Genomic DNA, 57,671 nt, shown 5'->3' on the forward strand with positions numbered 1-57,671 from the left:
ATGCTGATGAAAACGACCGCCATTCCGACCCCTGCCATGCAGGGGACCTCGGGGATAGTCCTCGACTCGCTGCGTGTGGCGTACCACGGTAATGTGGTGCTTAAACCGCTCTCTTTGACGATTGAACCCGGCGAAGTACTGGCGCTGATTGGCCCTTCCGGCTCCGGAAAAACCACGGTGCTGCGCGCGGTGGCGGGCTTTGTCCAGCCTGCGGGCGGTCGCATTCTTATCGGCGATACGGATGTGACCCAGCTTCCGCCTTACAAGCGCGGGCTGGCGATGGTGGTACAGAACTACGCGCTGTTCCCACATATGAAGGTGGAAGATAACGTCGCCTTCGGCCTGCGGGCACAAAAGCAGCCCAAGGCGCTGATTAATGAACGCGTGAACCAGGCGCTGAAAACGGTCGGCATGAGCGATTATGCCACCCGTTATCCGCATCAGCTTTCCGGCGGCCAGCAGCAGCGCGTGGCAATTGCCCGCGCCATTGCTGTGCGCCCACGGGTGCTGCTGCTGGATGAACCGCTCTCGGCGCTGGACGCGCAGATTCGCCACAACATGGTGGAAGAAATTGCCCGCCTGCACCGTGAACTGCCGGAACTCACCATTCTCTACGTCACCCACGACCAGACCGAAGCGCTCACCCTGGCGGATAAAATCGGCATCATGAAGGACGGCTCGATGATCGCCCACGGCGAAACCCGCGCGCTGTATCGTCATCCGCCGAATCGCTTTGCCGCCGAGTTTTTAGGGCGCGCCAATATTCTCTCCGCCACGGCGCTGGGCATCACGGATGCGCCAGGGCTGGTGGACGTGAGCTGCGGCGGCACGGTAATCCGCGCCTTCAGCCAGGGCAGCCACCACGGCTATAACAAGCTGCTGTGCATTCGCCCGCAGCACCTGAGCCTGACGCCGCGCTCCGCCGCCAGCAACCGCTTTAACGCCACGCTGCAATCGCTGCACTGGCAGGGCGATCTCACCCATCTGCTGTGCGATGTGGCGGGTGAAGCGGTGCGTATCGTCCTGACGCACGTGGACCCGCTGCCGAAGCCCGGCGATAAGCTGGCGCTGTGGTTTGAACCCGATGACGCGGTTTTGATTGAGGTATAACGATGTCGCTCTCTCTGACCCAGACCAAACCGCTGCCCAACCTGCGCCCAATGTTATGGCTGCTGTTGCCGCTGCTGGTGTTGACCACGCTGTTCTTCTGGCCTCTGTCGCTTATCGTCGAGCAGGCGCTGCGCGACGTCAACGGCAACGTCGGTCTGGACACCTTCTGGCAGGTGGTGGGTTCCCGGCGCTTTGTCAGCGCGCTGATGAACACCCTGCAAATTGCGCTGACCGCCACTGCAGGCTGTCTGCTACTGGGCAGCGTGCTGTCGCTGATTCTGGTGTTTATCCCATTTCCCGGCAGCGAACTGATTGGTCGGGTGGTGGACACCTTTATCGCGCTGCCCACGTTTCTGATTACCCTGGCCTTCACCTTTATTTATGGCTCGGCGGGGCTGCTCAACGGCACGCTGATGCATCTGTTCGCCTTCGACCTGCCGCCGGTCGATTTCCTCTATTCGATGCAGGGCGTGATTCTGGCGGAGATCACCGTCTTCACGCCGCTGGTGATGCGTCCGCTGATGGCGGCGCTGCGCCAGATTGATAAAAGCCAGCTTGAGGCGGCCAGTATTCTCGGCGCGCACCCGCTGCGGGTAATTGCGCAGGTGATTTTTCCGGCGGCGCTACCGGCGCTGATGGCGGGCGGCAGTCTGTGTCTGCTGCTAACCACCAACGAGTTCGGCATCGTGCTGTTTATCGGCGCGAAAGGGGTTAATACGCTACCGATGATGGTTTACAGCAAAGCGATTCTGGAATCTGACTACAGCGTCGCCTGTATGATCGCGTTGATTAACATTGTGCTGTCGCTGGGGCTGTTCTCGCTCTATCGCCTGGCGGCCGCGCGCACGGGCGTAAGGGGTTAACCATGTTGATTTGGTCGCGCAAAGGGCGCGTCGCGGCAGGCATAGTGGCTACCACGCTTGCTAGCGTCTTCTTTTTCCTGCCGCTGGCGGTGATTTTAATGTCCAGCCTGAGCCAGCAGTGGAACGGCATTCTCCCGAGCGGCTTCACGCTGAACCACTTTGTGAATGCCTTTCGCGGCGCGGCGTGGGATGCTCTGCTCGCCAGCCTGATTATCGGTTTTTGCGCCAGCCTGTTTGCGCTGCTATGCGGCGTCTGGGCGGCGCTGGCGCTGCGCCAGTACGGCGGTAAGGTGCAAAAGGGGCTGAGTATGCTGTTCTACTTGCCGAGCGCCATTCCTTCGGTCTCCGTCGGACTTGGCATTCTGGTGGCCTTCAGCCAAGGGCCGCTGCAGATGAACGGCACGCTGTGGATTGTGCTGGTGGCGCACTTTGTGCTGATCTCCGCGTTCACCTTTAGCAACGTTTCCACCGGGCTGGCGCGGGTTTCCGCCGATATTGAAAACGTCGCTTCAAGTCTTGGCGCATCGCCGTGGTATCGCCTGCGCCACGTCACGCTGCCGTTGCTGATGCCGTGGATGGTGTCGGCGTTGGCGTTGAGTCTGTCGCTATCGATGGGGGAGTTGGGCGCGACGATGATGATTTACCCGCCGGGCTGGACCACGCTGCCGGTGGCTATTTTTAGCCTGACCGATCGCGGCAATATCGCCGACGGCGCGGCGCTGACCATCGTGCTGGTGGCAATGACGCTGCTGTTGATGATGAAGCTGGAGCGCGTGGCGAAGCGGTTGGGGCAGAAATAAAAACCCTCACCCCAGCCCTCTCCCTTAAAAAGGGAGAGGGAGTACATTGGTGCCGCTGATAAGCTCGGCAGGAAAATCCTGCACAAAACGGTCCCCTCGCCCCTTTGGGGAGAGGGTTAGGGTGAGGGGAAAAAGAGGGCACATCAACAAAGAAGGTCCCCCTCTCCCCCTTTAGGGAGAAGGTGAGAGTGAGGGGTGTATGTTGGCTCGAAAGTCAAACCCTCACCCCAACCCTCCCCGTAAAAGAGGAGAGAGGGTTTATCACGCTAACTTAGAACCAGGCTTCAAACATGCCGCCGAAGTTCAGCGAATCCAACTGCTCGTCCTGCGTTCCGTTCACCTTCGCCGTACGCTTGTTATCAACCTGACCACCGGTCACGTAGAAGCGCAGCATTGGACGGAATTCCGGCCCCATACCAATCGCGATGTTCTGCGACAGCGTCAGTTTCCAGCCGTGGTTATCACCGCCCTGATCGTAATCTACGCGCTGGTAGCCCGCTTCCAGCCAGGTGGAGTGCACGTCGTTCCAGAAGTACATTGGACGAACAATGGCGCCGTAGTTTTTACGGTTGTCGGTGTTGTCTTTGCTGTTGTCATAGTCGTGGAAGGCTAACAGGTATTCCACCTGCGCCTGCTGGGTGAACTTATAGTTACCCTCGAAGCTGGCGTAGATAGCGGTCAGGCCGTCGGTTTTGTTAAACACGCTGTTATCCGAGTTATCGGAGTAGCGCAGGATAACCTTGTTCACGCCGCTGTCGTCGCTGTTGGTGTGGCTTAACAGCAGGCCGCCCTGCCAGGCATCCAGCTGCTGGTCGTTATCCACCGCTTTGGAGTCGAAGCCGTAGTTGGCGTAAACCTCAACGTCAATCGGGCCTGCTTTGATGTTGTGGGTTTTGGTGGTCAGTGCGTAGTGGCCGTTGTCGCCGGTATCAGAGTTACCGGTACAGGTGATGCGCGATGGGTTCGACTCATCGGCCATCACTTCCGGGCTACAGGATTTCACCTGTGCCACGGTGGCAACGTCGAACTGCACGCCGCCGACGTCAAAGTTTTTCACCCCTGCGCCCTGGCCGTCGTGGTTCATCCAGAAGTAGTCGTTGATACCCTGTTGCGGACGCTGGTGGAAGTCGCGGCCTGCCCAGATATAGGCGTTAGGGTTCGATTCCAGCACGTTGGTCACGCCAACGTAGGCTTTTTTCAGGTTAACTTCGTCACTCCAGTGGTCGAACATAACGTTGATATCCCAGATAGCGCCTTTGCTGCTCTTAAAGGCTTTGGTTAACTGGAATTCACCGCCGTTCCCTTCGTTACCCAGACGGCCAATAGCCGAGGCGCCGTTATAGGAACCGTCCACGCCGACGTATTTCTGGTCGCCTGCCTGGAAGTGTGCGCCGTAGCGCGCGTAGCCGCTGAACTTCAGACCAAACGGCACCGCCATGTCTGGCGTCTGCGCGGCGCTTTGTGGGTTGGTTTCCAGATCCACCTTTTTGGCCTGGGCGGCATCCATTTTGGCCTGGCGGTCAGCCAGGGCTTTATCGACGGCCTTGGCCACGATGGCGTCGATTTGTTCCTGAGTAAATTCTTGTGCCATTACAGAGGAAAGCGGGCAAAGTGCGGCAATAACCGCCATAGCTAAAGGAAGTTTTTTTACAGTTTTCATGGTTATCTCAAATTAATTAATTATATTTTCAGACAATAACCATCCCGTTCAGGTGGATATTCGCTATCGCCACCAGAACAAGCTGATTTTATATTTTATGGTGTAGGGTACAATTAAATAATTAGCGTAATTAACGTCTCCGTAGTTAAATGAAATTAAATATCAACGTTGATAAAGGTGAATAATTTCTTCAGAAAGCTCACGAGCGAGTAATGAGTTCATTAAGTGGTCCTGCGCGTGAACCATAATTAAGGTCATGGGCTGCCGCGCTTCACCTGCATCCTGCTCGATAAGCTTGGTTTGCATATGGTGTGCCTGACGGGCGTAGCCATCGGCTTCCCGCAGGAGATTTCTGGCTTCCTCCATTTCGCCCTGGCGCGCGGCGTGCAGCGCTTCGAAACATAGCGATCGGGACTGGCCTGCGTTAATGATTATTTCCATTACCGCGTCCTCTAACCTAACCATAATAAGATCCCCTAACTATTTAAAGTCATAATAAGAACAGGGCGGAAATAATATATTAATGCTTAATATTAAATTAATCTGATTTAACTAACGGTTTCCGCTAATGGCGATGCCGTTTTTAATTTCTGCTCTTCAGTTTTCATTAATGAACGCTCGTAGGCGCGCAGGAATGGTAAATACATGGCCGCAGAGACCAGCATACAGATAACGCACATCACCACCGGACTTAATGCCCAGTTTGCTGCCCAGGAAGCACCGATAGGCGCAGGCGTGGTCCACGGCGTCAGCGAAACCACCTGTGCCAGCCAGCCGAGACGGGTAGCGGTATAGGCGAGAACGGCGTTAACCATTGGAATACAGACAAACGGAATAAACATCATCGGGTTCATAATAATCGGCGCGCCGAACAGAATCGGTTCGTTGATATTAAAGAAGCTTGGGACGACGCCCATTTTACCGATGGTACGCAGGTGCGCGACGCGGCTACGCAGCAGCAGGAACGCCAGCGGTAAGGTACAGCCTACGCCGCCAATCAGCAGGTAGTGATCCCAGAAACCTTGCAGGTAGACGTGCGGCAGAACGGTGCCCGCAGCCAGCGCGGCCTGGTTGGCAGAGAGGTTCGCCATCCAGAATGGGTTCATGATCCCGGTGACAATCAGCGAGCCGTGGATCCCGGCAAACCAGAAAATCTGGCACATCAGCACCGACAGCAGGATCGCGGGCAGAGAATCAGAAGCAGAAACCAGCGGGGCCAGTACGTGCATAATCGCCTGCGGCAGAATCATACCGGTCTGCGCTTCAATGAACAGGTTCAGCGGGTGCAGCGTACCAATCACCACCAGAACCGGAATCAGGATCTCGAATGAACGCGCCACGCCGGTCGGGACCTCTTTTGGCAGGCGAATGGTGACGTTGTTCTGCTTAAGCCAGGCGTACACGCGGGTGGAGTAAATCGCGGTAATCAGCGCGGTGAAAATCCCCTGACCAGACAGATACTGGGTGGAAATCTTACCGTCTGCGTACGGCGCGGCAACCAGCAGGAAGGCCATAAACGCCAGCAGGCCGGACATCACCGGGTCGAGGTTAAACTGACGACCAAGGCTTGCCCCGATACCGACGGAGATAAAGAAGGTCATCACGCCCATGCTGAGGTTAAACGGCAGCATCAGCTGATCGCGATAGTGAGCGGAGAAATCGAGCCAGCCGCGGGCAAAACCGTTGGTCGTATCCGGTGAGAACGGTGGGAAAATAAACACCAGCATGAACGAGCCGATTATCATAAACGGCAGCGCGGCGGTAAAACCATCGCGAATGGCGATGACATATTTTTGCTGTCCGAGACGGCCGGCCAGCGGGGTAATGGATTGCTCAATAACGGCAACCATGGATTGATAAAGAGAACTCATTTGGAAACCCTTTTAGTGCGCTGCGGAAATCAGCGACAGAGCGTAATCGAGTACTTTGTCACCCCGTTGCATTCCATAATCCATGGTATCAATCGCCTGGACGGGAATATTTTGGGTGGCGGCCTTTTCTGACAAACTTTTTAACATGTACTTCACCTGTGGACCCAGTAACACCACCTGATATTGCGGGTACTGGATGTCAAATTCGGACACGCCATAGGCATCAATTTTTACCGGCAAGTCCCGTTCCTGCGCGGCTTCCACCATTTTTCTGACCAGCATGCTGGTCGACATTCCGGCGGAGCAGCAGAGCATAATTTTGTACATCTACGACCATCCTCTAAATGTAAAAAGTTGTTGCGATCGTGATTTGATATGAAACTGAAACCGGTTTCTATTCATAAAACTTAGAACTGTGATATCCATCAATTTCTCATGCTTATGAGACTAATTATTTCGTCCTGGCTCACATAAAATTGTCGTTTTGAGGTGAAATGGACATCAAATGGATAATCGGTTTCCATGGGAAAAGGGAAACGGATATACTGTCGGCAGCTATAATTTGAGCCGTTGTTGTACCGAGGATTTACAGGGCAACTCGTGTGCCTTTTCAGGGGAGAATGATGTCTACAATCAACGATGTATCACGTCTGGCCGGAGTGTCTAAGGCCACAGTTTCACGTGTGTTGAGCGGTTCACGAGGAGTAAAAGAGGCCAGCCGGCTTGCAGTTTTACGCGCGGTTGATGAACTCAATTATCGGCCCAATGTGATTGCCCAATCGCTGCTGAGTCAGTCTACCGGCTGCATTGGCGTCATTTGCGCCATGGAGAATATTAACCAGACCACCGGCTATCTCTACGCGCTGGAAAAGCAGTTTAGCCAGCACCAAAAACACCTGCTGCTGCGCTTTGCCAATACGCGAACCGGCGTGATGTCGGCACTGGATGAATTAACTAGCGGGCTGTGCGATGACGTGCTGGTGATCGGCGCGCGTTTCCCGCTGGAGGTCGATAGCGACAACGTGGTGTTGATTGACTGCCCTGAAGCGGAAAACACCAACAGCATCCAGTTTGACCACGTTTTTGCCGCGGAAACCGCCTGTAACTACCTTGCGAGCCAGGGTCGTCGCCAGATTGCGCTGATTCAGCCGTTGGGCAGCGGTTTTGTCGACGACGTGCTGCTGGGCTACAAGCAGGGGCTGGAGAAAAACTTTCTGCCGTTTAATCGCAACCTGGTGTTTATGGACAGCAACTCTTCGACCGTGGCGTTGCAGGAACTGCTGAACAACGCCAGCACCGTCAACTTTAATGCGCTGCTGGTGGCCGATGAACAGGAAGCGCAGCGGGTGATCCCCCAGCTTCTGGCGTTCAATAAACGCGTTCCGGAAGATGTGATGGTCTTCAGCCTTGCGGGGACGCTGCACCTGCCGGGCATTCCAACCATTCCGGCCATCGAATACTCGATGGATGCTATTGCCGCGCGCATTGTTCACTGGCTGGAAGAGAAAACCCAGTCTCCGGGCAACCACGCTTTTCGCGGCGATCTGATTATTCCAGAGATGCATAGACGCTAATCCTGTCGCCCGCCGCTGCCAGGCTGCGGGCGTTTATTCCCTCCCATTGTTTTGCCACGCCGCTCACAATATAAAAATAACTCATACCCACCCGCGGATTTTTGAACCGGACAGCGTCGGGCGACTGCCTTAACGTGGGCTGAACGTTCATCCAATAACACAAACCAGAACATTCATACCTCCTCTTTAAGGACGTAACCCTATGAGCCTCTCGACCGGTGTAGATGTAAAAGCGTGGATTGATGCCCGACCAATCTCGCGCTTTCAGTGGAAAATTTTGTTTCTCTGTTTCGTGATTATCATGCTCGACGGCTATGACGCGGCAGTGATGGGCTTTATCGCCCCGGCGCTGCTGGAAGACTGGGGCATCAGCCGCGCGGCGCTGGGGCCTATTCTGGGCGCGGCGATGTTCGGCGTAGCGCTGGGTGCACTGATTGCCGGGCCGCTCGCTGACCGCTACGGGCGTAAGCGCATTCTGCTGTCCTCGGTGGCGCTGTTCGGCGTCTTCAGCCTGGCGGCGGCAATGGCGCAAACGCCTACCCAACTGGCGCTGCTGCGCTTTTTAACCGGGCTCGGTCTTGGTGCGGTGATGCCAAACTGTGTGACCCTGGTGGCGGAATACATGCCTGAGCGGCGTAAAGGATTGATGATTACGCTAATGTACAGCGGGTTTAACGTCGGCTCTGGGCTCGGCGGATTTATCGCCGCGGCGCTGCTGTCGCACTACAGCTGGCATTCGGCGCTGATCTTCGGCGGCGTACTGCCGCTGGTGGTGCTGCCGTTTATGCTGGTGATGCTGCCGGAATCGGCGATGAACATGGTGGCGCGGCGCGTGCCGGGAGCTGAGATTGCCCGCGTGCTGAACCGCCTGGGCGGCCAGTTTGCCGCTAACACGTTGTTTACCCTGAGTACGCCGCAAATTTCCCGCCACGCGAAGGTGATTCAGCTGTTCCGCGGTGGTTACGCGCGCGGCACCGTCGCGCTGTGGCTGACCTATTTTATGGGACTGTTCGTGATTTACTTGCTGAACGGCTGGTTGCCGACCATTCTGCGCTCCGGCGGTCTGTCGTTGCAGCAGGCGGCGATTATCACCGGCCTGTTCCAGCTTGGCGGCCCGATCGGCGGCATTCTGGTGGGCTACCTGATGGACCGCACCTCGGCAAAAGTGGTCATTGCGGCAACGTATTTTATTGGCTGTCTGTGTCTGCTGTCCCAGGGGCTGATGGACTTTGGTTCAGCGGCGCTGTCGGTGCTGATTTTCGTGAGCGGGATGTGTATTAACGGCGCGCAAAACGGCCTTCAGGCCTACTCGCCAGCCTTCTATCAAACCGAAATTCGCGCTACCGGCGTGAGTTGGATGCACGGCATTGGGCGTATCGGAGCGATTTTAAGCTCAACGCTGGGGGGCGTAATCATGCTGGCGGTGCCGGGGCACTCGTCAATTTTCCTGGTGCTGGCGCTGCCGGCCTGCCTCGCGGCAGCCTGTATTCTGCTGCACCGTATGAATCAGCGTAACGCCGCGCAGAGTGGGCGTACGGCGGGCGATGTGGCGCTACCAAACGCTGCCCATCATCGATAAGTGGAGTTCCGTTATGGCTAGAATTATTGGCGGTATTGCCGTCTCTCATACCCCGACCATCGGCTTCGCAGTCGATCATCATAAACAGCATGATGCGGCGTGGGCACCGATTTTCGAAAGCTTCGAGCCTTTGCAGCGCTGGCTCGACGAGAAAAAACCGGATGCGCTGGTCTATATCTTCAACGACCATGTAACCGCTTTTTTCTTCGACCACTACTCGACCTTCGCGCTGGGTATTGATAACGAATACGGTGTGGCGGACGAAGGCGGCGGCCCGCGCAGCCTACCGCCAATCAAAGGCAACGCCGCGCTCTCGCGCCATATCGGCAGCAGCCTGATGGCGGACGAGTTCGACATGTCGTTCTTTATGAACAAGAAGCTCGACCACGGCCTGTTCTCGCCGCTTTCGGCGCTGCTGCCGTGGCAGAGCGGCGAATGGCCGACCAAAGTGGTGCCGCTGCAAATTGGCGTACTGCAGTTTCCGGTGCCGAGCGCGCGGCGCTGCTACAAGCTTGGTCAGGCGCTGCGCCGGGCGATTGAGAGCTTCCCGGAGGATATCAACGTCGCCATCGTGGCGACCGGCGGGTTGTCGCACCAGGTGCACGGCGAGCGCTGTGGGTTTAACAACACCGAATGGGACGCGCAGTTTATCGATATGCTGGTGAACGACCCGGAGAAGCTGACCGAGATGACGCTGGCGGAATACGCCGAGCTTGGTGGTATGGAGGGCTCGGAGGTGATCATGTGGCTGGTGATGCGCGGCGCGCTGTCGGCCAACGTCACTGAAACCTGGCGTGATTATTACCTGCCATCGATGACCGGTATCGCCACGCTGATCCTGGAAAACCATGCGCGGCTGCCGCCGGTCGATACGCTTACGCGTCATCGTCAGCATATGGCGCGCCAGCTTGCGGGCGTGGAAAAGCTTCCCGGCACCTATCCGTTCACCCACGAGCGCAGCCTCAACGGTATGCGGCTGAATGCCTTTCTGCACAAGCTGACGCAGCCCGCGTGGCGCGAGCGTTTCCTCAACGAACCGCAGGCGCTGTTTGCCGAGGCGGCGTTAAGCGAGGAGGAGCAGAAGCTGCTGATGACGCGGGACTGGCGAGGGCTGATTCAGTACGGTGCCAGCTTCTTCCTGCTGGAGAAAATGGGCGCGGTGGTGGGGGTGTCGAACCTGCATATCTACGCCGCCATGCGGGGGCAGACGCTCGACGAGTTCCAGAAAACCCGCAACCAGCAGGTGACCTATTCAGTGGCGGGTACAAAAGCACCGGCTAATTAGCTGGCGGTGTTTTTGCCGGCCTGATAAGCGTAGCGCCATCAGGCGTCGCGGCCACCTGCTGATGAATAAAGTTCACCAACGTTTGGGTAGCAGGCGAGGGCAGACTGCCTTCGCGGAAGGTCAGCCCAATGCGCCGCTGCGTATTGGGCAGCTTCACCGGCAGGATGGTCAGCAGGTGGTTATCTATTTCAAAGCGCATCTGGCTGGCGGAAACGGCGGCCAGCAGCGGTGAACCGAGCAACAGGCCGCGCACCATCGCGGCATCACCGGTTTCGACTACCGGCTGCGGCTGCGGCAGGCCGAGGGCGGCAAAGGCTTTATCCAGAAGATGCCGCGCCGGGGCATTGCTGCGCGGCAGCACCCACTGGGCGCAGGCGAGCTGGCTTAGCGGGTCTGGGTGGTTGAGCAGCGGGTGATCGTTGCACACCAGAATCAGCATTTCCTCTTCAAACAGCGGCTGGCAGGTGAGCTCTGGCAACTCATCGTGCTGGCGCAGTGCGCCAATGATAAAATCGATATTTCCCGCCCGCATGTCCGACACCAGGGACTCGTACGGGCTTTCATTGGTCACCACACGGATTCCCGGATGCTGGGCCAGAAAGGCGTTGATGGCGGCGGGCAGCAGCTGCGTACGACTCAGCGGCAGCGCGCCAATGCGGACATTTCCCTCCAGTACGCCGCGTATTGCCGCTAAATCACCCCAGATGTGTGCCAGTTCGTTCAAGGCACGGCTGATGTTCGGATACAGCGTATCGGCGGCCGTGGTCGGACGAACTCCTTCCGGCGTGCGGCGAAACAGCGGCGAACCAGCCCCTTTCTCCAGAATCTTCAGCGCGGCGCTAATCGCTGGCTGCGTCACGCCGAGCTGGTTGGCGACGGTCTGGCTATGGTTGATGTGGTACAGCTGAATAAAAATCTCCAGCCGACGGGTGTTGAACAGCCAACCCGGGTCGGGCAGATCCTTGTGCGGCGCGGTGTGTGCTTTGAGCTTGTGCATCAGCGCGGGAATGGCCTGTAAATCTCCAATCGCCCGCAGCGCGCGCGGCAAAATGCATTTGCCGTATTCCGTCAGCACCATGCCGCTGTAGTGGCGCTCAAACAGCGTCACGCTTAGCTCTGCTTCCAGATCGCGGATGGCACGAGTAATGGCGGACTGGGTGCGAAATAAGTCGTCGGCGGCACGGGAAACGCTGCCGCGGCTGGCGACCTGGCAGAAGAACCGTAACTGCATGATGTTGATGCCTTTCTCGTGCTTCGTCTGCCACATGCCGTTGCTCGCCTTTTGCGGGGTATTTTTTATCCAACATAAATAAAAATCATAGCCTTCGCAAGTTAACGAATTACCCGCTGTGAGCTGGACATGACAAGCTGAAAAAAAACCAAGAAGGAAGCCCACATGTCTACTCTGATTACCCCTAAAAGCGCCCTTGTCGTCAGTGCTCACTCGGCGGATTTCGTCTGGCGCGCGGGCGGCGCTATTGCACTGCACGTTGAACAAGGTTACCAGGTGCATATCGTCTGCCTGTCGTACGGCGAGCGCGGTGAGTCCGCCAAACTGTGGCGCAAAGGCAACATGACCGAGGCGACGGTGAAGCAGCATCGCCAGCAGGAAGCGCAGGCCGCGGCGGGGATCCTCGGCGCCAGCGTCGAGTTCTTTGACATTGGCGACTACCCGCTGCGTGCCGATAAAGAGACGCTGTTCCGCCTCGCGGACGTTTATCGCCGCGTGCAGCCGCACTTTGTGCTGACCCACTCGATGCACGACCCGTACAACTACGATCACCCGCTGGCCTCCAATCTGGCGCAGGAGGCCCGCATTATCGCCCAGGCCGAAGGCTATCGCCCCGGTGAGCCGGTGGTGGCAGCCCCACCGGTTTACTGTTTTGAGCCGCATCAGCCGGAGCAGTGTAACTGGAAGCCGGACGTACTGCTGGATATCACCCGCGTGTGGGAGAAAAAGTACCGCGCTATCCAATGCATGCAGGGACAGGAACATCTGTGGGAATACTACACCCGCGTGGCGCTGCAGCGCGGCGTGCAGGCAAAACGCAATATCGGCATTACCGCTGCACGCGACATCAGCCATGCGGAAGGTTTCCAGAGTATCTTCCCGCGCGTTACGGGGGATCTGGCATGAATTTACTCAATAAAAAAGGTATCGCCGTGCGCTATATCCCGCGCACCGACGGCGGTAAGCTGCGCCAGTTTGCGGCGGCGGGCGTGGCAACAATCCATGAATCCCACGAACGCCAGGGGCTGATGAGCCCGGATATTCGCCCAATTCAGCAGGGCATCAGCCGCGCGGGTAATGCCGTAACGGTGCTGGTGACGCCGGGGGATAACTGGATGTTTCACGTGGCCGTCGAGCTGTGCCAGCCCGGCGATATTCTGGTCGTCGCGCCAACGTCTCCCTGCGGCGATGGTTTCTTCGGCGACCTGCTGGCGACCTCACTTCAGGCGCGAGGCGTGATTGGTCTGGTGGGGGATATCGGCATTCGTGATTCCCAGACGCTACGTGAGATGGGCTTTGCGGTGTGGTCGCGTCAGGTTTACGCCCAGGGCACCGTCAAAGAGACCCTCGGTTCGGTTAACGTGCCGCTGACCTGTGGCGGCCAACTGGTGGTGCCGGGCGATGTAGTGGTGGCGGACGATGACGGGGTGGTGGTGGTGCCGCACGCTCTCGCCGATACGGTGCTGACAAAAGCACAGAGCCGTATCGCCAATGAAACGGCGAAGCGTGAGCGGATGAGCAACGGCGAGCTGGGGCTTGATATCTACGCTATGCGTCCGCGCCTTGCGGAGAAAGGGCTGCGCTATTTTGATTCGGCCGAGGACGTGAGGGACTGATATGGCGCAACGCAGAATCCCCTGCCTGTGGATGCGGGGCGGAACCTCAAAGGCGGCCTGTTTTCTGGCATCAGACCTGCCCGCATCAACCGAGCAGCGCGACGCGGTGCTGTTGGCAGTGATGGGCTCGCCCGATCTCCGCCAGATTGACGGTATCGGCGGCGGCGACCCGCTGACCAGCAAAGTGGCCATTATCCAGCGCTCAACTCGCCCGGATGCCGACGTGGATTATCTGTTTGCGCAGGTCAACGTAGAGCGTGCAGTGGTCGATTACGGCCAGAACTGCGGCAATATTCTGGCGGCGGTGGGACCGTTTGCTATCGAACGCGGGTTGGTGCCGCTTAACGTACCGATAACTCAGGTGCGGGTGCATATGGTCAACACCGGGCAGATTGCGATGGCAGAAGTCCCCTGCTTGTCGGACGGCGTAAAGTACGACGGCGACGCACGTATTGACGGCGTACCGGGCAGCGCCAGCCCTATTATCCTCAACTTTCTTGATACCGCCGGCTCGACCTGCGGTGCGCTGCTGCCTACTGGCAGCGTGGTTGACCGCTTCGACGGCATCGACGTCACCTGCATTGATAACGGCATGCCGGTTATTCTGCTGCGAGCCAGCGATGTTGGGCGCACGGGCTATGAAACCCGGGAGCAGCTCGATGCAGACGATGAACTGAAGCTGCGGCTGGAATCCATCCGCTTGCAGGCAGGGCCGCGTATGAATCTGGGTGACGTCGCCCAACGCAGCGTGCCGAAAATAACGTTGATCGCCGAACCGCGTAGCGGCGGGGCTATCAGCAGCCGGACCTTTATTCCGCACCGCTGCCATGCGTCGATTGGCGTGTTCGGCGCGGTGAGCGTGGCGAGCGCCTGCCTGTTACCGGGCGCGGTGACGCAGGGGCTGGCGAATGTGGGGGAAGGGCGTGAACAGCTGGTCAGCGTTGAACATCCAACCGGTGAGTTCAGCGTGGCGATACAGCGTCGGGATGACGGCAGCCTGGCGGGCAGCGGCCTGGTGCGCACCGCCCGGCTTCTGTTTGTCGGTGAGGTCTTAATTCCGGCCGCCATCTGGCCTGCGAAGGAGTGATGATGAGACATATTGCGTTTATTGGTTTTGGTGAAGCGGGCGGCATTCTGGCCAGTGAACTGGCGGCACAGCATCAGGTGGTTATCTGGGATAGCAAGCTCGGCGGCGGTGAGCGTGAAGCGATGCTGGCGAAGGCCGACCAGGCTGGCGTGCAGGTGGCGGACTCTCTTGCGCAGGCGCTGGACGGCGCGGCGTGGGTCTTCTCTACCGTCACCGCAGGGTCGGCGCTGGAGGTAGCGCAACAGAGCGCGGCGTTGATGCAGGCCGGGCAGTATTTTCTCGACCTTAACTCGGTGGCACCCGATACCAAGCGACAGGCGGCACAGGCATTTTCCCCCGGCGTCTACGTTGACGTGGCGGTCATGGCTCCGGTACCTCCCGCGCGGATGAAAACCCCGCTGTTGGTCGGCGGCCCGCAGGCGGAGTCAGTGACCGATGTGCTGAATCAGCTTGGCTTTAACGCCCGCTTTGGCAGTCTGGTTGTTGGCAAAGTGTCGGCCATTAAGATGTGCCGTAGCGTGATGATAAAAGGGCTGGAGGCGCTGACCACCGAGTGCCTGTTTGCCGCACGTGAATACGGCGTGGAAGAAGACGTGCTGGCCTCGCTGCACGCCAGCTTCCCGTCTCTCGGCTGGGACGGTGCGTTTCCGGGATACCTGATTAGTCGCGTGGCGGAACATGGGATACGCCGCAGTGAAGAGATGGAAGAAGTGGTAAAAACGCTGCGCGATGCGGGCGGTGAGGGGCTGATGAGCCAGTCGACGGCGCGAGTTCAGCGCCATTTACCGCAGCAGATGCGGGGATTAGGATTGGATTATGCTGGCCTACAGTCGTTTAGCTGGCAGTCGCTAGCAGATACGCTGAAAGGGCGCTGATTTTCTCGGGGTCGCTGCGCTCGCCTGGGCTACACAATGCAACGGTAGCCCGGCCGAACGCAGTGATGCCGGGGAGCCCTGCTTATAGTGCTACTTGGTCGGGCACTGAATGCTTTTAATCGCCTTTTCATAGGCAGAACGATCGTTCTTATCCAGCGCCCGCGTGGCGCTCTGCACCGCAGTTTTATTCTCTTTCGACTCCAGCACGCGGTTAGCAAACTGCGAATCGCTTAGCCCACTGCTTGCCGGACAGTTCTGCTTCACGTCTTTTACCACCTGCTGTTTTTGCTGCTCAAACTTCAGCCCTTCCAGCGGTGCGGCCAGCGCGACGGCAGGCAACAGCAGGGAGGCGGCAAGCGACATGGCGATACTGATTTTCTTCATTGCGGATATCCTTATGTTAATGCGTTTAGTTAACTATAGACGCATTCCCCGGCGCGTCATTCTGCGTAGCGGTTTCCAGCAAAATGACGGCGTTGCACTGGCTCATTAACACCTTTCGTCAGCGCGATCTGCTGGGGCTAGTGGACAGGCTAGCCCTGCTGCTCGTTACAGGGTGTGCTAATGACAGCCAGATGGAAGCGCTGTTTAATTATTTGCTGCGGTCAGGAGATGCGGTGCGCTTTCATGAATTTCTCCAGGCTGCGGTAGCGCGTTTACCCGAACAGAAGGAGAAGATGATGACGATTGCGGAGAGGCTGCGGGAAGAAGGGCATCTGGCGGGATTACAGGTGGGGGTTCAGCAAGGGCTACAACAGGGCATTCAGCAAGAAGCCCTGCGCATTGCCCGTACCATGCTGGAAAACGATATAGATAGTGCTCTGGTTCAGCTCATCACCGGGCTTTCGGCTGACGAACTGGAGGCACTGCGGCACTAAAATTTGGCCCGATAGCGCGGTGCTACCGGGCATTACCGTGCTACGCCGTTTTCGTTCTGCGGCGTGAGTCCAGTGAAATCAGTACCACCGAAGAGAGGATCAGCAGCGTGCCCAGCCAGTCTGGCAGGGTGAAGCTGATGCCCAACAGCAGCAGCGACAGCAGCGCGCTGCTGAGGGGTTCGGCGCAGCTGAGGATACTGGCTTTTGGGCCGCCGATCATCTGCGCGCCTTTCAGGTACAGGCTGAAGGTGAGGGAGGTGCCAATCACCACCAGATAGAAGAACGCTAGCAGCAGGTTGCCGGTAATTACCACGTTCGCGCCATCTCCCGCGTAGAACGGCAGCAGCATTGCACCACCGAGCAGCATACTCCAGCCGACGATCGGCAGCGTGCCGTAACGGGCAATCAGCGTGGAGGGGTAGGTGGTGTAAAACGCCGCCGCGAACGCCGAAGCGATACCCCAGAACAGCGCGGCACCGGAAATTGAGAGCGACGTCGGGTCGCCGTGAGTGACCAGTAAGAACGTGCCGATAAGCGAGGTTGCAATGGCGGCAAAGACGAAACGCCCCGGACGGGCTTTGCGCACGATGGCGAACCAGGCGACGATAATGGTCGGCGACAGGAATTGCAAAATCGTTGCGGTGGCGGCGTTGGATTTTTCAATCGCCAGCAGGAAGGTGAGCTGAACGGTCATCGCGCCAACAAGGGAGAACAGCAGCAGGCTGATAATGTCTTTGCGGTCTTTCAGAATGCGGAAAATGCCGTCGCCGTGCAGGAAAGAGAACGTTAGCAGGATAAAGCCACCGGAGAGCAGGCGAATCATCGTCAAAAACGGCGACGGCATCTGGCTGTGTTCCATGATGTACTGCGCACAAACGCCTGAACTTCCCCACAATATGGCGGCAACTAAGACGTTCAGCATCCCTTTTCTGGTGGCACCCATTTTTCCCCAACCCTGTCATATGATTTTATTCTGGCGGGCATCATAGCATGGGCAGAGGCTTGCCCCCAGCGGTGCGCCGGGGGCAAAAGGGTTAGCTGAGGTCGACGTTTTTGCTGCCAAACAGCCAGGTGAGCAGGAAGCCGAAGAAGTAGGCCACGAGCAGACCCGCGGCGTAGACCGCCATCCCGGCGTAGATGCCGCTGTGCGAGGTCATCAGCGGCAGCGCCACCAGACCAGATGGACCAAAGACGGTGTTGAGGCCAACCGGCAGCCCTAGCCAGGCCACCAGACCGATAAAGAAGCCCCCGCAGGCGCCGCCGAGACAGGCGGTGACAAACGGCTTCATGCGCGGCAGCGTGACGCCGTAAATCAGCGGTTCGCCCACGCCGAGCAGGCCGGGAATAATGGCCCCTTTAATCTGCGTACGCAGCAGTGAATCTTGCTTCGCGCGGAAATAGAGCGCCAGTGCCGCGCCAACCTGGCCCGCACCGGCCATCGCCAGAATGGTGAACAGTGAGTTAAAGCCCTGGGCTTCCATCAGCGCAAAATAGACCGGCACAAAGCCCTGATGCACGCCGAACATCACCGCCAGCAGGAACAACCCGGCCAGCACCGCAGAGCCGAACGGGTTACCGTTGAGGTGCAGGAACAGCCAGGACATCCCGGTAAACAGGTAGCCACCGATAGGCATAATCACCACGAAGGTGACCGCGCCCATGATCAGCAGCGTCACCGCCGAGGTGAGGATCATGTCCAGGTTGGCGGGCATGATGCGACGCACCCGTTTTTCTACCCACGCGCCAATAATCGAGGCAATCAGTACGCCGATAATATTGCCGCGCGGGTCGATGCCGTGGCCGAAGAAATCGGTGATACCGGAGTAAAAGCCGACGGTGGCTTTCGGGTCATAGCCGAGGATAAACAGCGCGGCGATGATGGCACCGTTGACGCCGGAGCCGCCAAAGGCTTTCTGTGCGTTATAGCCAATCAAAATGCTCAGGAAGGTGAACATCCCTTTGCTGAAGATTTTCATGTAGCTGATGATGCCAACCAGCGTGGCGTTGGGGTGCGCGTTCTCCAGCACGAAAAGCTGTTCGGCGAGCGTGGCAAAACCCAGCAGCAGCCCGACGGCGATAAAGCCCGGAATCAGCGGGGTAAAGATAGTGGCAAACTTCGCCAGAAACTTCTGCACACCGCCGGTCTGTTTGCCCTTTAGCTCCTGCTTTTTGGCGCTGGCGATATCGGCGAGTGACTCGCCGCTGGCGGGGGTTCCCCGTGCGGCAGGTTCGTTTTCCAGCAGCTCGTTCATCAGCTCGGCGGCGGTTTGCGCTTTACCCGGCCCGAGGATTATCTGGAACTGCTCCTCGCTGACGACGACCCCCAGTACGCCTTCAACCTGGCGGATGGCCGCTACGTCGGCGTGAACGTCGCTGCGTAAGGTTAAACGCAGTCGGGTCATACAGTTACCCGCCTGGACTACGTTCGGCGCGCCGCCAACCAGGTCGAGGAGGCGAGCTATCATCGCTTTATTTATTTTGGCCATTCCACGGTATCCCAGTCAGTTGAATCAGTGTTTTAACGCTTTACGGATAAAGCCGTTGTTGTCTGCCAGCAATTGCTTCGCTTCTTCGGCGCTCAGGTTTGCCAGCACCATCACGATGGCGGTTTTGCAGTGTCGGCCGCAGGCATCAAGCGCAGCCATCGCGGTGGTGCGATCGCATTCGGTGGCTTCCATCACGATGGAAATCTGACGTTCAATCAGCTTGGCGTTGGTGGCTTCCACGTCAACCATCAGGTTGCTATAGACCTTGCCGCTGCGGATCATCGCGCCGGTGGTAATCATGTTCAGCACCAGCTTCTGTGCGGTGCCAGCTTTCAAACGGGTAGAGCCGGTGACCACTTCCGGGCCGACAACCGGGGTGATTGCGATATCCGCGCGCTGCGCCATTTCACCGTGCGGGTTGCAGCTTACAATGGCGACCAGCGCGTTCTGCTGGTGGGCGTATTCCATAGCGCCGAGGACGTACGGGGTGCGGCCGCTGGCGGCGATGCCGACCAGCACATCATGTTCGTTAAAGCCCAGCGCCTGTAAATCTTCTGCGCCGCGCGCCGCGTTGTCTTCAAAGTTTTCTACGGCTTTCAGAATGGCGGTATGGCCGCCGGCAATCAGGCCGACAACCTGTTCTGGGCGGGTGCCAAAGGTTGGCGGGCATTCGCTGGCATCGAGGATGCCTAAACGCCCGGAGGTGCCTGCGCCGATGTAAATCAGTCGCCCGCCGTGGCGGAAGGCGTCGGCCACGGCGTCAACGAGCTGGGCAATTTGCGGAATGTAAGGGGTGATCGCATGGGCAACCAGCTGATCTTCGTTGTTAATCACCGTCAGCATTGCTTCGGTAGAGAGGGTGTCAATGTTGGCGCTGTTGGCGTTGCGGCGTTCGGTCAGCAGTTTGCTCAGGTCGATACTCATAGGAAACCTCATCATTCTCAGTGGCAGGCAGTATAAGGAATTAATTATTCCAATCATGTGAAGGGTATCACGATTAGCGCGTTGGGGATACGCAGTGATTTAGATGAGATAAGGGAAGTTGCGGTAATAACATTGGAATATTTTATTACCGCAGAAAGGGATTATTGTGCTTCGCGAGGTTTAAGCAGGCCGAAGAAGAGCGCCAGCGCGTAGGAGATCGCCATGGCGAGGCTCATCTTGAGCATCGTTTCGCCGCCAAGCCCAGCGAGCGGTGCGGCAATGCCGCCGCAGACGAACATCAACGTGCCCATCAGCGCGGAGGCGGTGCCCGACTGTGCGCTATCCACCGCGTTCATCGCTTCGGCCCCGGAGACGGTGCTGATGCCGCTCATAAACGACACGGTGAAGAACAGCCCCACCAGCGCCAGCACCGCGTGCTGTTGCCAGGCGAGCAGTAGCGTCACCAGCGCGCAGAATACCGCCAGCAGCAGGCCGCGGCGCAGCAGGGTTTCTGCGGGGACGCGACGGGCCAGGCGAGAGAAAATCAGCGCGGCGATAATCAGCCCGATGCCGTTCAGGCCAAACAGCAGGCTGAACTGCATGGCGCTCATGCCATATTCGCTTTGAATGACGAACGACGACGAACCGATGTAGGAGAACAGCCCGGCCATCATAAAGGCCTGAATCAGGCAGTAGCGCATAAAGCGGCGGTTCTTCAGCACCGGCGTGCCTTTGGTCTGCTGCGCGGCGTTGGCGCTTTTTGGCGGCAGCGTTTCATGCAGCACGACGAGACTCAGGAGCAGCAGCACCGCGCCGATCCCCGCCATCGTCCAGAACAAAATGCGCCAGTCGAAGGCGGTGATGATATAGCCCCCCAGCACCGGTGAAAGCACTGGGGCGATGCCGTTAACGGTCATCAGCAGGGCGAAAAACTGCGTAAGCTGCGTGCCCTGATAGCGGTCGCGGGCGATGGAGCGAGACAGCACGGAGCCGCCCGCCCCAGCGAAGCCCTGCAGGAAGCGCCAGACAATCAGCATATGGATATCGTAGGTGACGGCGCACATTGCTGAGGAAAAGATAAACAGCAGCAGGGAGATAGCCAGCGGCTTGCGGCGGCCGATGCGGTCGCTGAGCGGGCCGAAAAAGAGCTGACCAAGGCCAAGGCCGATAAGCGCGGCGGTGAGCGACAGTTGGGTCTGGGTGCCGGTGGCATTCAACTGGTCGGTAATTTCCGGCAGCGCCGGTAGGTAAAAGTCGGTACACAGTGGGCCGATTGCGCAAAGCAGGCCAAGCACCACGACCCAGGAAAGGGAAATACGCGGCATGAAAGCTCCTTTTTATTCTTCATAATCAATGTGGGGGATGGTGCTTGTTGCACCCTCACCCCGGCCCTCTCCCTGAAAGGGAGAGGGAGAAAACCAGCGCCGTGGCTAACTTACGACACCGAACGGTCCTCTCGTCCCTTCAGTGAGAGGGAGAAAACCAGCGCTGTGACTAACTCACGACACTGAACGGTCCCCTCGCCCCTTCGTGGAGAGGGTTAGGGTGAGGGGGGAAAACCCGAACCAACACATCAACTCACCCCGCCCCCCAGTGACTGCCACAGCGTAATCCGGTTCGCCAGATCCGTTTCCTGCAGTGCAATCAGCGTCTGCTGCGCTGACCACAGCGTACGCTGCGCCGTCAGCGCGGTCAGGTAATCCCCGATGCCTGCCTGATAACGCTTCATCGCCACGTCCAGCGTCTGCTGTTCCGCCGCCACGTATTGCTTCTGCGCATCAAGCTGTTCGCTCAGCGTCTGGCGACGCGCCAGCGCATCCGCCACGTCTTTAAACGCGCTCTGAATCGTTTTCTCGTAGGTGGCAATCAGCCCCTTTTTCTCCGCCTCGGCGTAGCGAAGCTGCGCCAGATTGCTGCCACCGGTAAACAGCGGCAGTGAAATGGACGGCGCAAATGACCAGACGCTCATACCGTGGCTAAACAATGAAGATAGCGCATCGCTGCCTACTCCGGCGCTGGCGGTGAGTGAAATGGTCGGGAAGAAGTTGGCGCGCGCCGCGCCGATATTGGCGTTGGCGCTCTTCAGATTGTGCTCCGCTTCCTGAATATCCGGGCGTGTTAGCAGCACGGACGACGAGACGCCCGCCGGGACCAGCGAGATGGTGTTGGCGGCCAGGCTCTCCAGCGTACCCGGGAGCAAGGAATCCGGTACGGTGGTGCCGGCCAGCAGGTTAATGGCGTTTTTATCCTGCATCACCAGCGTTTGATAGCTGGCGACGCTGGCGCGAGCCTGCTGGTAGACGCTCATCGCCTCGCTCACGTCGGTGGCTGCCGCAGTGCCAATCTGCTGCTGGCGCTGGACGATTTTTAGCGAATCCGCCGCGCTCGCCATGGTCTGCTGCGCCAGCGCCAGATTGCTGTTATCTGCTGCCAGCGTCACCCACGCGGTGGTGAGCTCGGAAATCATCGTCAGACGGGTGTTCTGCGCGGTGAATTCGCTGGCAAGCCAGGTTTCACGGGCCGCGCGGGACAGGCTCTGATTACGGCCAAACAGATCCAGCTCGAAGCTGGAAACCGCGCCGTCGGCCTGCGCGGTGGTGCTCACGCCGCTGGCCAGCGTGCGGCTGCGGGTGTTGCTCAGCTCGGCGTTGACGGTCGGCATCAGCGATGCGCGGGTTTCACCGTACTGCGCGCGGGCGGCGTCAATATCGGCAATCGCTTTTTGCACATCGCGGTTGCTGTTGAGCGCCTGGCTCACCAGCTTTTGCAGGCGCGCATCGTTCACCACCTGCTGCCAGTTACCGACAACCGCGGTGGCTTCACCGTGGCTGCCCGGCAGGCTCGCTGGAATCGGCGCGTCCGGGCGCTGATAGTTGGGGTCCATCGACACGCAGCCGACGCTCAGGAACGCAATAAATAACACTGATAAACGAAACATGGCTTACTCCTGACGACCGCGTTTGCCGGCGAACAGACGTTTCACCAGCACAAAGAACAGAGGAACAAAGAAAATCGCCAGCAGGGTCGCCGTCAGCGTACCGCCGATAATCCCGGTACCGATGGCGATACGGCTATTCGCGCCTGCACCGGTCGCCACCGCCAGCGGCATGACCCCGGCGATAAACGCTAGTGAGGTCATGATGATTGGTCGCAAACGAGTCTGTGCTGCCCGCAGCGCTGAGCGGCTGAGCGAGTAGCCCTGAGCCACCGACGCTTCGGCAAATTCAACGATCAGGATGGCGTTTTTCGACGACAGCCCAATGGTGGTGAGCAATGCGACCTGGAAGTAGACATCGTTGCTCAGATCGCGCATCCAGGCTGCCAGCGCGGCCCCCAGCAGGCCGAGTGGAATCACCAGAATTACGGAAATCGGTACTGACCAGCTTTCATACAGCGCTGCCAGACACAGGAACACCACCAGAATCGAGATGGCATACAGGCTCATCGCCTGACCGCTGGCCAGTTTTTCCTGCAATGACAGGCCGCTCCAGGCCCAGGTGGAACCGGCAGGTAGGCTGTTAGCGAGGTTCTCCATGGTCGTCATCGCGGTACCGGAGCTCGCGCCGGTCGCATTTTCGCCCTGGATTTCATAGGCCGCAGCGCCGTTGTAACGCACCAGGCTTTCCGGACCGTATTCCCAACGGGTCGTGGCAAAGGCGGAGAACGGCGTCATGCTGTCATCGCTACCGCGTACGAACCATTTTCCGAGATCGGACGGTGCCGAGCGTGAATCGCTATCGCCCTGGATATAGACTTTTTTCACGCGTCCGCGGTCGATAAAGTCGTTCACGTAAGTGCCGCCCCAGGCGCTGGAGAGCGTTGAGGTGACGTCGCTTAACGACAGCCCCAGAGACACCGCCTTGTTGTTATCGATATCCACCTGTAGCTGTGGCGTTTGCGGCATATCGTTGGCGCGCACGGCGTGCAGGGTGGCATCCTGATTGGCTTTACCAATCAGCTGGTCGCGCATTTTCAGCAGTTCGGCACGGTCGGTGCCGCCGCTGGCCATCAGTTCAAAGGTAAAGCCGTTGCTTTGTCCAAGGCCATCCACCGACGGTGGCGTCATCGCAAATAGCGTGGCATCGCGAATCGCACCCAGCTCTTTGGTGGCGCGCAAGGCAATGGCCTGGGCGGTATTTTCCGCGCCTTTACGCTCGGACCAGTTTTTCAGTGAGACGAAGGCCATACCGGCGTTTTGCCCGCTGCCGCTAAAGCTAAAGCCGTTGACGGTGAAGATAACGTCGGTATTGGCTTTCTCATTATTGAGGAACCAGTCGGTTACCTGCCTACTGACCTCGGCGGTACGCGAATTGGTAGCCCCGGCGGGCAAGGTGTACTGCACCATGATCTCGCCCTGGTCTTCCACCGGCAGGAAGCTGCCCGGCAGTTTCCACATCGCCAGCGCCATGCCGCCGCAGATGGCTAAATAGACCACCATGACCAGCCCGGAACGGCTCAGGGTATTGAGCACCCGGTGTTTGTATTTACGCTCAGTAGAGCCATAAAAGCGGTTAAATGCGCCGAAAAAGCCTTTTTTATGCGGTGGCGTATGTTGCAGGATTGAGCCGCACAGTGCGGGCGTCAGCGTCAACGCCACCACTACGGAGAGCATCATTGCCGAGATAATGGTGACCGAGAACTGACGGTAAATCACCCCGGTGGAACCGCCAAAGAAGGCCATCGGCAGGAACACCGCGGACAGCACCAACGCAATGGCGACCAGCGCCCCGGAGATTTCGCCCATCGACTTTTCGGTCGCTTCACGGGCAGGCAGCCCTTCATCGCGCATAATGCGCTCGACGTTTTCGACCACCACGATGGCGTCATCCACCAGTAGCCCTATCGCCAGCACCATGGCGAACAGCGTCAGGGTATTGATCGAATAACCGAACAGCGCCAGCACCCCAAACGTGCCGAGCAGCACCACCGGCACCGCCAGCGCAGGGATAAGCGTAGCGCGGATGTTTTGCAGGAACAGATACATCACGCAGACCACGAGGAAGATGGCTTCAAACAGCGTTTTCACCACATCTTCGACGGAGATCTTAATAAATTCGGTGCTGTCTTTCGGATAAGCGACGTCATAGCCCTGCGGCATATTGCGCTTATATTCGTTGATTTTATCTTTCACCAGCGTGGCGGTGCTCAGCGCGTTCGCCCCGGGTGCCAGCATCACTGCCATCCCGGCGGCCGGGTGGCCGTTCAGTTTGGCGACGGCGGTGTAGTCTTCGCTGCCCATCTCAACGCGAGCCACGTCGCCGATACGCACTACCGCACCGTTGGACTGGCTTTTAATGATGATGTCTTTGAACTGGTCAACGGTCTGCAAACGCGACTGGGCGCGTACGGTGGCGGTGAGCTGCTGGGTGTCTGGCGACGGCAGAGCACCGATTTTACCGGCGGAAACCTGCACGTTCTGCGCCTCAATGGCGCTCTGCACGTCGGACGGCATCAGTGAGTAGGAGGCCAGCTTCGCCGGGTCCATCCAGATGCGCATGGCGTATTCCGCACCGAACACTTGCAGGCTGCCGACGCCCTCGAGACGGGCCATCGGGTCCTGCATGTTACTGACCAGCCAGTCGGCGATGTCGGAGCTGCTGGCCTTATCGGTTTTGTCGTAAACCCCCATGATTAGCAAGAAGTTGCTCTGGGATTTCACCACCGTCACGCCAGATTGCTGTACTTCGCTTGGCAGACGGGATTCAGCCTGCTGCACTTTGTTTTGCACCTGAACCTGCGCGGTATCCGGGTCGGTACCTTGCTCAAAGGTGACGTTGATGCTTACGGAACCGTCGGAGCTGCTGGTGGAGGTAAAGTAGAGCAGGTTATCCAATCCGGTCAGCTGTTGTTCAATGACCTGGGTGACGCTGTTTTCCAGCGTTTGCGCCGACGCGCCGGTATAGGTGGCGGAGATTTTAATCGACGGCGGCGCGACGTCCGGGTATTGCGCGACCGGCAACGTTTTGATGGCCAGCATCCCGGCCAGCATAATCAGGATGGCGATAACCCAGGCGAAGACCGGGCGACGCACGAAGAAACGGGCAAACATCAGGCGTTTCCTCCGTTAGCTTTCACTTCAACCGGTTTCACCTGCTGGCCGACGGTGACTTTTGCTGTACCTTCGACAATAAGTTTATCACCCGCTTTCAGGCCGTTGAGTACCAGCCATTTGTCACCGTAGGTTTCGCCGGTTTCCAGCTCACGCTGCTCGACTTTGTTGTCGGCGGAGACCACCAGTGCGGTCGCGATCCCTTTAGCATCGCGGGTAATACCCTGCTGCGGCGCCAGGATGGCATCGCTCATGATGCCCTCATCGACTTTCGCTCGCACGAACATGCCCGGCAGCAGTTGGTGGTTCGGGTTAGGGAACACGGCGCGCAGGGTAACTGAGCCGGTGGACTCGTCTACCGCCACTTCGGTGAGCGCCAGGCGACCTTTTTCGCTGTAGGTGCTGCCATCTTCCAGGGTTAACGTCACGCCGAGCGTGTCGCTGTTGGTCGCCAGCGACTGTTTACGCAGACGCAGCAGGTCAACGCTGGAACGGGTGAGGTCAACGTAGATGGTGTCGAGGCCGCGAATGGTGGCCAGCGCGGTGGTCTGCTCGGCGGTGACCAGCGCCCCCGGCGTGACTGAGGAGATGCCGATACGCCCTGTAATCGGTGCGGTGACGGTGGTCCAGTTGAGGTTTATGCGTGCGCTTTCCAGCGCCGCTTTTTTCGACTCAACGCTGGCCTTGTCCTGTGCACAGGTTGACTGTGCGTCGTCGGCATCCTGCCGCGATACGCCGTTATCTTTCACTAACAGCGCGTAACGCTGCGCTTTCTGGCAGTCGGCGACGACCAGCGCCTGCGCCTGTTTCAGCGCGGCGGCGGCTTCGTTATAGGTGGCGCGGAAGCTGGACGGGTCAATCTGGTACAGCGCCTGGCCCGCTTTGACGTTATCGCCTTCATTAAAAAGCCGTTTCTGGATGATGCCGGAGACCTGTGGACGAACTTCAGCGCTCAGTGAGGTGGTGGTGCGCCCGGTCAGGTCACTGACTACGGAAACGGGTTGGCTTTTTAATGTGACGATGCCCACTTCCTGAGCGGGACGCTCTGGAGAGGCGGTAGGCGCATTATCGCATCCGCTCAGGAGAAATAATGCCGCGATGGTGGTTGTTATGTATTTCATATTTTTCTCAGGGTGAACGACACCCTCCTCGCCGAATAAGGGTGAGGATTTCAGGTGTAAGAAAGCCTGCATCTCCGGAGGGCCGGAAACGACAAAAGGGGGATGAAAATATCCCCTGGTATCTAAATGGAGTTAATTACTTTGCGGATACGAGCATATTAATAATTTCCTGATAGATTTTTTCCATCTCGTCAGATGCCACCTGTTGGGGGATCTGACGACGATAAATTGTGCCTTCAACCATCACCGCCATCACTTCTACGCAGCAGCGGATTCGGCTTTCACTCAGCTCCGGATAGGTTTTACGCAGATGTTCGCAGGCGTTGTTAAACATGCGTTCATCGGCGGCTTTCAGCCAGGCGGCGACCTGCGGATTACGGGTGGCTTCGGCGGACATCTCCAGCATCAGCGCATCGTCGTCTTCGCTCAGCGTCTCTCGCCATGCCAGCATGTGCGGCATCAGATGGGTCTGGGTTTTGCCCTCCATCTCGGCGATGCGGTGGTCGATAATCCGGCGGATCATCTCTTCGATAATGGCGTCTTTGTTACTGAAATAACGGTAGATTTGCCCGACGCTGAGCTTCGCCTCGGCGGCAATCTGCGACATGCTGGCGGCATGAAAACCACTGTTGCGAAAGCAGCGGCGGGCAGCGGCGATGATATCGTCCTGGCGGGCTTTTTGCCTGGCTTCCAGCTTGCTGGTCATGCATGTCTCCGTGAAGGTTGATGATGAGAACGATCGTTCTCATTTTCGTCCATTATACGTAGCGAGCGTCCGATGAAAAGCATTTTCTGATACTGTTTTTTTCTTTTTTTATTTGTGCAAAAAAGAATGGAGAAAAAAAGAATTTTTTGTGAAATTAACCCATCGGCCAATAAAAATAAGGAATAAATATGCCTTTTGTTATTAAAGAAATTATTACGCAGGAAGATAAAGACGAATTACTGACTGGACTTCGCGCCTATAACCGCCAGTTTGTGGATGCCACAGACTGGTGCGATGTCTGCGTTTACCTGCGCGATGAGCAGGACGTAATGCGCGGCGGCCTGATTGGTCAGCGCAAAGGCGATTGGCTCAGTATCGACTATTTGTGGGTGTGTGAAACGGTGCGTGGCGACGGAGTCGGTAGCGAGCTTATTAAGCGCGCGGAGGCGCTGGCTCGGGAGAAAGGCTGCCGCCATGCGCTGGTGGATACCATCAGCTTCCAGGCGCTGCCGTTTTATCAAAAGCAGGGATTTGAACTGGTGAAAACGCTGGAGGATTTCCCGCTGGCGGGGATGGCGCGGCATTACCTGACCAAGGCGTTATAAGGGTTGCCGAATGACGCTGCGCTTATCCGGCCTACAGAACCACGTAGGCTGGGTAAGGCGTAGTCGCCATCCGGCACTGCTCTACGCGTGCCGGGTTTTCAGCGGCGCTTCTTTCAGCCACCACGACAGCAGGAACGCCACCACCATAATGCAGGCCGCCATAATAAACGCCGCGTGAATGGCCGAGCCAAAGGCGGTGAGATAGTCGGTGCGAATGGCCTCTGGAAGCTGGTGAATCGCCACCGGGTTCATCCCCGGTGGAATAGCCGCGCCTTCCGGTAACAGGCTGGTCAGCCGTGATTGCAGCACCGAGGTAAACACCGCGCCAAACAGCGCCACGCCGATGGAGCCACCAATGGAGCGGAACAGCGTCACCCCAGACGTCGCCACGCCGTAAAGGTTCGCCGCCACGGTGTTTTGCACCGCCAGCACCAGCACCTGCATCACCATTCCAAGCCCCATCCCCAGTACGCCGGTAAACAGATACAGCTGCCAGGTTGGCGAGGTAATGGTAATGCGCGTCAGCAGCACCATCCCAACAAAGCCCATCAGCGTTCCGACGATCGGGTAGATGCGGTATTTCCCGGTGCGGCTAATGGCGCGGCCGCTGATAATCGACGTCAGCAGCAGCCCACCCATCAGCGGAATCAGCTGTAGCCCGGCTTCCGTCGGCGTGGCGTTTTTCACCACCTGCAGATACAGCGGCAGGAAGGTTACTGAGCCGAACAGCGACATGCCGATGATAAAGCCAATCAGGCTACACAGCAGGAAGCTGCGGTTGCGGAACAGCGACAGCGGAATAATCGGCTCAAACGCCAGCCGCTCTTCATAGATAAACCCGGCAATGCCCACCAGACCAAAGGCCAGAATGCACCACAGCTGTGGGTCGCTCCACTCGCGCACCGTGCCGCCTTCGGTGGTAAAGAGGATGATGCACACCAGCGCCATGGTCAGATAAATTGCCCCCAGCCAGTCAATCTGATGCTGGCTACGCTTGTTGCTGGAGTGGAACACTGCGCCAATAACAAACAGCGCGAACAGCCCCAGCGGCAGGTTGATGTAGAAGATCCAGCGCCAGGAAGCGTGCTGCACGATAAAGCCGCCGATGAGCGGGCCGATCACCGTCGCCAGGCCAAACACGCCGCCGAATAGCCCCTGATAGCGCCCGCGTTCAGCAGGCGGGATTACATCGGCCACCGCTGCCATGCTGATGACCATCAAGCCACCGCCGCCGAGCCCCTGAAGGGCGCGCATCAGCACTAGCTGCGTCATGTTCTGCGCCAGCCCGCATAGCGCTGAGCCCGCGAGAAACAGCAGAATCGAGATTTGCAGTACCCGCTTGCGGCCAAACAGATCGCCGAACTTACCGTACAGCGGCACCACGATGGTGGAGGTGAGGATATAGGCCGTCACCACCCAGGAAAGCTTGTCGAGGCCGCCCAGCTCGCCGACAATGGTCGGCAGCGCGGTGGAGACTATCGTCTGGTCGAGCGCGGAGAGCAGCATCACCAGCAGGAGTGCGCTGAACAGCAGACGGACTGAAGTGACACCCGCCTGTTGGGGCGGCTGTGCGTTCGTCGTCATTTCGGATGCCATCATGTTCTCACTTGAAATTAATTAAATGCATAATTAATATTTATTGAAGATCATTCAGAGGTCAAGAGATCCCGTTTCTATGCCAGCACAAAAAGACAATCTCAAACCGCGTAAGCCCGGTCGCCCGCGCGGCAGCAAGCCCGATGCGGCCAAGCGCGAACAGCTGATAGACATTGCGCTGCGGCTCTTCTCCCAGCAGGGAATTGCGCGCACGTCGCTGAATGCCATCGCCCGTGAAGCCGGGGTGACGCCAGCAATGCTGCACTACTACTTTAATTCGCGTGAGCAACTGCTCGACGTGATGATTGAAGAGCGTTTTCTGCCGCTGCGCGCCCAGATAAGCGGCGTGTTTGGCGACCATCCCGAGGATCCGCTAAAGGCGCTGACGGCGATGGTTAGGACGTTGTCGGCGATTGCCGCCGAGCACGAATGGTTTGCCCCGCTGTGGATGCAGGAAGTGATTGGCGAAATGCCGGTGCTGCGTCAGCATATGCACGCCCGCTTTGGCGACGACAAATATCATGCCACGCTGGCGATGGTGAAACGCTGGCAGGCCGAGGGGAAAATCAACCCGCACCTGAGCGCGGAGCTGCTGTTTACCACGCTGTTAAGTCTGGTGCTGGTGCCGTTTTCCCGCATGCGTAACGACGAGCGGCTGGCGATGCTGACGCCGGAGGTCATCACCCATAACGTATTGGCGATGATCCAGCAGGGGATTGGCCCGGTGAGCGGCGCTTGAATGCCGTTTTGCTTCAGCCATCGACACGGCGAAAGACACTTCTTTACAGCACTGATTAAGCGGGCTCGCTAAGATACGCCTCGTACTATGATGAGGTCATGATGAGCAAATTTTTCCAGCGTCGCCGCGTATACCGCTGGCTGCGCGAAATAATAGTGCTGCTGCTGTTGGCCGCGGTGCTGATGTGGGGCGTTGACCGCTTCCGCAGCCCGACGCTGCCCGACACCTTCTCTGGCACGACCATGCAGACGATAGACGGCCAGCAGCTGGATTTCGCCGCGATGAGCGAAACGCGCCCGCTGCTGGTTTACGTCTGGGCAACGTGGTGCAGCATATGCCGCTTTACCTCGCCGTCGGTTGAAAAGCTGAAGGAGCAGGGCGGCAACGTGGTGAGCATTGCCCTGCGTTCCGGCGATGATGCGCGGCTGGCGACGTGGATGCAGAAAAAACAGCTGACCATGCCGGTGGTGAACGACGCGCGCGGTGAGCTGGCTCAGCGCTGGCAGGTGAGCGTCACTCCGACGTTGGTGGTTATCGACAAAGGCAAACCGGTTAGCGCCACGACCGGCTGGACGAGCTACTGGGGCATGAAAATGCGCTTGTGGTGGGCGGGCCTATAACCGTTCAACTATTGCGATATTGCTAATAGTCTATTGCGATTTATACCATTTATGTAATTAGTCTGCGGTCGTATCCTTCTTCGCATCACGTTACCGAGCGTAACGTCCCATACCGAACAGGATACGACCATGAAAACCCTTACCACGATTTTTGCTGCTTCTCTTCTCTGCGCTGCTGCTTTTAGCGCCTCCGCGCAAAGCGTCACGGCGACCGCCACCACGCTGGACTCCGCTGAAGCGGTTATTGCGCAGAAAGCCAAAGAGATGAACGCCTCCGACTACAAAATCACCAGCGCACGCATGGGCAACACCGTGACTATGAGCGCTGAACTGTACAAATAAGCGGAGGAAAACAGCATGTTATTCAATAAATACGCTCTGAACGACCTGCCGCTGGCTAACCGTATCGTGATGCCGCCGATGACCCGCTCCCGCGCCGGCGCTGGTGACGTCGCCACTGATATGATGGCCGACTACTACGCACAGCGCGCCAGCGCCGGGCTTATCATCAGCGAAGGCACGCAAATCAGCCAGCAGGGTCAGGGCTATGCCTGGACGCCGGGTATGTACTCTGAAGCACAGATTGAAGGCTGGAAAAAAGTGACCTCCGCGGTGCATCAGGCAGGCGGCAAAATCTTCGCCCAACTGTGGCACGTGGGTCGTGTTTCACACAACGTCCTGCAGCCGAACGGCGCGCAGCCGGTCTCTTCTTCCGCGATCCAGGCCGAGGGCGTGAAAGTGTTTGTTGACGTAGAAGGGCGTGGCCCGGAAAGCGGCGTCGGCGCGATGCTCCAGCATGATATGCCACGCGCCCTGCGTACCGATGAGATCCCGGCTATCGTTAACGACTATGCCCAGGCGGCGCGCAACGCCATTGCCGCTGGTTTTGATGGCATTGAGCTGCACGGGGCGAACGGCTACCTGATTAATCAGTTTATTGATTCGCAGGCCAACCTGCGCGACGACGAATACGGCGGTTCGCTGCAAAACCGTCTGCGCTTTATGAAAGAGGTGGTGGCGGCGGTGTCTGAGGCGATTGGTAAAGAGCGCGTGGGGATTCGCCTCGCACCGTTGACTACGCTGATGGGCTCCCGCGACGATACGCCGGAAGCGACCTATCTGGCAGCGGCCAGCGTGCTGAGCGAGATGGGTATTGCCTATATTCATATCGCTGAAGCTGATTGGGACGATGCGCCGGTGATGCCAGCGGCGTTTAAAGAAGCGCTGCGGATTATCTTCCACGGCACGCTGATTTACTCCGGTAAGTACACCAAAGCCCGTGCCGAAGAGGCGCTGGCAAAAGGGTGGGCGGATTTGATTGGCTTTGGTCGCCCGTTTATTGCTAACCCGGACCTGCCGTATCGTCTGGAGCATGATTTACCGCTGAATGCGCCGGTGAAGGAGCAGTTCTTTGGCGGTGGGAAGGCGGGGTATCTGGATTATCCGACGGCTGAGTGATGGGTGCTGCCCCCCTCACCCTAACCCTCGCCCCTTTGGGGAGAGGGCCGGGGTGAGGGGTAATTCCCTTAAGCTACATCGTAAATACGCACGTCCGGCGCGCGGTTCAGATACGGCTTCAGCGCTTCGACCACGTCCTGGGTGAACAGGTCGCTGCTGAGATAGGCCTGCGCCTGTTCGCGGGTGTTAAAGCCGTGCAATACCTGCACGTCTTCCTCGCGGATCAACAGCTCTTTGGCGGTTGCCCCGGCGATGGTGTTGAGGAACGGTGCCTTGTACTGCTGATAAACGCCTGCAGCGGCGGGACGGTTTGCGGGGCTGATATCGAGGGTGATTTGTAACCAGGCCATGATGTTCTCCTGTATTCATAGTGGCAGTTGGGTTGCCTGAATTATCAGAAGTCATGGCCGACGCCACAAATCAGATCTTCTTGCGATGCAGGATAGTTTTTCTACGCGGCACCGCTTTCCGTCGCGATATCTGTAATTAACCAGTCGTGGAAAATACGCACTTCCGGGCGCATGACCGCATGCTGTGGCGTGACCAGATAATAGGACCAGGTGAGCGGCCAGCGGTGATCGGGGTGCAGTTGCGTCAACTGTTCGGTGCTAATCAACGCTTTCACCAGCGCATGGCGCACAATCGCCACGCCGCGCCCGCTTAAGGCGGCGAGGATCACCGCTGAGGTGGAGTTGATATGCAGCCCGCTCTCTTTTGCCGCTGGCGCGTTTAGCGTGCTGAGCACCTCGTCCCAGCCGGGGAAATTAGCGCCGGGGTGCGGGGTATCGTCGTGAATCAGCTTTTGCTGCGAGAGCCAGACGCCGCAGGCGGTTTTCTCCGGCGGCACCAGCCGCGGGCTACAGACCAGCACCGCCTCTTCGTCCATCAGCCAGGTTTTATCCACACCCGGCCAGTCACCCTGACCGCAGCGAATGCCGACGTCGGCCTCGCCGTGGGAGACATCCATCAGCTTTTCGGTAACGTTCAGGCGCAGGTCGATAGCCTCATGCGCTTCAGAGAAGCGGTTCAGGCGCTCCATCAGCCAGTTCATCATCAGCACCTGCGAGGCGGTGACCACCACCACCGAACGCGCCCGGCGGCCGCGCAGCTTGTTAAGCCCGGACTCGAGCTTATCCAGCCCCTGGGTGATGTCCTGCAAGGCTTCCTGCGCTTCACTCACCAGCGTCAGCCGCTCTTTACCGGTGCGTGCGCGGTGCAGCAGCGGGTGCCCGACCCAATCTTCCAGCGCCCTGACTAATTGCCCAACGGCGGCGGGTGTCACGCCCAGTTCCTGCGCCGCGCCGGTAAAGCTGCCGTGGCGGGCGGTGGCTTCAAAGGCGTGCAGCCATTTGAGGCGGTTTAGCGAACGCATACGAATTCCTCACGGGAGATAATGGGTTTCAGTATACGTTATCGATAAAGATTTTCTTTAGTAGTTCACATTGATGGTGACGGTATCGGCATAGGTATCCGGGCGATAATTGGCGCTAGGGGCTACGGCGTAAACCGTCTGGTTGACGGCTAATCCGGTGCCTGTACCCGCTACCGTATTGGTAGAAATAATATTGCCCCATGCCGTGCCGCTAACGCCTGCCGTCGAGTTAAGCTGATAAGGCACCTGATCGGTATTGGTGGCGGGAACCGCGGTACTTTTCATCATACCGCTGCCGGTGGTACTGCCGTTGGAAGGCGACAGGCCAATGGTATACGGCGTAGAGTTGGTGCACGCCATGGTAAAAAAGTTATTACCGGTAATATTGGTCTGCGAGCTGGGAACCGAGCCGAGGTTGATGTTATTGACGGCATTGATATTGCACTGTTTGTTGACGGAGGCGGTCACCAGGAATGGGAAGGTCTGTAAGTTGGTTGTGCTACAGGTTCCCGGCGGTGCCAGCAACGCGCCGTTGATGGTGACGTATGCTGTCGCACCGGTATAGGTGTCGGTATAGTTACCCGGCGCGACGGTATTTTGCCCGCTAGGGACGGTGCCATAGACAGTCAAACTGCCGCTGACCGTGGTGAGATCCAGCAGGTTGATACCGACCGTGGGGAAGGTGCCTCCGCCAGCTGTCTGATTTCCCCAGACCTGGCTGTTCCCACTGCTATCCTTGTAGTAAAGCTGATAGTTCAGTGTACCACCGCTGGTGGTGGTCATTTTGCGGGTGGCGATCGTATTGCCGCCAGGTGCACCGAGGTTAAAGCACAGCGTATATCCACCCAGCAAATCCCCGACGACTTTTGAACAGCTGTAGTTAAAAGTCATCGAGGCCTGGGCATCGGTCGTGGATAACGGGTTTACTGAGCTAAACGCCACGTTCGAGACGGCGCTGATTGAGCAGTTCACCGCATGGCTTTTCATGGGAAAACAGAAAACCCCAATGAGTAAAATCAACACGCGTAGCCACATAGCGTCAGCTCCTGTTCAGTGAAAGCGTTTATTGGCACGTTAACGGGCCAATCTGCGGGATATCCCGTGGTTTTTGCGGGTAGTCGAACTGGGCAGAACAGCCGCCTGAGCGGGTGCTCACCCTCAGCGTGTTGTGCATTTTCAGCGTATCGAAGTAGACCATACCGTCGAAACCGACCACCGCACGTTGCCCGGATGCGCCGTTAAGCACGGCGGTTGAGCCCTCGGGAATGTCCTCCCCTTTGCTATCTTTCAGGATAATCAATGCGGAGCGTACCGGCCTGACGGTGAAATTCACCATCGTCCCGGAACGGTCGGCAGGGGTTGCCACGGCGTTAACGGGGTAGATCTGCATATTCGCAGGCAGGTTTAACGGATTAATGCTGATCTGGTTTTTCTGATAGCTGTTAAGCGGCGTAACGAGCAGCAGCCCCTGGCTATCGCTGGTGCCAATCGGGTTGTTCTGCAACTCAATGGGCACGCCCGGCACGCCGTCAGTCGAGACCACCGCGAAACCGTTGTTGATGAGGCGCGAAGCAAACACGCCGCCGCCCATCAGCACCAGCGAACCGTCAGCGCCCGCATAGGCTGTCTGGCTGTCAGCGATATGGCTATAGCCGCTGTACACTTTGCCGTAGCGCCCCAGATAGCCGAGTTCGCCTTGCCCATTTTGTTGTGAATCCTGTTGGTTGAGCGCCAGATTCCAGCCCCAGCCACCGTCCGTAGGCTGCGTCTTGCTGGCGTTGAGCATGTAGCTCATCTGGTCGTTGCTGCGCTGCACGGTGCTGCTGGCGCTAATGTTGTTATCAAACGAGACGCTGACCATCAGATACAGGCTACGGTCGCGGCTTTTATCCACGTTCTGATTGAGCCCAGCGTTGAGATAGACGTTATCCGTCACGGATTTATACCAGTTGGCATTGGTATAGCGTTGCGTGCTTTCACCGGGATAACGAAACTGCAGGTAGCCCACGCTAAAGCTGCCGAGTGCATCCGTGGTGTAGCCCACAATGGTGCTCTGATTCAGCGAAGGCGGCGCCTGGCCGTAACGGGTGGCAACGTCGTGATAGTCGTTGACGGTGGCCGTGGTGGCGGTGCTGAAACTAAAGCGGCTGTTGCTCCAGCGGTAGCCCAGGGCGTAGAGGAGGCCGTTTTTCCCCGAGTCTGCGCTCATCGCCAGCGAGGTAGAGATGATGCCGCTGCTAGCGCCGGGTATCCAGTCGCTGCTCAAACCGCCGTTTGCCAGGCTGTCGGTGGCTTCGGCGTGTCCGCCGAGGGTAAAGCTATTGCTGAAACCGTGTCTCCAGGTACCGCTAAAGGCGGGATTGCTGGAGTAATCGAAGGAGGAGTAGCCGTAGTTGTTACGCACCACGCCGACTTCCGCTGACCACTGGGTAATGCCTTTGCGCAGTAAAGACTGGTCGGTATAGAACGAGAAATTCTGCACCGTTGTTTTGCCTAAGGCATCGGTCATCGTGACCTGGCCGGTGCCCGCGCCGTTAATGTTCGGCAGGGTATTAATTTCAAAATTCCCCGCCGGAACTTCGCCGTTGTAGTACTTCACGCCGTTCATATACAGTTCAATGCTTGAAGGCAGGGTAGCGGAGCCAAAAAACGACGGCAGCGGCGTGGTGGGTGTGTAGGGCTGAAGACTATAGTCCGTACCGAGCTGTATCCCGGCGATGCGGGTCGGGCGTGACCAGTTCAGCGCGCTGGTAAAGGTATCCCCGACGGTGACGGAGAACACCCGTTCCGGGAAAGAGGAACGCCAGCTGGTGTCCAGGCGCGTCATCCCGTTTCCCTGATCGTAATCGTCATGGCTGCTGCTGTAGCGGGCTATCTGCGTGGAGCTCAGCACGCCCGCGCTGCTGAAGGCGCGAAGCTCGGTGTACGCGTTGGCGTTGTTCTGTTGGTTTTTTTCCTGCGAGGCGTAGAGATCGTAATTGAGCAGCAAACCGCGCGACGTGCTGACCTTCGGGTTAGCATCATCCCGGTCGCTAATCTCCGTGGTACCCATATCCAGCATCGGCAGTGGGGCGGTGAGGATCAGCGTTTGCAGATTGGCATCGTAGTCCAGCTGCAACTGGGCGATATCATTCAGACAGACCGGGTCCGGCGTGCCGGAGGCTACCCGCAGCCCAATCTGGCGCAGGCTGTCGGCGCTGGCGTACAGCCGGTTGTTGTCATAGCCGAACCGGGCGATGCCGATGTGGGTTTGGTTCAGCGTAACGTCGAGATAAAGATCGACCCCGACCAGCGGTTTACCATCGGTAATCACCCCATCCTGCGGCGGTTTGTCGCTTTTCATTTCCGCAGACATACCCCTTGTTAAAAATAACACATTGAAAATTAAAATAATTAAAAGCCAGGTTGGCCTGCTATAGCGGTTGCAGCGATTTTTTACCATTGACCGTGACTTCAAGCTTCCCTCCCTGTCCTGCGTCACCGGCGCTGGCGGGAATAATCCAGCGCATCGTCGAGCCGGGAAGCACGTAACCTAATAACCCCGGGGTAATCTCTTTTCGGCTACCTGACGCGGAGAAAATGCTGACCGCTGAAATCTGCGCGTGCCCGTCTCCCTGATTGCTGACTTGCAAGAACGCTTTCCCGTCTTCGCGATGGATCTGCCATTGCAGTTTGGCGAAAGCATCAGCCACGCCCGGAGGCTGGATAAAGACGGGAATGGAGTAGTGCAGCACAAACTGCAGGGCATTTTTTTTCGGCACTGACGGCGGCAGCTCGTTAATGGAGAGCCGATAGGCATCTTCGGTGGCCGGCGGCGGCCCGGTGCGGATCACGCGGATAAGCTGTCGCCCGCCGGGCGCTAAGGTCAGCATCGGTGGGCTTATCACCAGCCCCTGCGACGCGGCGAGCTTGTCGCCATAGTCGCTCTGGCTCCAGTGAAACACCCGCACCTGAGCGTTGATAGGGTTGCTGCCGGTGTTGCTCAGCCATATGCCCTCCGCCCGCTGGTCTTGTTGCAGCGTCAGGTTGACGGGCGTGACCTGCAGGCCGTCTGCTATCGCCAGTCGGCTGACGAAGACCATCCCCAAAATAAAGGCAAGCGCACTCTTTTTCCCATTCATGTGTCGTCCCTGAACTAGTAGTTAACGCTGATGGTGACCGTATCGGTATAGGTATCGGGTTTGAAGTTGGCGTTAGGGGCCACGGCATATACCGTGATGCTCTGCGCCAGGCCGCTACCGGTTCCCCCAACCCCGTTACCGGCGCTGCTGGAGGTGGCGGTGTTACCCCACGGTTTGGTACCGGCGGAGTCCTGGTTGAGCTGATACGGGACTTTATCCGTGTTGCCCGTCGTGCCCGCCATAAAGCCGTTACCGGTGGTACCACCGCCGTTAGCAGAAGATGGCGTCAGACCCACAAAGTAAGGCGTGGTTCTGGAACAGGTGACGGCCATGCTGGTCGAGCCGTTAGCCGTTGTGGCATTGGACGCCACCGACCCCATATTCAGCGCCGCAGGTTGCGCGACACTGCAGCTGCTTGTAATAACGAGCTGTACCTGAAAGGTATTTGTTGCCACTGCCGCGTTTGCTGCGGGAATAACGGCGGATGCCAGGCAGAAAAAAATGAACTTGAAAGACGTGTTCATAGTATTGACCTCTACATAGGTGTTACTTTTCCCTAGTAAAACAATGACATATGAAGCTTAAATCCCTTATATAAAAGTAGAGTAGGTAGTTATATTCCGCCAATTTACCTTAAGACTTTTTTATTAAAAATAGATCCCCCATCACCTTATTGGATGAGAAAATAAGAATATAAAATATATGATATATTCAAATGCTAAGTGATTATTTGAAATGGAATAGTCGATAATAAACGCGGGTATAAATAAGGTATCTATTTTATTATTTATAAAATAATATGTAGCAATAATTAAATGATTTGAATAATACTGACGCTGCGTTTTCGGATCATTCCCTAAAAATAGTAGGGCTTGTGTATCTGTTTCTTGCCGGGTAAAGCTGTGTTTACCCGGCCATTCTTCAGCTTTGATCGTTAGAAAGCGTATTTTACGCCCAGCATACCCTGAGTATCCTGATAGCTGTTGGCCCCTATTTGCTGAGCTACGCTGCCCCACACGCTCAGGTTTTCGCTTACGCGACCTTCCACGCCCGTTTTGAGTTCGGCTACATTGCGTTGACCCTGGATGTCAGAGCGTTCATCACCCATTTTCACACCATAATCTTTTGCGGTGTATACCCAGTTAGCTTCTACAAACGGCTCGAATTGACGTACCGTACCTTTGTTCAGACGGCTCTGACCAGTCATTGATAAACGTACACCCAAACGAGTCTGTATGTTATCACTGCCACGGCCCTCAACTTTCGTACCGTTTGCTTCTGTATGGTCATCGGCCTTCACCCCAGACCACAGTACCTGTGCCTGCGGCGTTACGTAAACGTTATTCACCATGCCGCCTGATGTCATGTACGAGCCGGTATGGAAGGTATATCCGGTCTCCAAAGAAGCAGTAAGACCTTTTGATTTGTACTTTTCATACGATAGTTCATCGCCCTTCACGGAGTTATTAAACCAATTCCAGGCAAGCCAACTATCCGCATACAGACCTGTTTTGTCTTTCGCGTTCTGATACCAGGTACCGTAGATTCCGGTGCTGTAACCCCACACAGAACCTTTTGATTTGTAACCCGACAGGTTATTAAGAGTGCTGCTGTATTGTTTCCCATAGCCACCCATTATGCCGAGGTTCCAGGCGTCATCGATGCCAAGACTGCCGTTAAGAATGTCGTTCCCAATCTGAAATACCATGCGGTTTGCAGAATACTTAGACTGGCCATCTGACATCCGTCCTTCTGAATGGGCGCCCACAGAACGTACCCACAGACTACTTTCCTGGCGCGCACCGGTGACGGGATTGATATAGGCCCCGTTTCCTTTTCGGTCTTCCAAGCGCATATTAAACATTGTTGCTGCTGCCTGCAGGTTTGAGGCATAGCTGCCTCGCTCAGGTCGATAAACTTCATTACTGGTTAAATACCAGTTGTTCATATTTGCCCCTGAAGCTGTCCCCTGCTGGAGATGATATTCATAGCTGCCCGCAACGATACGGCCCTTCTGAGTGAAGGCATCAGAGGTTGAGCTGCCGGTAGAAATGACCTCAATCCCTTCCAGCGTCTTAGCCCCTGTTCCGCCTTCATTGGCTACCGTCACATAGGTTTTTCCGGTTGCTGAGCCGCTAATAGACAGTTTGTCTGTCAGGCTGTCGTCACCACCCAGCACGGTTCCTATAGATAAGGTTCCCTGGTTACCGACGTAATTTCCATCAACAGTCAATGTATAACCAGCACAGGATGAACAGGAATTAAGTATTACATTTCCGCTATTTGTTAATGAAGAAATCACGGATGAAGATAGTAAATAAATATAGCCACTGTTATTTAATATACTATCACCCGTTAATAACGTATCGGTTAAATATGCTACCCCTGTATTATTTAATGTGCTTCCATCAACATCCTGCTGTCCATTTGCGAATAGTTCACCAGTATTATTTAATGTCGAGTGGGTAAAGGTATTTCCCTCTTTTAAATACATCTTCCCTGCATCTTCATTCACAATATTTACCGAATCACCACTATTTCCGGAGAAGGATAATTCCCCGCTGTTTGTTATGGTGGCAGATGATGTGGAACTATTAGAAAGATCCAAGTGACCATCGTTGTTAATGATACTCTTGGTCGCTATCCCTTCATTTATATATGCAGAGGAGGTTTTGTCTATGTTTATTTCGGTTGAGATTACCGAGTCATTATTTGAAATTAACTGACTTTTATTGCTCAGAGTGATGGTTGCATCATTTACTGTATTTGATTTAAAATTTAGCGTTGAATTGTTAGCGGTTATTTTTGAATTTGATGAATCATTGCCCTCGCCTGAAAGTACGCCTCCGTTACTCACTTCCATTGTATTTTTTGTGGATACGTTATTCTTTAATATTGTATTTGCATTATTAGTTATTATCGTGGTTCCTGGAGCATTATTGTTTATTGCCGTTAGTACGCCACCATTCTCATTTATCAAGGTTGATTCAGCAGCATAATTTGAGTCAAGAACAACCGTTGACGCATTATTTAGCACAGAAACTTCACCCGCATCGTTCCCATACATAGTCACCGATGAACCGTTCTTTATGGTGAAGTTTGAAGATGTTGCGATATTTTTGTCAAAATATGCAGTAGAGGCATCTAATGATATAGTCGCGCCAGATGCATGGTTTGAACTAACAAAAACCATCGAGTCATTATTAGCATCAATCTCTGCGTTAACGGTATAGTTCTTATATAGAATTAGCGTGGCTCCCGTGCCGGATGCTGAGAACTTTCCCGAAGTTGTAGTCGAGTTTCCCTCGTAATAATGAATCACGCCATCTGAGTTTTCGGCTGAGAACTCATCTGAGTAGTCGCCGCTAATAGAGTTTTTTAAATAATATGTTGCCTCTGAGGAATATAATTTCTCTCCTGTCAACGGATTGACTACCGAATATTCATTTGCATTTCCGGATCCTGAGTTTTGTTGTAATTGGTAAGGGGAATCCGTTGATGATATATTGCTTGAATCAAATGTTCCAGAATATCCTGATCCTGTTTCATCAATACTTTGTATTGCATTTGACGCGACTTCATTACCAGATGCATCGGTATGAGCAGCGAAAGCAGTTTGGTTAAAAAGGAAAATAATTGAAATTAGTTTATAGTATGTTTTATATTCTTTTTTATCTTTTATTTTTTTTGACTTGATTAGAGACATTCCTGAAATCCTCATCCAGTTACACCAACATAAATACGCCATGTATAACTTATGATTGTATTATGATTTTTATTTTGGAGCTAAATGTCATTGCATTTGTCACGTTTGGTAAGAATTTTCCTAATGAAATATATTCCAGGCAATGCATGGGTTCATGCCGGTTTCTCATATTAATAGAATTTTATATTGTCTGCTATATATAGATGGTGGTCATTTTTAGATATTAGTTTAAATATATTCATACTGGATTTTTTCTTGACGGGTGATAATATCTTCATTGTTTTGTGATGATATTAATTTAAGTTTTTATCGCCAAGCTATTGATTTATAATGATTATTGCTAAAGTTGCTTATAATCGTTGATTTTTATTTAATAAATTTTACATCATGGAAAAGAACGAAAATTAAAATTAAAAATAATAGAAAAAATATGAGAGGGGGGCATATTTTGCGTGAGAAGACTTAAGTTGCGAGGATTTTCTACACTCGTTGCACTTTTATCTGGTATCAAGGGTGAGAGAATGTCAGAAATGGCAATTTGGCGGAAGATCACAGGAGTCGAACCTGCCCGGGACCGCTGGCGGCCCCAACTGGATTTGAAGTCCAGCCGCCTCACCGGAGACGACGATCTTCCGCGCCTACATTGCTACATGGAGGCGGGGCGCATTATATCTACTTTCAATCATTTACCACATCCCCCCAGGGCACATTTTTCGCCCCGCAGCCCGGTCACTTTCGGACTTCCCAGATAAAACCCAGCCTTTTCTTAGGGTTACATTTTTCACCTGTAACACCACACACAATTTACCGCACTTCTTGCCCGATGAATGGCGTAAAAACCAGCGCCATGACCGAATATTTGACCATTTCACGGGCAGTTAGCGTCGTGTTTATCAACCGCTGGCCGCATAGGCTTACGGCGTAAACGAGCCGGGACAGTCATCAGTACGAAAAAGGATGTCGCTAAGGGAGAGTATAGATAAAACGGAATAATGCTTTGGCGGAAAAGTGAGCAATTTTGGCGGAGATCGCAGGAGTCGAACCTGCCGGGAGCCGCAGGCGGCTACCACTGGAAAAGAAGTCCAATCGTCTCACCGGAGACGACGATCTTCCGCGCCTGCATTGCTACATGGAGGCGGGGCGCATTATAGCCACTTTCAATCAGTTACCACATCTTTACTTACATTTTTCGCCATCTTTTTTATATCTTCCGCACGGCATGGATAGAAATATCTTCAAAATCCGCAAGTTACACTTCGACACACTCTACCCACCAACCCAGATCACAGAAATCAAGAAACGTAATTTGATAACGAGATATCGCAATTCACCTTATAGGGCGGATGGTTTAAAAAATGTGTAACCGGTACCAACGTGGATGCGGTGCGAAAAGGGTTTGGAAGATGAAGAGTGAAGTATTATCTGTCAAAGAGAAGATCGGCTACGGAATGGGCGATGCCGCCAGCCATATCATTTTCGATAACGTCATGTTGTACATGATGTTCTTCTATACCGATATCTTCGGTATACCCGCAGGTTTTGTTGGCACCATGTTCCTTCTGGCGCGCGCGCTGGATGCTATCTCCGATCCGTGCATGGGGCTGCTGGCCGACCGTACCCGCAGCCGCTGGGGCAAGTTCCGCCCATGGGTGCTGTTTGGCGCGCTGCCGTTCGGCGTGGTCTGCGTGCTGGCCTACAGCACCCCGGACTTCAGCCATAACGGCAAACTGATTTATGCGGCGATTACCTACACGCTGCTGACCCTGTTCTACACCGTGGTGAATATCCCTTACTGCGCATTGGGCGGTGTGATCACCAACGACCCGACGCAGCGTATCTCGTTGCAGTCCTGGCGCTTTGTGCTGGCGACGGCGGGCGGCATGCTCTCTACCGTGCTGATGATGCCGCTGGTGAATTTGATTGGCGGAGATGATAAAGCGTTTGGCTTCCAGGGCGGCATTGCCGTGCTCTCGGTGGTGGCGTTCCTGATGCTGGCGTTCTGCTTCTTCACCACCAAAGAACGTGTGGAAGCGCCGCCAACCAATAACTCCATGCGTGAAGACCTGCGTGACATCTGGCACAACGACCAGTGGCGCATCGTCGGCCTGCTCACCATTCTCAACATCATGGCGGTCTGCATACGCGGCGGGGCGATGATGTATTACGTCACCTGGATTATGGGCTCCCCAGCGCTGTTTACCGCCTTCCTCACCACCTATTGCGTCGGTAACCTGATTGGCTCGGCGTTAGCTAAACCGCTGACCGACTGGAAATGTAAAGTGAGCGTCTTCTGGTGGACCAACGCCATTCTGGCGGTCCTGAGCCTGGCGATGTTCTTTGTTCCAATGAACGCTAGCATCATCATGTTTGCCTTTATCTTCGTGATTGGCGTTCTGCACCAACTCGTGACCCCAATTCAGTGGGTCATGATGTCCGACACCGTTGACTACGGCGAATGGCGTAACGGTAAACGTCTCACCGGCATTAGCTTCGCAGGCACGCTGTTCGTGCTGAAGCTCGGCCTGGCGCTGGGCGGTGCGATGATTGGCTGGATGCTGGCTGGCGGCGGTTATGACGCCGCGGCCAAAACGCAGAACCCAACCACCATCAGCATCATTATTGCCCTGTTCACTATCGTTCCGGCTATTTGCTACCTGCTGAGCGCCATCGTGGCGAAGCGCTTCTACACCCTGAAAACGCCGTTCCTGGTCAAGATGATGGCCGAACTGGCGAGCGGTGCGCACCGCAATCAGCAGGATTTTGAAAACGTATCTATGAATCAAACTGTTAAGAATTAAGAGGACGAACTATGAAGATCAGTGATGGAAACTGGTTGACCCAGCCGGGTCTGAATTTGATTCATCCTGTTCAGGTGTTTGATGTTGAACAGCACGGGAATGAGTTGGTGGTGTACGTCGCGCCGCGTGATGTACGGGAGCGTACATGGCAGCTAGACACGCCGATGTTCACCCTTCGCTTTTTCTCCCCTCAGGAAGGCGTGGTTGGCGTGCGTATTGAGCACTTCCAGGGCGCGCTGGATAAAGGCCCGCACTATCCGCTGAACGTGCTGAAAGATGTGAAGGTACAAATCCAGAACACCACCGAGTTTGCCGAGCTGAAAAGCGGCAACCTGAGCGTGCGCGTCACCAAAGGTGAGTTCTGGTCGCTGGACTTCCTGCGCAACGGCGTTCGCATTACCGGCAGCCAGCTGAAAAACAACGGCTACGTGCAGGACAGCAACGACAGCCGCAACTACATGTTCGAGCGTCTGGACCTTGGCGTGGGTGAAACCGTTTATGGCCTGGGCGAGCGCTTTACCGCGCTGGTGCGCAACGGCCAGAACGTCGAAACCTGGAACCGCGACGGCGGCACCAGTACCGAACAGTCCTACAAAAATATTCCGTTCTACCTGACCAACCGCGGCTACGGCGTGCTGGTGAATCACCCGGAAAACGTCTCCTTCGAGATTGGCTCTGAGAAAGTCTCCAAGGTGCAGTTCAGCGTCGAAGGCGAGTATCTGGAATACTTCGTTATCGACGGCCCAACCCCGAAAGAGGTGTTGAACCGCTATACCCAATTCACCGGTCGCCCGGCGCTGCCACCGGCCTGGTCCTTTGGCCTGTGGCTGACCACTTCGTTTACCACCAACTACGACGAAGCGACGGTCAACAGCTTTATCGACGGCATGGCGGAGCGTGACCTGCCGCTGCACGTCTTCCACTTCGACTGCTTCTGGATGAAAGCCTTCCAGTGGTGCGACTTCGAGTGGGACCCGGTGACCTTCCCGGATCCGAAAGGCATGATCCAGCGCCTGAAAGACAAAGGGCTGAAGGTCTGCGTGTGGATTAACCCGTACATTGGTCAGAAATCACCAATTTTCAAAGAGCTGAAAGAGAAGGGCTATCTGCTCAAACGCCCAGATGGTTCTGTCTGGCAGTGGGATAAATGGCAGCCGGGGCTGGCGATTTATGACTTCACCAACCCGGAAGCCTGTCAGTGGTACGCCGACAAGCTGAAAGGCCTGGTGGAGATGGGCGTCGATTGCTTCAAAACTGACTTCGGCGAGCGCATCCCAACCGACGTACGTTGGTTCAACGATGCCGACCCGCAGAAAATGCACAACCACTACGCTTTCATCTACAACGAGCTGGTGTGGAACGTGCTCAAAGAAAACCTGGGCGAGAAAGAAGCGGTGCTGTTTGCCCGTTCCGCCTCGGTGGGCGCGCAACAGTTCCCTGTGCACTGGGGCGGCGACTGCTACGCCAACTACGAATCTATGGCGGAAAGCCTGCGCGGCGGCCTGTCGATTGGTCTGTCCGGCTTTGGCTTCTGGAGCCACGACATCGGCGGCTTCGAGAATACCGCCCCGGCGGATGTCTACAAGCGCTGGTGCGCCTTCGGCCTGTTCTCCAGCCACAGCCGCCTGCACGGCAGCAAATCCTATCGTGTGCCATGGGCGTACGACGAAGAGTCCTGCGATGTGGTGCGCTACTTCACCGAAATGAAGTGCCGCATGATGCCGTACCTGTATCGTCAGGCGGCGCTGGCCAACGAGCAGGGCACGCCGATGCTGCGCGCCATGATGCTGGAGTTCCCGGACGACCCGGCGTGCGACTATCTCGACCGTCAGTACATGCTCGGCGACTCCCTGGCGGTAGCGCCGGTGTTCACCGAAGCGGGCGACGTGCAGTTCTACCTGCCGGAAGGCCGCTGGACGCACCTGTGGCACAACGATGAGGTGCAGGGCAGCCGCTGGCATAAACAGCAGCATGACTTTATGAGCCTGCCGGTGTACGTACGCGACAACACCCTGCTGGCGCTGGGTAATAACAATCAGGTGCCAAACTACGCCTGGCATGAAGGAACTGCGTTCCAGCTGTTCCACCTGGAGGACGGTCGTCAGGCTGTGTGTAAAGTGCCAGCGCAGGACGGTTCAGTTATCTATACGCTGAGCGCAAAACGTCAGGGTAACGTGATTACCGTGACGGGCAACGGCAAGGCGAGCGGTTGGACGCTGTGTCTGCGCAATATCCAGCAGGTGGCTGGTGTGCAGGGCGGTACTCAGGCGGGTAGCGAGCTTGGCGTGGTGGTGACGGCGCAGGGTAATGAGCTGGTGATTACGCTGTAGTATTGAGGATGTCCCCTCTCCCCATAGGGGAGAGGGGACCGATTGTGCGGCTAGCATGTTTGGTTTTCTCCCTCGCGCCTCTTGTAGCCCGGCCAAGCGCAACGCCGCCGGGGAGGCTCCAGGTTAACCCCGGGGTCGGCGTAAACGCCTCGCCCGGGCTACTTTATCACTCCACCCTGTATCTGCTGGGTGACTTCCTGCTTATCCATATTCACCGCATGCAGCTGCCCGTTCACCGTCGGTTTCAGCGGTGCATCGGCCTGCACATTCCCGCTCGCCGTCAGCTGAATATTCCCATCGCCGGTAATCGGCAACGCTGGCCATCCCCATTGCTGGAGCACGTTCAGCGGCACGCCGCGGCCGTTCAGCGTCACGCGGGTATGGCGCTGTGGCTGCTGTGCAACGGTCGCGGTGGCCTCCAGAATGCCTTTTTCGGTAAAGGCGCTCAGCTCGGTGATGTTGACGTTCGAGGCATCGGCGTTCAGCGTCATCGACGGACGACGCACGTCGATGCGGTTAAAGGTTGCCGCCGCGCCGTTCAGCGTCGCACTGCCGCCCCAGACGCCCCACTGGCGGTTTTTCGCCAACTGAAGATTGGCGCCGTAGCCGTCCAGCGCGGTGATCTGCCATGGGAAGTCAGGGTTGATATCAATCACCAGGTTGCGGCTGGCGCCGAATTTCTTCAGGGTCACGCTTTGCAGCCACGGTGGTAGCTGTTCCATCCACAGCGTTTTCCAGTTCTCTGGCAGCGTATACTCCAGCCCGGCGACGACCGCGTCGTCCAGCACCAGGGCATTCCCGGCGCGCAGCCAGTTACCGGAACTGCGCACCATGCCGCCTTCCCAGCGCGAGGTAAACTGGCGCAACGCAATGCCCTGCGGTGAAAATTCCGCGTTGAGGATCGGGTCGAGCAGGTGCAGCGAGCCGTAGATAAACTCGCTGGCATTCATCGAAATTTTACCGTCGTCGCTCTGCCAGCCACCCTGGCTGAGGGTCAGGTTGCGCAAGTTGAGGTCGAGGTCGGTCACCGCCCAATCCGGACCTTGCAGTCGTGCATCGGTGATATCAAGACGGCCAATCTGTAACGACGGCACGGTGGTGAGCGGCGCAAGGAAATCGAGCAGCGGCTTGTCGCTCTGCATGCGGATTTCGTTAAGACGCAGATTATCCACCACCCAACTGCCGTCGCTGTTGCGCCGTGCGTTGCCGGTGAGTGAACCGCGCGCCATATCGGCACCGACGGTGGTTAAGGTGACCTCGCCGTTGTCGAGGGTGCCTTCAATCAGCGCGTTGGTGGCCGGGATGCCGTTAAGCGACAGCGAGCCTGCGCTCATCTGAATCTGGGCTTTGGTGCCCAGCACGTTTCCCGCAACCGGTGCCCAAGGCATCACGCCGCCGGAGACGCGCTGAGCGCTCAAATCCCAGCCGGTTTCCGGGCTGTTCAGCGCCATATTGCTCAGCTGCAGGCGGTCTGCGGCAAACGGCAGCGGGGCGTTAGACGGAGAAAGGTTTAGCGTGCCGTCCTGCAACAGAATGGTATCGACGTGCAGCGGGTCCGTTATCTGGCGCGAGCTCAGACCGATATCCACCGCTTTGGCAACCAGCGTCGCAGGCTTGCCGTCGCGGCCAAAGGTGACGTTTTTCAGCAGGATATGAGAAGGCGAAGAAAAGCGATGATCCATCGCGTCAAACGTCACGTGGTACGGGGTACTGTCGCTCAGCCACTGGCTAACGTGACGTGCGCCCCAGCGCGTTTGCAGTAAGAAGTAGAAGGCCAGGATCACCAGCAGCAGGGCGATCAACAGCCAGATAATGAGCTTTCCAAGAAATTTCATGATCTTCCGTCCTGAGAAGGGCACATAAACCTGTTATGCATGATTTATGCGCATTCCTCAAGGCGGGAATCGTATTATTCGATGTCAGCGGCAGTGGCGAAACCACTGCCGCGAAGGGATTACGCTTTTTCCGGCGGGAAGACCAGGTTGAGGATAATCGCGGTGATACCACCGGCAGCGATACCGGAAGAGAGCAGGTTTTTCAACCAGTCCGGCGCGAACTGCAGAATTTGTGGCTGCTGAGAGACGCCCAGACCAACCGCCAGCGACAGCGCGATAATCAGGATCGCACGACGGTTCAGCGGTTCGCGGGAGACGATACGCACGCCGGATGCCGCGATGGTACCGAACATCACCAGCGTTGCGCCGCCGAGCACCGGCTCAGGAATGTGCTGCACAAAGCCACTTACCGCCGGGAACAGGCCCAGTACGATAAGCATCAGTGCCACCACGAAGCCCACGTAGCGGCTGGCAACGCCGGTCAGCTGAATCACGCCGTTGTTCTGCCCGAAGCAAGAGTTCGGGAAGGTATTGAAGATGGCCGATACGCATGAGTTCAGGCCGTTTGCCAGCACGCCGCCTTTCAAACGCTTCATATAGACCGGGCCGGAAACCGGCTGCTCGGATACGTCGGAGGTGGCGGTGATGTCGCCAATGGTCTCGAGCGAGGTGATCATAAACACCAGCATCAGCGGCAGCAGCAGGCTCCAGTCGATGCCTAAACCGTAATACAGCGGCGTTGGGATGGTAATCAGACTGCTGTTCGCCGGGGCCGCGTTCTCTGGCAGCATGCCGAGGAACCACGCCATCAGGTAGCCTGCTGCCATGGCAATCACCAAAGAGGCGATGCGCAGGTACGGGTTACGCTGGCGGTTCAGCAGAATAATAATGGCCAGCACGATCCCTGCCAGCAGCAGGTTTTTCGGCGCGCCGAAGGTGTGGTCTGCCATCGCTGCGTAGCCGCCACCGATGGAGGTCAGGCCAACCTGAATCAGCGACAGGCCGATAATCATCACCACCACGCCGGAAACCAGCGGCGTAATCACGCGGCGCGCCAGGTGCAGCACGCGGGAGATAACCATTTCAGTGCAGCTTGCCAGCATCAGGGTGCCGAACAGCGCCGCCATCATCGTGGGTACGTCCGCGCCGCCGGTTTTCAACGCCGTGCCACCCATAATCAATGGCGCAACGAAGTTGAAGCTGGTGCCCTGAATCGACAGCAAGCCAGAACCCACCGGGCCCCAGGCTTTAATCTGAATGATGGACGCCACGCCGGAGGCGAATAACGACATGCTGATAATGTGCTGAGTGTCTTCCGCTGGCAGGCCCAGCGCCTGGCAGATGAGCAGCGCGGGGGTGATCACCGCAACAAACATCGCCAGCAGGTGCTGAAACGCGGCGAAAAGCGTCTGCGGCAGCGGTGGGCGATCTTCCAGACGATAGATTAATTCGCTGTTCTGCGAATGCGCAATCGGTTGCGCATTGGCTTGATCGAGTGTGTTAGAAGACATCTCAGAGGTAATCCCGTGGTGGAAAAGTGGCGATTTTAGCGGACTGGTTGGTAAAAGCAATCGGTTGCTTTCACTGATGACAAATTATTGCGGAAAATAGCCGTGTAAATTAAGGGGGTTTGGCGGGATAAGTTAACGAAAATGATGACAAATAGTACGTTTTTCTACCCTATTGTCCTTTTTCTTGCTTACACTTTTGCCCAACGCCTCACGAGGAGGCGTGGACGACATGGGAAATTGGTCGCGTGTGAATGAATCATACGTTTTAGTCAGGAGCTGTAATTATGTTTCATCTCGATACTTTATCGACGCTCGTTGCCGCAACGCTGGTGTTGCTGCTAGGACGAAAACTGGTTCAGAGCGTTCCCTTCCTTAAGAAATACACCATCCCTGAGCCCGTTGCGGGCGGCCTGCTGGTGGCGCTGGCGCTGCTGGTGCTGAAAAAGAGCATGGGCTGGGAACTCGACTTCGACATGAGCCTGAAGGACCCGCTGATGCTGGCGTTCTTCGCCACTATTGGTCTGAACGCCAATATCGCCAGCCTGCGCGCGGGCGGCAAGGTGGTGGGGACGTTCCTGATTGTGGTGGTGGGGCTGCTGTTGCTGCAAAACGCGCTGGGCATTGGCATGGCGAAGCTCTTAGGGCTCGACCCGCTGATGGGCCTGCTGGCGGGGTCAATCACGCTTTCCGGCGGTCATGGTACCGGGGCGGCGTGGAGCAAGCTGTTTATCGAACGCTATGGCTTTGAAAATGCAACGGAAGTGGCAATGGCCTGCGCCACCTTCGGGCTGGTGCTCGGTGGTCTGATTGGCGGACCGGTGGCGCGCTATCTGGTGAAGCACTCTTCCTCACCGGACGGGAGCCCGGAGGATCAGGAAGTGCCAACGGCGTTTGAGAAACCGGACGTGGGGCGCAGCATTACCTCGCTGGTGATGATTGAGACTATCGCGCTTATCGCTATTTGCCTCACGCTCGGCAAAATCATTGCGCAACTGCTGGCCGGTACGGCACTCGAGCTGCCAACGTTTGTTTGCGTGCTGTTTGTTGGGGTGATCCTCAGCAACGGTCTGGCGCTGATGGGCTTTTACCGCGTGTTTGAGCGGGCGGTGTCGGTGCTGGGTAACGTCAGCCTGTCGCTGTTCCTGGCGATGGCGTTGATGGGGCTTAAGCTGTGGGAGCTGGCCTCTCTGGCGCTGCCGATGCTGGTCATTTTGTCGGTGCAGGCCGTGGCGATGGGGCTGTACGCCATTTTCGTTACCTACCGTCTGATGGGCAAAAACTACGACGCGGCGGTGCTGGCGGCGGGTCACTGCGGCTTTGGCCTTGGCGCAACGCCAACGGCGATTGCCAATATGCAGGCCATTACCGAGCGTTTCGGGCCGTCACATATGGCGTTTCTGGTGGTGCCGATGGTGGGGGCGTTCTTTATTGATATCGTCAACGCGCTGGTGATTAAGCTGTATTTGATGTTGCCGATATTTGGTTGATGGTTGGTGCCGTCCCCGGCGTCGCTGCGCTCGGCCGGGCTACATTAGATTGGTAGCCCGGTCGAGGCTCAGTGCTTACCCTTCGTGATCTTCCCACGCTAACGCGCGTTTCACCGCTTTCTGCCAGCCGCTGTAGCGGTAGTTACGCTCGGTGGTTTCAATCCCCGGGCGGAATTCGCGCTCAATGACCGCTTTCTCCTGCAGCTCATCCAGGTTCTGCCAGAAGCCGACCGCCAGACCGGCCAGATAGGCCGCGCCGAGCGCCGTTACTTCGCGCACTTCCGGACGCTCAACGCGAGTGCCAAGAATGTCGGACTGGAACTGCATCAGGAAGTTGTTGGCGACCGCGCCACCGTCCACGCGCAGAGCGTGCAGACGAATACCAGAGTCTGCCTGCATCGCTTCCAGCACGTCGCGGGTCTGGTAGGCGATGGATTCCAGCGTAGCGCGAATAATATGGTTCGAGTTCACGCCGCGGGTCAGGCCGAAGATGGCACCACGAGCATACGGGTCCCAGTACGGTGCGCCGAGGCCGGTAAAGGCCGGTACCACGTACACGCCGTTGGTGTCTTTCACCTTGGTGGCGAAGTACTCGGAGTCGAACGCGTCGCTAATCAGCTTCATTTCGTCGCGCAGCCACTGAATGGACGCGCCCGCCATGAATACCGCGCCTTCCAGCGCATAGTTCACTTCACCGCGTGGGCCGCAGGCGATGGTGGTCAGCAGGCCGTGGCTGGAGGCCACCGCTTTCTCACCGGTGTTCATCAGCATAAAGCAGCCGGTACCGTAGGTATTTTTCGCCATCCCTTCTTTCACGCACAGCTGGCCGAACAGCGCCGCCTGCTGGTCACCGGCAATCCCGGCGATAGGAATACGCGTACCGCCTTTACCGCCAATGTTGGTCTGGCCGTACACTTCAGATGACTTACGCACTTCCGGTAGCATGGCGCGCGGGATATCCAGCGCATCCAGCATTTTGTCATCCCACTCCAGCGTGTTGATGTTGAACAGCATGGTACGTGAGGCGTTGGTGTAGTCGGTGACGTGAACGCGGCCCTGGGTCATTTTCCAGATAAGCCAGGTATCAACGGTACCAAACAGCAGTTCGCCGCGTTTCGCACGCTCGCGGGAGCCTTCGACGTGGTCGAGGATCCACTTCACTTTGGTGCCGGAGAAGTACGGGTCCACTACCAGGCCGGTGGCCTTTCGCACGTACTCTTCCATGCCGTCGCGCTTCAATTGTTCACAGATATCCGCGGTGCGGCGGCACTGCCAGACGATGGCGTTGTAAATCGGCTTACCGGTTTCGCGCTCCCACACCACGGTGGTTTCACGCTGGTTGGTGATACCGATAGCGGCAATCTGGTCGGAATTAATATCGGCTTTCGCCAGCACTTCGACCAGCGTGGAGCTTTGGGTTGCCCAGATTTCCATTGGGTCGTGCTCAACCCAGCCTGGCTTAGGATAAATTTGTTCGAATTCGCGCTGTGACACGCTGACGATGTTGGCGTCATGATCCATAACGACGGCGCGGGAGCTGGTGGTGCCCTGGTCGAGCGCAACGATATATTTTTTGTCAGTCATAATGAACGTTCCGTAGTCAGTTTACAGCGAAGCATTTTGTTGGTTCTGGCTGGAGGCCGCCTTCGGCTCTTCAACCTCGCAGGTGTCGCACGGCAGGTGACGACCAATCAGCTTGCGATAGCTGAACGCCCCCAGCGCTGCACCTACTATTGGCGCACACAGCGGCACCAGGAAGTAAGGAATATCTTTGCCACCGGTGAAGGCGACATCGCCCCAGCCAGCAAGCCAGGCGAACGTTTTCGGTCCGAGGTCACGCGCTGGGTTCATGGCAAATCCGGTCAGTGGGCCCATGGACGCGCCGATAACCGCAATCAGCAGGCCAATCAGCAGAGGTGCCAGTGGCCCACGCGGAATGCCGTTACCGTCATCGGTGAGCGCCAGAATCACGCCCATCAGGATAGCGGTAATCACCATTTCTACCGCGAATGCCTGCACAAAATTGATATGTGGGTTCGGGTAAGTCGAGAAAATACCGGCCAGTTCAAGACTTTCGACGCTGCCGCGCACCATATTGTGCGTGTGTTCAAAGTCGAGGAAAAGGTTGTAGTAAAGCCCGTAGACCAGCGCGGCGGCGCAGAAGGCACCGGCAAACTGAGCCACGATGAACGGCACCACTTTGCGCCCGTCGAAACAAGCGAACAGCCAAAGTGCAATGGTTACTGCCGGATTAAGATGTGCGCCGGAAACCCCTGCGGTCAGGTAAATGGCCATCGCCACGCCCAAACCCCAGATGATGCTGATCTCCCACTGGCCGAAACTTGCACCCGCAACTTTCAGCGCCGCAACACACCCCACGCCGAAAAAGATCAACAACCCGGTACCAAGAAACTCTGCGATGCACTGGCCTTTTAAGGTTGATGTTTGGCTCATAATCGGAATCCTGAAGACTAATTGATGATTATTGTGTACATGAGCGTTCGGGACACTCATGTTGCCATGTAGGCATAGTGTTAATTTATCGTTAACGAGCGTAAACGAGAAATATCGAAATCAAAATGTGTGTACCGCGTCAAGAAATGAGCGTTTTCGCGCCAAAAAATGCACGTTTTTGGAACGGAAAGTGTGAGGAGGGAAACATTCTCGTGGCTAAACATTTAACAATTTAATCAGAATGGGCGCTAACGCTCCAGGATGAGACCGAAAATTGCGGACAACCGCAATCTACAGGCTCTGGCGCTGGACAGTCGCGGCGGGGCTCCATACAATCGACTGCAAGCCGTGCGCTTATTTAAGATAAGGCGTCGCCGGGGTTCCGGGACGATATCAACGCCTTGCAAGATCAGGAGAGGTTATGACGATGTCATTAGAAGTGTTTGAGAAACTGGAAGCGAAAGTTCAGCAGGCGATTGATACCATCACGCTGTTGCAGATGGAAATCGAAGAGCTGAAAGAAAAGAACAACACCCTGGCGCAGGATGTACAGTCTGCACACCAGAGCCGTGAAGAGCTGGAGCGTGAAAACAACCAGCTGAAAGAACAGCAGAGCGGCTGGCAGGATCGTCTGCAGGCGCTGCTCGGCCGTATGGAAGAAGTCTGATTCCATTCCTCCCCGGGCAGTTTTTAACGGCCTGGGGATGTTCTTCCCTCCTCTATCTCCCCCGCTGAGTGATTTCGAGCAAACGCGCATTTCGCGTGTCTGCTTATATTTCAAAACTGCATAATCAATCTTTTTTTATTCTTTAATCATTGGTTCGATTTCTGGCACGCTAGCCTCATTACAACACAACAGATAAGAGAGCGGGCGATGAATAAGTGGGGCGTGGGGTTAACTCTTTTGCTGGCTACTACCAGCGTACTGGCTAAGGACATCCAATTACTCAACGTGTCGTACGATCCGACGCGTGAACTGTACGAACAATACAACAAGGCGTTCAGCGCGCACTGGAAAAAAGAGACCGGTGATAACGTGGTGATTCGTCAGTCGCACGGCGGCTCCGGCAAACAGGCCACTTCCGTGATTAACGGCATTGATGCCGACGTGGTAACGCTGGCGCTGGCCTATGACGTTGACGCCATTGCCGAGCGCGGCCGCATCGACAAAAACTGGATCAAACGTCTGCCGGATAACTCCGCGCCGTACACCTCCACCATCGTGTTCCTGGTGCGTAAAGGCAACCCGAAACAGATTCATGACTGGAACGACCTGATTAAACCGGGCGTTTCCGTGATTACCCCGAACCCGAAAAGCTCCGGCGGCGCTCGCTGGAACTACCTGGCAGCCTGGGGCTACGCGCTGCATCACAACAACAACGATCAGGCCAAAGCGCAGGACTTCGTGAAGGCGCTGTATAAGAACGTGGAAGTGTTGGACTCCGGTGCTCGCGGTTCGACGAATACCTTCGTAGAACGCGGTATCGGCGATGTGCTGATTGCGTGGGAAAACGAAGCGCTGCTGGCGGCGAACGAACTGGGTAAAGACAAGTTTGAGATTGTCACCCCAAGCGAATCTATCCTCGCCGAGCCGACCGTTTCCGTGGTCGACAAAGTGGCGGAGAAAAAAGGCACCACCGCGGTAGCGGAAGCGTACCTGAAATACCTCTACTCACCGGAAGGCCAGGAGATCGCGGCGAAGAACTACTATCGCCCACGTGACCCGGCTGTCGCGAAGAAGTATGAAAACGAATTCCCGAAACTGAAGCTCTTCACCATTGATGACGAGTTCGGTGGCTGGACAAAAGCGCAGAAAGAGCACTTCTCTAACGGTGGCACCTTCGACCAGATTAGCAAGCGTTAATCTCCCTTTAACGCCCGGTGATTTTACCGGGCGTTTTCTTTTGGTCATCAAACTACGTTACTCTTCCCCCTTGGTTTGATTTGGGGAGACAAAATGACAAGGTTAAAATACCTGCTGGCAGCGCTGCTAGTGTTGGTGATTGCTGCGGGAGCGGGAGGCTGGTACTGGCTACATTCCGGCAACCCGGATGCGCTGCGCCACATTGTGCTAGAGCAATGCGTGCCTAATCAGCTGAATCATCGCACCCCGGCACCCTGCGCCGACGTGAATCCAAAAGGCGGCTACGTCCTGTTCAAAGACCGTAACGGCCCGCTGCAATATCTGCTGATGCCAACCTACCGTATCAACGGCACCGAAAGCCCGCTGCTGCTTGACCCGCAAGCGCCGAACTTCTTCTGGCAGGCGTGGCAACGTCGCATGATCATGAGCGATAAACGGGGCGCGGAAGTGCCGGATAGCGCCATCTCCCTGACCATCAATTCCCGCACCGGTCGGACGCAGAATCATTTCCACATCCATATTTCCTGTCTGCGCAAAGACGTTCGCGAGCAGTTGGACGGCGATATCGCCGCCATCAGCAGCCGCTGGCTGCCGTTGCCGGGTGGCCTGATGGGGCATGAATATCTGGCGCGCCGGGTTACCGAAAACGAGCTGGCGCAGCGTAGCCCGTTCCTGATGCTGGCGGAAGAAGTGCCGGAAGCTCGTGACCATATGGGGCGTTTTGCGCTGGCGCTGGTGAAGCAAAGCGATGACTCACTGCTGCTGCTGGCGACCGAGCGTAACCTGCTGACCCTGAACCGCGCCTCGGCTGAGGAAATTCAGGATCATCGCTGCGCAATCCTGCAATAACCCCACCTAATCTGGCGTTTACCTGTCTACTCTGTCGTCGTATTCTTGGTGAAAAAAACGACAGGAGACAGGTATGTCGCTCTGGTTTACTCACCCTCTGTTCCTCCCCTCGCTGATTGTTGGCGTGACCATCCTGCTGTGGGCGACCTCGCTGCTGCCGGAATTTATTACTGCGCTGCTGTTTTTTGCTGCGGCGATGACCGCAAAAATTGCCCCACCGGACGTTATCTTCGGCGGTTTTGCTTCATCGGCCTTCTGGCTGGTATTCAGCGGTTTTGTGCTCGGTATTGCCATTCGTAAGACCGGGCTGGCGGATCGCGCCGCGCGGGCGCTCTCTTCAAGGCTCACCGACTCCTGGCTGCTCATGGTGGGTAGCGTGGTGCTGCTGAGCTACGCGCTGGCGTTCGTGATGCCGTCGAATATGGGGCGCATTGCGCTGCTGATGCCGATTGTGGCGGCAATGGCCAAACGCGCGGACATCGAAGACGGTACCCGTGCCTGGTACGGGCTGGCGCTGGCCGTTGGCTTCGGCACCTTCCAGCTTTCTGCGACCATTCTGCCCGCGAACGTGCCTAATCTGGTGATGAGCGGCGCGGCGGAAGGGGCCTACG

The 57,671-nt window shown here is 56.5% G+C and carries 49 protein-coding genes and 2 tRNA genes (1 of these 51 only partly in view); 23 read left to right on the forward strand and 28 right to left on the reverse strand.

What is annotated here, in order from left to right; all coding sequences use genetic code 11:
- The 3 genes from phnT to phnV are packed head-to-tail and all read left to right on the forward strand — an operon-like array spanning window position 1 to window position 2,773.
- Window positions 1-1,110, forward strand: coding sequence for a 2-aminoethylphosphonate ABC transport system ATP-binding subunit PhnT (gene phnT, locus MY052_RS00285; protein ID WP_248538003.1), 1,110 nt, complete (start codon window positions 1-3; stop codon window positions 1,108-1,110).
- Between the two features lie 2 nt (window positions 1,111-1,112).
- Window positions 1,113-1,973 carry a 2-aminoethylphosphonate ABC transporter permease subunit gene (gene phnU, locus MY052_RS00290; protein WP_035895048.1) on the forward strand — a complete coding sequence of 287 codons (861 nt, stop codon included), beginning with the start codon at window positions 1,113-1,115 and terminating at the stop codon, window positions 1,971-1,973.
- Window positions 1,974-1,975: 2 nt separating this feature from the next.
- Window positions 1,976-2,773, forward strand: a complete 798-nt coding sequence (phnV, locus tag MY052_RS00295) for a 2-aminoethylphosphonate ABC transport system, membrane component PhnV (protein WP_035895050.1) — start codon at window positions 1,976-1,978, stop codon at window positions 2,771-2,773.
- 271 nt (window positions 2,774-3,044) lie between these two features.
- On the opposite strand, the gene MY052_RS00300 is transcribed toward phnV, so the two are convergent.
- The 4 genes from MY052_RS00300 to MY052_RS00315 form a co-directional block, all read right to left on the reverse strand.
- Window positions 3,045-4,433 carry a carbohydrate porin gene (locus tag MY052_RS00300; RefSeq protein WP_035896238.1) on the reverse strand — a complete coding sequence of 463 codons (1,389 nt, stop codon included), beginning with the start codon at window positions 4,431-4,433 and terminating at the stop codon, window positions 3,045-3,047.
- Between the two features lie 162 nt (window positions 4,434-4,595).
- A complete protein-coding gene (locus MY052_RS00305; protein WP_147281519.1) occupies window positions 4,596-4,898 on the reverse strand; it encodes a PTS lactose/cellobiose transporter subunit IIA in 303 nt (100 codons plus the stop codon).
- Window positions 4,899-4,981: 83 nt separating this feature from the next.
- Window positions 4,982-6,304 (reverse strand): PTS sugar transporter subunit IIC, encoded by a 1,323-nt coding sequence (locus tag MY052_RS00310; RefSeq protein WP_202216927.1) that lies wholly within the window; start codon window positions 6,302-6,304, stop codon window positions 4,982-4,984.
- A gap of 12 nt (window positions 6,305-6,316) precedes the next feature.
- Entirely contained in the window at window positions 6,317-6,631 is a 315-nt protein-coding gene (locus tag MY052_RS00315) for a PTS sugar transporter subunit IIB (protein ID WP_035896235.1), read from the reverse strand.
- 296 nt (window positions 6,632-6,927) lie between these two features.
- On the opposite strand from MY052_RS00315, the gene MY052_RS00320 reads away from it, so the two are divergent.
- From MY052_RS00320 to MY052_RS00330, 3 genes are all read left to right on the forward strand, one after another.
- Window positions 6,928-7,878: a LacI family DNA-binding transcriptional regulator gene (locus MY052_RS00320; protein ID WP_035896234.1), complete on the forward strand. Its 951-nt coding sequence runs from the start codon at window positions 6,928-6,930 to the stop codon at window positions 7,876-7,878.
- Window positions 7,879-8,080: 202 nt separating this feature from the next.
- Window positions 8,081-9,457, forward strand: a complete 1,377-nt coding sequence (locus tag MY052_RS00325; protein WP_248538004.1) for an MFS transporter — start codon at window positions 8,081-8,083, stop codon at window positions 9,455-9,457.
- A 13-nt stretch (window positions 9,458-9,470) separates the two neighbouring features.
- Window positions 9,471-10,742, forward strand: a complete 1,272-nt coding sequence (locus tag MY052_RS00330) for a gallate dioxygenase (protein ID WP_248538005.1) — start codon at window positions 9,471-9,473, stop codon at window positions 10,740-10,742.
- On the opposite strand, the gene MY052_RS00335 is transcribed toward MY052_RS00330, so the two are convergent.
- Window positions 10,735-12,009, reverse strand: a complete 1,275-nt coding sequence (locus MY052_RS00335) for a LysR family transcriptional regulator (RefSeq protein WP_248538006.1) — start codon at window positions 12,007-12,009, stop codon at window positions 10,735-10,737. The genes MY052_RS00330 and MY052_RS00335 overlap by 8 nt on opposite strands.
- 129 nt (window positions 12,010-12,138) lie before the next feature.
- On the opposite strand from MY052_RS00335, the gene galB reads away from it, so the two are divergent.
- The 4 genes from galB to MY052_RS00355 are packed head-to-tail and all read left to right on the forward strand — an operon-like array spanning window position 12,139 to window position 15,551.
- Entirely contained in the window at window positions 12,139-12,879 is a 741-nt protein-coding gene (gene galB / locus MY052_RS00340; protein WP_248538007.1) for a PIG-L deacetylase family protein, read from the forward strand.
- Window positions 12,876-13,589 (forward strand): 4-carboxy-4-hydroxy-2-oxoadipate aldolase/oxaloacetate decarboxylase, encoded by a 714-nt coding sequence (locus MY052_RS00345; protein WP_248538008.1) that lies wholly within the window; start codon window positions 12,876-12,878, stop codon window positions 13,587-13,589. Before galB ends, MY052_RS00345 begins: the two co-directional genes overlap by 4 nt.
- 1 nt (window position 13,590) lies before the next feature.
- A complete protein-coding gene (locus MY052_RS00350; protein ID WP_248538009.1) occupies window positions 13,591-14,676 on the forward strand; it encodes a 4-oxalomesaconate tautomerase in 1,086 nt (361 codons plus the stop codon).
- Window positions 14,677-14,678: 2 nt separating this feature from the next.
- Entirely contained in the window at window positions 14,679-15,551 is an 873-nt protein-coding gene (locus MY052_RS00355) for an NAD(P)-dependent oxidoreductase (protein WP_248538982.1), read from the forward strand.
- Between the two features lie 90 nt (window positions 15,552-15,641).
- On the opposite strand, the gene MY052_RS00360 is transcribed toward MY052_RS00355, so the two are convergent.
- On the reverse strand, window positions 15,642-15,935 hold the full coding sequence (locus MY052_RS00360; protein WP_123651002.1) for a YicS family protein: 294 nt from the start codon (window positions 15,933-15,935) through the stop codon (window positions 15,642-15,644).
- 83 nt (window positions 15,936-16,018) lie between these two features.
- Here MY052_RS00360 and MY052_RS00365 point away from each other — a divergent pair, with 83 nt between their 5' ends.
- Window positions 16,019-16,429, forward strand: coding sequence for an Rpn family recombination-promoting nuclease/putative transposase (locus MY052_RS00365; protein ID WP_248538010.1), 411 nt, complete (start codon window positions 16,019-16,021; stop codon window positions 16,427-16,429).
- Window positions 16,430-16,469: 40 nt separating this feature from the next.
- Here the strand turns inward: MY052_RS00365 and MY052_RS00370 are convergent, their stop codons facing one another.
- The 8 genes from MY052_RS00370 to MY052_RS00405 all read right to left on the reverse strand — a co-directional run bounded on the left by MY052_RS00370 (window position 16,470) and on the right by MY052_RS00405 (window position 27,715).
- Window positions 16,470-17,372, reverse strand: a complete 903-nt coding sequence (locus tag MY052_RS00370; RefSeq protein ID WP_035896226.1) for an EamA family transporter — start codon at window positions 17,370-17,372, stop codon at window positions 16,470-16,472.
- A 91-nt stretch (window positions 17,373-17,463) separates the two neighbouring features.
- Window positions 17,464-18,915, reverse strand: a complete 1,452-nt coding sequence (gene murP, locus MY052_RS00375; protein ID WP_202216935.1) for a PTS N-acetylmuramic acid transporter subunit IIBC — start codon at window positions 18,913-18,915, stop codon at window positions 17,464-17,466.
- A gap of 24 nt (window positions 18,916-18,939) precedes the next feature.
- Window positions 18,940-19,839 carry an N-acetylmuramic acid 6-phosphate etherase gene (murQ, locus tag MY052_RS00380; protein ID WP_248538011.1) on the reverse strand — a complete coding sequence of 300 codons (900 nt, stop codon included), beginning with the start codon at window positions 19,837-19,839 and terminating at the stop codon, window positions 18,940-18,942.
- Window positions 19,840-20,000: 161 nt separating this feature from the next.
- On the reverse strand, window positions 20,001-21,164 hold the full coding sequence (locus MY052_RS00385) for a multidrug effflux MFS transporter (RefSeq protein WP_248538012.1): 1,164 nt from the start codon (window positions 21,162-21,164) through the stop codon (window positions 20,001-20,003).
- 248 nt (window positions 21,165-21,412) lie between these two features.
- Complete coding sequence (locus tag MY052_RS00390; protein ID WP_248538013.1) at window positions 21,413-22,777, reverse strand: efflux transporter outer membrane subunit; 1,365 nt, start codon at window positions 22,775-22,777, stop codon at window positions 21,413-21,415.
- A 3-nt stretch (window positions 22,778-22,780) separates the two neighbouring features.
- Window positions 22,781-25,888: an efflux RND transporter permease subunit gene (locus MY052_RS00395; RefSeq protein ID WP_248538014.1), complete on the reverse strand. Its 3,108-nt coding sequence runs from the start codon at window positions 25,886-25,888 to the stop codon at window positions 22,781-22,783.
- Complete coding sequence (locus MY052_RS00400) at window positions 25,888-27,009, reverse strand: efflux RND transporter periplasmic adaptor subunit (RefSeq protein WP_248538015.1); 1,122 nt, start codon at window positions 27,007-27,009, stop codon at window positions 25,888-25,890. The genes MY052_RS00395 and MY052_RS00400 overlap by 1 nt, the downstream gene beginning before the upstream one ends.
- A 136-nt stretch (window positions 27,010-27,145) precedes the next feature.
- Window positions 27,146-27,715 (reverse strand): TetR/AcrR family transcriptional regulator, encoded by a 570-nt coding sequence (locus tag MY052_RS00405; RefSeq protein ID WP_035895966.1) that lies wholly within the window; start codon window positions 27,713-27,715, stop codon window positions 27,146-27,148.
- Between the two features lie 188 nt (window positions 27,716-27,903).
- Between MY052_RS00405 and MY052_RS00410 the strand changes: the two genes are divergently transcribed.
- Entirely contained in the window at window positions 27,904-28,320 is a 417-nt protein-coding gene (locus MY052_RS00410) for a GNAT family N-acetyltransferase (protein ID WP_123651009.1), read from the forward strand.
- A gap of 81 nt (window positions 28,321-28,401) precedes the next feature.
- Here MY052_RS00410 and MY052_RS00415 read toward each other — a convergent pair whose 3' ends face one another.
- Entirely contained in the window at window positions 28,402-29,904 is a 1,503-nt protein-coding gene (locus MY052_RS00415) for an MDR family MFS transporter (RefSeq protein WP_115074399.1), read from the reverse strand.
- Window positions 29,905-29,995: 91 nt separating this feature from the next.
- Between MY052_RS00415 and MY052_RS00420 the strand changes: the two genes are divergently transcribed.
- The 4 genes from MY052_RS00420 to MY052_RS00435 all read left to right on the forward strand — a co-directional run bounded on the left by MY052_RS00420 (window position 29,996) and on the right by MY052_RS00435 (window position 32,733).
- Window positions 29,996-30,655, forward strand: coding sequence for a TetR/AcrR family transcriptional regulator (locus MY052_RS00420; protein ID WP_248538016.1), 660 nt, complete (start codon window positions 29,996-29,998; stop codon window positions 30,653-30,655).
- Window positions 30,656-30,753: 98 nt separating this feature from the next.
- Window positions 30,754-31,275, forward strand: coding sequence for a protein disulfide oxidoreductase (locus MY052_RS00425; RefSeq protein ID WP_035895974.1), 522 nt, complete (start codon window positions 30,754-30,756; stop codon window positions 31,273-31,275).
- A 129-nt stretch (window positions 31,276-31,404) separates the two neighbouring features.
- Complete coding sequence (locus MY052_RS00430) at window positions 31,405-31,617, forward strand: YdgH/BhsA/McbA family protein (RefSeq protein ID WP_202216941.1); 213 nt, start codon at window positions 31,405-31,407, stop codon at window positions 31,615-31,617.
- Window positions 31,618-31,632: 15 nt separating this feature from the next.
- A complete protein-coding gene (locus MY052_RS00435) occupies window positions 31,633-32,733 on the forward strand; it encodes an alkene reductase (protein ID WP_202216942.1) in 1,101 nt (366 codons plus the stop codon).
- 68 nt (window positions 32,734-32,801) lie between these two features.
- On the opposite strand, the gene MY052_RS00440 is transcribed toward MY052_RS00435, so the two are convergent.
- The 9 genes from MY052_RS00440 to MY052_RS00480 all read right to left on the reverse strand — a co-directional run bounded on the left by MY052_RS00440 (window position 32,802) and on the right by MY052_RS00480 (window position 43,045).
- Entirely contained in the window at window positions 32,802-33,083 is a 282-nt protein-coding gene (locus MY052_RS00440) for a hypothetical protein (RefSeq protein ID WP_202216943.1), read from the reverse strand.
- Window positions 33,084-33,184: 101 nt separating this feature from the next.
- Window positions 33,185-34,105: a LysR substrate-binding domain-containing protein gene (locus MY052_RS00445; protein WP_248538017.1), complete on the reverse strand. Its 921-nt coding sequence runs from the start codon at window positions 34,103-34,105 to the stop codon at window positions 33,185-33,187.
- A 57-nt stretch (window positions 34,106-34,162) separates the two neighbouring features.
- Complete coding sequence (locus MY052_RS00450; protein WP_248538018.1) at window positions 34,163-35,140, reverse strand: Csu type fimbrial protein; 978 nt, start codon at window positions 35,138-35,140, stop codon at window positions 34,163-34,165.
- A gap of 28 nt (window positions 35,141-35,168) precedes the next feature.
- Window positions 35,169-37,448: a fimbria/pilus outer membrane usher protein gene (locus tag MY052_RS00455; RefSeq protein WP_248538019.1), complete on the reverse strand. Its 2,280-nt coding sequence runs from the start codon at window positions 37,446-37,448 to the stop codon at window positions 35,169-35,171.
- Window positions 37,449-37,518: 70 nt separating this feature from the next.
- Window positions 37,519-38,226, reverse strand: a complete 708-nt coding sequence (locus tag MY052_RS00460) for a fimbrial biogenesis chaperone (RefSeq protein ID WP_248538020.1) — start codon at window positions 38,224-38,226, stop codon at window positions 37,519-37,521.
- A 14-nt stretch (window positions 38,227-38,240) separates the two neighbouring features.
- Window positions 38,241-38,750, reverse strand: a complete 510-nt coding sequence (locus MY052_RS00465; RefSeq protein WP_202216948.1) for a Csu type fimbrial protein — start codon at window positions 38,748-38,750, stop codon at window positions 38,241-38,243.
- Window positions 38,751-39,160: 410 nt separating this feature from the next.
- Window positions 39,161-41,932: an autotransporter outer membrane beta-barrel domain-containing protein gene (locus MY052_RS00470; protein WP_248538021.1), complete on the reverse strand. Its 2,772-nt coding sequence runs from the start codon at window positions 41,930-41,932 to the stop codon at window positions 39,161-39,163.
- Between the two features lie 539 nt (window positions 41,933-42,471).
- Window positions 42,472-42,566: transfer RNA gene (locus tag MY052_RS00475), tRNA-Sec, on the reverse strand.
- A 385-nt stretch (window positions 42,567-42,951) separates the two neighbouring features.
- Window positions 42,952-43,045: transfer RNA gene (locus MY052_RS00480), tRNA-OTHER, on the reverse strand.
- Between the two features lie 290 nt (window positions 43,046-43,335).
- On the opposite strand from MY052_RS00480, the gene MY052_RS00485 reads away from it, so the two are divergent.
- Both MY052_RS00485 and yicI read left to right on the forward strand, forming a co-directional pair.
- Window positions 43,336-44,730, forward strand: a complete 1,395-nt coding sequence (locus MY052_RS00485) for a glycoside-pentoside-hexuronide family transporter (RefSeq protein WP_035896339.1) — start codon at window positions 43,336-43,338, stop codon at window positions 44,728-44,730.
- A gap of 11 nt (window positions 44,731-44,741) precedes the next feature.
- A complete protein-coding gene (yicI, locus tag MY052_RS00490; protein WP_248538022.1) occupies window positions 44,742-47,060 on the forward strand; it encodes an alpha-xylosidase in 2,319 nt (772 codons plus the stop codon).
- Between the two features lie 158 nt (window positions 47,061-47,218).
- On the opposite strand, the gene MY052_RS00495 is transcribed toward yicI, so the two are convergent.
- Window positions 47,219-48,895 (reverse strand): AsmA family protein, encoded by a 1,677-nt coding sequence (locus tag MY052_RS00495; RefSeq protein WP_248538023.1) that lies wholly within the window; start codon window positions 48,893-48,895, stop codon window positions 47,219-47,221.
- A 119-nt stretch (window positions 48,896-49,014) separates the two neighbouring features.
- Window positions 49,015-50,406, reverse strand: a complete 1,392-nt coding sequence (locus MY052_RS00500) for a nucleobase:cation symporter-2 family protein (RefSeq protein ID WP_248538024.1) — start codon at window positions 50,404-50,406, stop codon at window positions 49,015-49,017.
- A 284-nt stretch (window positions 50,407-50,690) separates the two neighbouring features.
- On the opposite strand from MY052_RS00500, the gene gltS reads away from it, so the two are divergent.
- On the forward strand, window positions 50,691-51,893 hold the full coding sequence (gltS, locus tag MY052_RS00505) for a sodium/glutamate symporter (RefSeq protein WP_035896343.1): 1,203 nt from the start codon (window positions 50,691-50,693) through the stop codon (window positions 51,891-51,893).
- Between the two features lie 75 nt (window positions 51,894-51,968).
- Here gltS and glpK read toward each other — a convergent pair whose 3' ends face one another.
- Window positions 51,969-53,477, reverse strand: coding sequence for a glycerol kinase GlpK (gene glpK, locus MY052_RS00510; protein WP_202216958.1), 1,509 nt, complete (start codon window positions 53,475-53,477; stop codon window positions 51,969-51,971).
- 21 nt (window positions 53,478-53,498) lie between these two features.
- Entirely contained in the window at window positions 53,499-54,347 is an 849-nt protein-coding gene (locus MY052_RS00515) for an MIP/aquaporin family protein (RefSeq protein ID WP_035896345.1), read from the reverse strand.
- A 421-nt stretch (window positions 54,348-54,768) separates the two neighbouring features.
- Here MY052_RS00515 and zapB point away from each other — a divergent pair, with 421 nt between their 5' ends.
- From zapB to MY052_RS00535, 4 genes are all read left to right on the forward strand, one after another.
- Complete coding sequence (zapB, locus tag MY052_RS00520) at window positions 54,769-55,014, forward strand: septal ring assembly protein ZapB (protein ID WP_115073675.1); 246 nt, start codon at window positions 54,769-54,771, stop codon at window positions 55,012-55,014.
- A 207-nt stretch (window positions 55,015-55,221) separates the two neighbouring features.
- Entirely contained in the window at window positions 55,222-56,211 is a 990-nt protein-coding gene (gene sbp / locus MY052_RS00525; protein ID WP_123651026.1) for a sulfate/thiosulfate ABC transporter substrate-binding protein Sbp, read from the forward strand.
- A gap of 93 nt (window positions 56,212-56,304) precedes the next feature.
- On the forward strand, window positions 56,305-57,060 hold the full coding sequence (locus MY052_RS00530; RefSeq protein ID WP_248538025.1) for a CDP-diacylglycerol diphosphatase: 756 nt from the start codon (window positions 56,305-56,307) through the stop codon (window positions 57,058-57,060).
- Between the two features lie 73 nt (window positions 57,061-57,133).
- Window positions 57,134-57,671 carry the 5' portion of an SLC13 family permease gene (locus MY052_RS00535; protein ID WP_248538026.1) on the forward strand. 767 nt of this gene lie beyond the right edge of the window, so only the first 538 of its 1,305 coding nucleotides appear in the window; its start codon is at window positions 57,134-57,136; its stop codon lies beyond the right edge, outside the window.

It is taken from the genome of Kluyvera ascorbata (assembly GCF_023195735.1).
Classification (GTDB): domain Bacteria; phylum Pseudomonadota; class Gammaproteobacteria; order Enterobacterales; family Enterobacteriaceae; genus Kluyvera; species Kluyvera ascorbata.

What these genes read in the sequence shown, in the direction of transcription:
- phnT (WP_248538003.1), top strand. Translation starts at nt 1, where the DNA reads ATGCTGATGAAAACGACCGCCATTCCGACCCCTGCCATGCAGGGGACC.
- phnU (WP_035895048.1), top strand. Translation starts at nt 1,113, where the DNA reads ATGTCGCTCTCTCTGACCCAGACCAAACCGCTGCCCAACCTGCGCCCA.
- phnV (WP_035895050.1), top strand. Translation starts at nt 1,976, where the DNA reads ATGTTGATTTGGTCGCGCAAAGGGCGCGTCGCGGCAGGCATAGTGGCT.
- MY052_RS00300 (WP_035896238.1), bottom strand. Translation starts at nt 4,433, where the DNA reads ATGAAAACTGTAAAAAAACTTCCTTTAGCTATGGCGGTTATTGCCGCA.
- MY052_RS00305 (WP_147281519.1), bottom strand. Translation starts at nt 4,898, where the DNA reads ATGGTTAGGTTAGAGGACGCGGTAATGGAAATAATCATTAACGCAGGC.
- MY052_RS00310 (WP_202216927.1), bottom strand. Translation starts at nt 6,304, where the DNA reads ATGAGTTCTCTTTATCAATCCATGGTTGCCGTTATTGAGCAATCCATT.
- MY052_RS00315 (WP_035896235.1), bottom strand. Translation starts at nt 6,631, where the DNA reads ATGTACAAAATTATGCTCTGCTGCTCCGCCGGAATGTCGACCAGCATG.
- MY052_RS00320 (WP_035896234.1), top strand. Translation starts at nt 6,928, where the DNA reads ATGTCTACAATCAACGATGTATCACGTCTGGCCGGAGTGTCTAAGGCC.
- MY052_RS00325 (WP_248538004.1), top strand. Translation starts at nt 8,081, where the DNA reads ATGAGCCTCTCGACCGGTGTAGATGTAAAAGCGTGGATTGATGCCCGA.
- MY052_RS00330 (WP_248538005.1), top strand. Translation starts at nt 9,471, where the DNA reads ATGGCTAGAATTATTGGCGGTATTGCCGTCTCTCATACCCCGACCATC.
- MY052_RS00335 (WP_248538006.1), bottom strand. Translation starts at nt 12,009, where the DNA reads ATGTGGCAGACGAAGCACGAGAAAGGCATCAACATCATGCAGTTACGG.
- galB (WP_248538007.1), top strand. Translation starts at nt 12,139, where the DNA reads ATGTCTACTCTGATTACCCCTAAAAGCGCCCTTGTCGTCAGTGCTCAC.
- MY052_RS00345 (WP_248538008.1), top strand. Translation starts at nt 12,876, where the DNA reads ATGAATTTACTCAATAAAAAAGGTATCGCCGTGCGCTATATCCCGCGC.
- MY052_RS00350 (WP_248538009.1), top strand. Translation starts at nt 13,591, where the DNA reads ATGGCGCAACGCAGAATCCCCTGCCTGTGGATGCGGGGCGGAACCTCA.
- MY052_RS00355 (WP_248538982.1), top strand. Translation starts at nt 14,679, where the DNA reads ATGAGACATATTGCGTTTATTGGTTTTGGTGAAGCGGGCGGCATTCTG.
- MY052_RS00360 (WP_123651002.1), bottom strand. Translation starts at nt 15,935, where the DNA reads ATGAAGAAAATCAGTATCGCCATGTCGCTTGCCGCCTCCCTGCTGTTG.
- MY052_RS00365 (WP_248538010.1), top strand. Translation starts at nt 16,019, where the DNA reads ATGACGGCGTTGCACTGGCTCATTAACACCTTTCGTCAGCGCGATCTG.
- MY052_RS00370 (WP_035896226.1), bottom strand. Translation starts at nt 17,372, where the DNA reads ATGGGTGCCACCAGAAAAGGGATGCTGAACGTCTTAGTTGCCGCCATA.
- murP (WP_202216935.1), bottom strand. Translation starts at nt 18,915, where the DNA reads ATGGCCAAAATAAATAAAGCGATGATAGCTCGCCTCCTCGACCTGGTT.
- murQ (WP_248538011.1), bottom strand. Translation starts at nt 19,839, where the DNA reads ATGAGTATCGACCTGAGCAAACTGCTGACCGAACGCCGCAACGCCAAC.
- MY052_RS00385 (WP_248538012.1), bottom strand. Translation starts at nt 21,164, where the DNA reads ATGCCGCGTATTTCCCTTTCCTGGGTCGTGGTGCTTGGCCTGCTTTGC.
- MY052_RS00390 (WP_248538013.1), bottom strand. Translation starts at nt 22,777, where the DNA reads ATGTTTCGTTTATCAGTGTTATTTATTGCGTTCCTGAGCGTCGGCTGC.
- MY052_RS00395 (WP_248538014.1), bottom strand. Translation starts at nt 25,888, where the DNA reads ATGTTTGCCCGTTTCTTCGTGCGTCGCCCGGTCTTCGCCTGGGTTATC.
- MY052_RS00400 (WP_248538015.1), bottom strand. Translation starts at nt 27,009, where the DNA reads ATGAAATACATAACAACCACCATCGCGGCATTATTTCTCCTGAGCGGA.
- MY052_RS00405 (WP_035895966.1), bottom strand. Translation starts at nt 27,715, where the DNA reads ATGACCAGCAAGCTGGAAGCCAGGCAAAAAGCCCGCCAGGACGATATC.
- MY052_RS00410 (WP_123651009.1), top strand. Translation starts at nt 27,904, where the DNA reads ATGCCTTTTGTTATTAAAGAAATTATTACGCAGGAAGATAAAGACGAA.
- MY052_RS00415 (WP_115074399.1), bottom strand. Translation starts at nt 29,904, where the DNA reads ATGACGACGAACGCACAGCCGCCCCAACAGGCGGGTGTCACTTCAGTC.
- MY052_RS00420 (WP_248538016.1), top strand. Translation starts at nt 29,996, where the DNA reads ATGCCAGCACAAAAAGACAATCTCAAACCGCGTAAGCCCGGTCGCCCG.
- MY052_RS00425 (WP_035895974.1), top strand. Translation starts at nt 30,754, where the DNA reads ATGATGAGCAAATTTTTCCAGCGTCGCCGCGTATACCGCTGGCTGCGC.
- MY052_RS00430 (WP_202216941.1), top strand. Translation starts at nt 31,405, where the DNA reads ATGAAAACCCTTACCACGATTTTTGCTGCTTCTCTTCTCTGCGCTGCT.
- MY052_RS00435 (WP_202216942.1), top strand. Translation starts at nt 31,633, where the DNA reads ATGTTATTCAATAAATACGCTCTGAACGACCTGCCGCTGGCTAACCGT.
- MY052_RS00440 (WP_202216943.1), bottom strand. Translation starts at nt 33,083, where the DNA reads ATGGCCTGGTTACAAATCACCCTCGATATCAGCCCCGCAAACCGTCCC.
- MY052_RS00445 (WP_248538017.1), bottom strand. Translation starts at nt 34,105, where the DNA reads ATGCGTTCGCTAAACCGCCTCAAATGGCTGCACGCCTTTGAAGCCACC.
- MY052_RS00450 (WP_248538018.1), bottom strand. Translation starts at nt 35,140, where the DNA reads ATGTGGCTACGCGTGTTGATTTTACTCATTGGGGTTTTCTGTTTTCCC.
- MY052_RS00455 (WP_248538019.1), bottom strand. Translation starts at nt 37,448, where the DNA reads ATGAAAAGCGACAAACCGCCGCAGGATGGGGTGATTACCGATGGTAAA.
- MY052_RS00460 (WP_248538020.1), bottom strand. Translation starts at nt 38,226, where the DNA reads ATGAATGGGAAAAAGAGTGCGCTTGCCTTTATTTTGGGGATGGTCTTC.
- MY052_RS00465 (WP_202216948.1), bottom strand. Translation starts at nt 38,750, where the DNA reads ATGAACACGTCTTTCAAGTTCATTTTTTTCTGCCTGGCATCCGCCGTT.
- MY052_RS00470 (WP_248538021.1), bottom strand. Translation starts at nt 41,932, where the DNA reads ATGTCTCTAATCAAGTCAAAAAAAATAAAAGATAAAAAAGAATATAAA.
- MY052_RS00485 (WP_035896339.1), top strand. Translation starts at nt 43,336, where the DNA reads ATGAAGAGTGAAGTATTATCTGTCAAAGAGAAGATCGGCTACGGAATG.
- yicI (WP_248538022.1), top strand. Translation starts at nt 44,742, where the DNA reads ATGAAGATCAGTGATGGAAACTGGTTGACCCAGCCGGGTCTGAATTTG.
- MY052_RS00495 (WP_248538023.1), bottom strand. Translation starts at nt 48,895, where the DNA reads ATGAAATTTCTTGGAAAGCTCATTATCTGGCTGTTGATCGCCCTGCTG.
- MY052_RS00500 (WP_248538024.1), bottom strand. Translation starts at nt 50,406, where the DNA reads ATGTCTTCTAACACACTCGATCAAGCCAATGCGCAACCGATTGCGCAT.
- gltS (WP_035896343.1), top strand. Translation starts at nt 50,691, where the DNA reads ATGTTTCATCTCGATACTTTATCGACGCTCGTTGCCGCAACGCTGGTG.
- glpK (WP_202216958.1), bottom strand. Translation starts at nt 53,477, where the DNA reads ATGACTGACAAAAAATATATCGTTGCGCTCGACCAGGGCACCACCAGC.
- MY052_RS00515 (WP_035896345.1), bottom strand. Translation starts at nt 54,347, where the DNA reads ATGAGCCAAACATCAACCTTAAAAGGCCAGTGCATCGCAGAGTTTCTT.
- zapB (WP_115073675.1), top strand. Translation starts at nt 54,769, where the DNA reads ATGACGATGTCATTAGAAGTGTTTGAGAAACTGGAAGCGAAAGTTCAG.
- sbp (WP_123651026.1), top strand. Translation starts at nt 55,222, where the DNA reads ATGAATAAGTGGGGCGTGGGGTTAACTCTTTTGCTGGCTACTACCAGC.
- MY052_RS00530 (WP_248538025.1), top strand. Translation starts at nt 56,305, where the DNA reads ATGACAAGGTTAAAATACCTGCTGGCAGCGCTGCTAGTGTTGGTGATT.